Origin of the sequence: Amycolatopsis sp. NPDC051061 (assembly GCF_040682935.1) — a bacterium.
Lineage (GTDB): Bacteria > Actinomycetota > Actinomycetes > Mycobacteriales > Pseudonocardiaceae > Amycolatopsis.
In genome coordinates this window covers 1-53,340 of the sequence record NZ_JBFBBZ010000013.1, presented here as the reverse complement: position 1 = coordinate 53,340, position 53,340 = coordinate 1, and the positions used below count along the sequence as shown (strand labels likewise).

Here is a 53,340-nt window from a genome sequence, read left to right as displayed (position 1 = left end):
TGAAGCTGGGCATGGACCCGATCGAGCTGCGCGTCCGCAACAACTCGACCGCCCCGCCCGGCCACGACCTGCAGTGGTCGAGCAAGCACCTCGACGAGTGCTTCCGCATCGGCGCGGACCGCTTCGGCTGGGCGCACCGCCCGGCGGGCTCGCGCACCGATGGCGACTGGCTCGTCGGCATGGGCGTGGCCACCGCGGTGTTCCCCGCCCTGCGGTTCCCGGCCACCGTCGGCATCACCCTGCGGGCGGACGACACCGCCGTCGTCGCGACGAGCGGCGCGGACCCCGGCACCGGCCTGCTGACCGTGCTCTCCCTGGTGGGCGCCGAATCGCTGGACATCCCGGCGGACCGGATCACCCCGCGCCTCGGCGACTCGGCCCTCCCGCCGGGCGGCATGTCCGGCGGCTCGACGGCGACGGCGAGCGCCGGCACGGCGATCATGCTCGCCGCCACCAAGGCGATCGACGAGCTGACCGCGCTCGCCGCCGACCCCGGCGCGCCGTTCGACGGGCGGGAGGTCACCTACGCCGATGGCCGCGTCTTCGCCGACGGCGAGTCGATGACCTTCGGCGAGCTGCTGCGGACCGTGGGACGCGAATCGCTCGAGGTGACCGGCACGTCGGCGCCCGGGGAGGAGCTGACCAAGCACTCCTTCGCCTCCTGGGGCGCCCAGTTCTGCGAGGTCCGCGTGCACAAGTGGACGCGCGAGGCCCGGGTGTCGCGGATGCTCGGCGTGTTCGACGCGGGCCGGATCATCAACGACAAGGCGGCCCGCAGCCAGCTCATGGGCGGCATGATCTGGGGCGTCTCGGCGGCCCTGCACGAGGGCCTGGAGATCGAGGCGAACGGCCGGCTCGCGAACGGCGACTTCGCGAGCTACCTGGTCCCGGTCAACGCCGACATCCCCGAGGTCGACGTCCAGTTCGTCGAGTACCCGGACACCCTGCACAACGCGGTCGGCGCGCGGGGGCTCGGCGAGATCGGCACGGTCGGCATGGCCGCGGCGGTCGCCAACGCCGTGCACAACGCCACCGGCATCCGGGTCCGGCACATCCCGATCACCATCGAAGATCTGCTCGAAGACTGACCGCCCCGGGCGGGGCACGCGAGTGCCCCGCCCGGGTGCGTTGGTCCACCTGGCCGAACCGGACCGGCGCCGTTATCCATTCGCGACAACTCCCGCGACGGTTCGCCCATGACGGCGGCCGGTCCCCGGTCCTAGGCTGACGGGCGCTCGCCCGATCTTCCTCGAAGGGACCCCCCGGCATGACCGACCCCGTCGTCCCCACCGCGTCCGGCGCGGTCCGCGGTCAGGTCACCGCCGCCGGCTTCGCGTTGTTCCGCGGCATCCCCTACGCCGCCGCTCCCGAGGGCGACCTGCGCTTCGCCGAACCCGTCCCGGCCCCGCCGTGGGAGGACGTCCGCGACACGAGCAGACCCGGGCCGACCGCGCCGCAACGCCGCCACGACGTGCCGGGGCTCGACCTCTCCCCCCTCACCGGCAGCGGCTGGCGGCCGGGACCGGAGTACCTGACGGTCGACGTCTGGACCCCGCAGCTCGGCGCGGCCGGCCTGCCCGTGCTGGTGTTCGTGCACGGCGGCGCGTTCCTCGGCGGCACCGGGTCGGCGCCGGTCTACGACGGCACGTCGTTCTCCCACGCCGGCGCGGTGCTCGTGACCGTCCAATACCGCCTCGGCGTCGACGGCTTCCTGCCGCTGGACGGCGGGACGACGAACCTCGGGCTGCGCGATCAGCTCGCGGCCCTGCGGTGGGTCCAGGAGAACATCGCCGGCTTCGGCGGCGACCCCGGCAACGTCACGTTCTTCGGCGCGGCCTCCGGCGCGGTGAGCGTCGCGTGCCTCCTCGGTTCCCCGCTGTCGCAGGGGCTCTTCCACCGGGCCATCGTCCAGAGTGGACACCCGGACATGGTGCGCGACGGCGTCCAGGCGCGCCGCCTCGCCCGGGTGATCGCCGACGAGCTGAAGGCCGAACCGACCGCCGAGGCGTTCCGGAAGGTCTCGACCGAGCAGCTGCTCGACGCGCAGGACGCCGTCCTGCGCCCCGGTGGTGCCCCCGACCTGCGCGACGCGCTCGGCTACGACCGCGGGTACGGGCTCAGCCCGTTCCTCCCGGTGGTCGGCGACGACGTCCTGCCGCAGCACCCGGCCAAGGCGATCCGGGCGGGCGCGGGCCGCGACGTCGACCTGGTCGTCGGCAGCTGCAGCGAGGAAATGCGGCTCTACCTCGTGCCCACCGGCGCGCTCGACGCGGTCACCGACGACCAGGCCGTGGCGTCGCTGGCGGTGTCGCACCCCGATCCGGCCGGCGTGCTCGTCCGGTACGGCCTCGGCTCGGACCGCTCGGCGGGCGAGGTCCTCGTCGCGGCCCTGACCGACCTGGTCTTCCGCGACGGCGTCCGGGACCTGGCCGAACACCACGGCGGCCGGACCTTCCGGTATGAGTTCGAGTGGGGTTCGCCGCTGCTCGAGGGCAGCCTGGGCGCGTGCCACGGGCTCGAGCTGCCCTTCGTGTTCGATGCGCTGAAGCCGGCGTCCGGGCCGCGGGGGCTGCTGGGCGAGCACCCGCCGCGGGAACTGGCCCGCGACCTGAACGACGCTTGGTACCGCTTCGCCGCCACCGGGTCGCCCGGCTGGGAAGAGTACACCGGCGAAGACACGCTGTTCCACACGTACTGACCCCTACCCCGGGGGGCGGTTGACGACGCCCCCGCCGCGCTGCCAGGCTCAGACCGCCCGGACGGCCGGATGAAATGGGGACCACCGATGCCCGAGGCGGGCTCTGCCGCACCGCCGCGCGCGCTCGTACGCACCCTGCTGCGCAGCGGCACCCCCGCGGAGCCGGCCGGGCCTCCGGACGAGCACGGCGACCTCGCCGACGTCGGGGACGCGACGCTCGCCCGCGCCGCGCGCTACTGGGTCGTCGTGCCGCTGGCCTACCGGATCGCGGCGTTCGTCAAGGTGTTCATCGGGTTCACCGCGGCCAACGGCCGGCTCGGGCTCGGGCCGGTGCTGGCGGCCACCGTGTTCGCCGTCGCGGCCAACACCGCCGCGATGGCCTGGGTGCTGCGCTCGGGCGGCCTGCGGGCCCGCGTCACCGGCCGGGCCCTGGCCCTGGACCTGGCCGTCGGGGTGGCGCTCAACTTCGCCGTCGCCGCCACGGCCCCGGCATCGGTGCAGCCGTTCGCCGTCGACGTGTCGTGGACGTGGCTGGTCGGCGCGGTCGCCATGTGGGCGGGCACGTCCGGGCTGCCCTCGGCGCTGTGGCTGCTGGTGGCGGCCCTCCCGCTCCGGGCGCTCCTCACGCTGGCCGGTGGCCTGCCGCTGACCGACCAGCTCTCCGTGACGCGCTCGATCGGCTGCATGATCGCGCTGGGGGTGGCGATCGTGCTCGCCGCGGGCATCCTGATCCTGCTCGGCGCGGGCACGCGGTTCGCGGTCGACATCGGGATCCGGCGCGGGCGCGAGGCCGAGCGCCACCGGACGCGGCGCATCATGCACGACAGCGTGCTGCAGACGTTGGAAGCGCTCGCCATCTCGACCCCGGGCGACGACGCGCACGCCGTGAGCCGGCTGTCCGAGGTGCGTTCGGTGGCGAAGGCCGAGGCCGCCGAGATCCGCCGCCGGATCACCGAGCCGGTCCCGAACGGGACGACGCGCGGGTTCGCGGTCGAGCTCGCCGACGTCGCGACCGAGATGGCCCGCGACGGTCTGCGCACCCAGCTGGTCGCCGCGGACTTCGCCGACGACGACAAGCTGTCCCAGGACCGCCGCACGGCGATGTGCGAAGCGGTGCGGGAAGCGTTGCGCAACACGGTGAAGCACTCCGGGACGAAACAGGTCGTGCTGCGCGTGGAGGAGCGCGACGGCGGGATCGCGGTCGTGGCGCGCGACCAGGGCGAGGGCTTCGACGTCCGCGAGCGGCCCCCTGGCTTCGGCATCACCCAGTCGATCTTGGCCCGCCTGGCCGAGGTGGGCGGCCACGGCACGGTGGACTCCCAACCGGGCCGCGGCACCCGCGTGACCATGTGGGTGCCGAGCTAGCGCTGCCCGTCAACGGCTCTGCGCGGCGGTCCAAGACGGCGGCGAAGGCCGGGGCGCACCATGCCCGGACAAGCCACCGCGGGAGGAGAATCCCATGTCCGACGCACTGCGCCGGGATGCGCTGGGCACGCCGGGTGTCGTCTTCCTCGTACTGGCCGCCGTCGCGCCGCTCACCGGCATCGTCGTCATCGCGGCGCTGGGCATCGCGCTCGGGAACGGCGGGGGCATGCCGGGCGCGTTCCTGCTCGCCGCCGTGATCCTCGTGCTCTTCGGCGTCGGCTACGCGCAGATGAGCAAGGTCGTCACCGGCGCCGGCGGGTTCTACGTCTACGTCACCAAGGGGCTGGGCCGCCCGCTCGGCCTGGTCGCGGCGCTGATCGCGCTGCTGGGCTACAACTGCTTCGTCGCCGGCGCGGTCGGGACGAGCGGGTTCTTCACCGCGAACGTCGTCGAGCAGGTCTTCGGGTGGCACACGCCGTGGCAGCTGTGGAGCCTCGCCTCCGCCGCCGCGGTGTTCGCGCTCGCCCGGCGCGGGGTCGACGTCAGCGCGAAGGTGCTCGGCGTCTCGCTGGTCCTGGAGGTGTCGATCCTGCTCGTCCTCGACGTCGCGGTCGCCGTCCGGACCGGCCTGGACGTCCACGCCTTCGCGCCCGGCGTGGTCTTCTCCGGCTCGGTCGGGGTCGCGTTCCTGTTCGCCTTCAACGCGTTCGTCGGCTTCGAGGCCACCGGGTTGTTCAGCGAAGAGGCCCGGGACCCGTACCGGACGATCTCCCGCGCGACCTACACGGCGATCGTGCTGATCGGCGTCTTCGCGGCCTTCACGACGTGGGCGGTGGTCAGCGCGACGAGCGTCGCCGAGGCCGGGAAGACCGCCCAGGACCACCTCGCGACCGGGGATCTCGTCTTCTCGATCAGCCACACCTACCTCGGCTCGTTCCTCACCGACGTGATGATGCTGCTGCTGGTCGTCAGCCTGTTCGCGGCGCTGCTGGCGCTGCACAACTCCGCGACGCGCTACCTGTTCGCGCTCGGCCGCGCCCGGGTGCTGCCCGCGGTCCTCGGCCGGACGAAGGCGGCGAACGGCGCGCCGTACGTCGCCAGCGGGACGCAGATCGGGGTGGCGGCGCTGATCGCGGCGGGGTACGCGCTGGCCGGGCTGGATCCGCTCGCCGATCTCACCGCCAGCATGACCGGCATCGGGACGCTCGGGGTGATCGCCCTGCAGGCCCTGGCCGGAGTCGCCGTCGTCGCGTACTTCCGCCGGCGGCGCGACCCCCGGATCTGGCGCACCGCGGTGGCTCCCGGCCTCGGCGGGCTCGGCCTGATCGCCGTGACCACGCTGGCCTTCCTCAACTTCCCCACCCTCGCCGGGTCCGACGCGCCGGCGATCGCGCTGCTGCCGTGGCTGCTGGCCGTGGCGGTGGCCGGCGGGTTCGCGCTCGCGGTGTGGCTGCGGAGCCGCCGACCGGACGTCTACGCGGGCCTGGACGAGCTCGGGCTCGACGCCGAACCCGTGTCGCGTTAGGCCGCGCGGCGGGCGTCGCGCTCGGCGGCCAGGCTCGCGCGGCAGGCCGCGGTCAGCCGGGTGGTGGCGGCGCTGCCGCCGCGCCCGCAGCGCGGGCAGGTCATCGAAACGGCCAGCGACAGCTCGTCGACGGCGACGCACAGCTCGGACCGGCAGCCGCGGCACCAGCGGTGCCGGGTGACCGGGCTGACGTGCGTCGGCGAGGCGACGCACTGGTGGATCCACCGGCCGTGCACGTGGCAGGTCAGGCGGTCGTCCGGCGTCAGCAGGCCCATGTCCTCGGCGTCGTCCTCGGTGGCGAGCAGGACCGGCAGGCTGCGGATCCGGGTGGTGGTGCAAGTCGTGGTGGTCATCGTGGTCCCCTTCCTCTACCCGTTCGTCGAAGGGCGGCCGCCGGATTCGACAGCCGGGAGAGGTTGGCCGGAACTCGGTGGTTCCTGGCATTCCAGCCACTGCCGGGCCCACGCGAAGATCGGTAACTTCGGCGCGTGTCGAAATTCCTGCTCTCGGTCCACGTCCTGGCGGCGATCCTCGCCGTCGGCCCGGTCGCCATCGCGGCCAGCATGTTCCCCGCCGCCGTCCGGAAGGGCGATCTCAAGATCGCGAAGGTGCTGCACCGGATCTGCCGCGTGTACGCCTACGCCGCCATCGCGGTGCCGGTGTTCGGCTTCGGCGTCGCGGGCACGATGCACGTCATGGGCGATCCGTGGCTGCTCACGTCGATCGGGCTGACCGCCGTCGCGGCCGCGGTGCTCGCGCTGCTGGTGCTGCCGCGACAGAAGCGGCTGCTGGCCGAAGAGTCCACTTCGGACAGACTGGCCCGGCTCGCCATGGTCACGGGCGTGTTCAACCTGCTCTGGGCCGCCGTGACGGTGCTGATGATCGTGCGGCCGGGCTCCTCGACCGGCGCCTAGCCGGGCACGCGGACGGCGACGAAGTCCGGCCGCCGCCGCAGGGCGAACCCGAGGGAGAGGTAGAGGCGGATCGCGGAGGTGTTGCTCGCGGCCGCGTGCATCACCGGCGTCTCGCCGCGCTCCCGGATGCCCGCGGCCACGGCGAGCACGAGCCGCGTCCCGAGGCCCTGCGCGCGGTGGGCCGGGTCCGTGCACACCGCGCTGATCTCGGTGTAGCCCGGCGGGTGCAACCGCTCCCCGGCCATCGCGACCAGCGCGCCGCCCCGCCGGATCCCGAGGTACGTGCCGAGCTCGACGGTCCGCTTCCGGAACGGCCCGGGCTTCGTCCGCTCGACGAGGTCGAGCATCTCCGGCACGTCCGCGAGCCCCAGCCGCACGGCTTCCGGGTCCGGCGCGGCCGCGACGCCCTCGTCGACGAGCTGGACGCCGGGAAGCTCGTCGAGCACCTCCCAGCCCGACGGCGGCCGCGCGGCGGGGGCGGCGAGCACGACGACGGCTCCCGGCCCGGCCAGCTCGGCGACGTCGAGCCAATCCTGCTCCCCGGGAGCGTCGGGAAGGCCGAGGAAGGGAGCGACGTCCTCGGGGTAGCGCACCACGCGCCCACGCCGTTCCGCGAAACGGGCGTGCGGGCCGGACAGCGACGCCCACGTCGGGTTGTCGAGCGGAGAAGGCACACCGCCAGGATGCTCAAAATCGCCGACGCGACGTCGGCGCTCCCACATCCTGAGCACGCGCTCAGCCGACCGTGGTCAGCTCGTCGTCCGAGAGCACGCCGGGGCCGGCCGACACGACCAGCCTGCCGTCATTGATCTTGTAGGTGTAGTCGCCGTTCTTCGCGACGAAACCGTCGCCCGAAGCCTGGGCGGGCAGCACGATGTGGGTGTTGTCCGAGGCCGCCTGCCCGCGGGCCTGGCCGTCGTAGAAGATCCGGCCGTCGGGCACCTGGCAGATCGTGATCAGCGACTTCACCGTCTGCGCGACCAGCAGCGCCGTCCCCTGGCCGCCCGGCAGGTACCGCGCCGCGTCCCCGGGGCAGGGCTTGCCCGCCGGCGTGGCCGACGTCGTCGGAGACGTGGACGGCGTCACCGGCGGGGTGACGCCGTTCGCGGTCGTGACCACGGTCTTCGTCGTCGGCAAGGCGGGCGTCGTGTACGACGGGAACGGCCCGGACGCGTCCGGCGAGGGCGTCGAGCGCCCGGCGAACAGCAGGACCCCGCCCACCGCCACCCCGGCGACCAGCATCAGGGTCAGCAGCACCCACAGCGCCCGCGCGCGAGCCCGGCCGGGGGCCAGGCTCGAGCAGGTGCCGCACCGTCCGGCCGCGGGGTCGTTGACGGCGCCGCACTGTGCGCACATCCAGGGGGCACCCGCCATCGGGCCTCCTTCTCCCCCCTCATCGTCACCGACGCGGGCGCGGGCTGCAACGCCCCGTTACGCCTGATGGACGACGTTGACCATCCAGGGGATGCCGAACTTGTCGACGCACGCGCCGAATTCGTCGCCCCACATCTGCTTTTCGAACGGAACCGTCACGGTTCCGCCGTCGCTCAGCTTGTCCCAGTAGCCGCGCAGGTCGCCCGCGTCGTCACCGCTGAGGCTCACCGAGATGTTCGTGCCCGGGTTGTGGTCCACCCCGGTGGGCGTGTCGGACGCCATGAGCGTGAAGCCGTTGTCGGTCTCCAGCTGGGCGTGCATGATCTTCTCCGCGTCCGCCCCTTCGGGTGAACCGGATTCCCCGAACGTGTTGACGCGGAGGGTGCCCCCGAAGACGTCCTTGTAGAACTCCATGGCCTGGCGCGCGTCGGCGCGGAAGCTCAGGTACGGGTTGAGAACGGAAGCCACGGCGATCTCCTTTGCTCGGAAGAGAGCAGCATCCTCGCAGAAGCGTGTGACCTCGACAAACGCGGGAATTTCAGACGACGAACCGGCGGTCCGCGTGCGGTTCCAACGGCAGCGCGCCGTGCAGCGCGGCGCGGGCGCGCAGCTCGAGCGCGCGGTCGAGGGGCGGGGACCCGGCGGCCGCGGCGGGGTGGAACGTGCCGCGGTCGAAGAGGTAGACCAGTGCGAGCTTGCGGTCGCGGCGCCCGCCCGGCTCGGCGAACTCGACGGTCGCCGACCGCAGGCAGCCGCCGTAGCCCGCCCGGGCCAGCCGGTCCGCGACGTCGACCAGGTCGCCGGTCAGCACGCGCAGGTCGCGGTCGCGGCGCCAGCACCGGACCGTCGAACGCCCGTGGAGGTCCTGCGTCACCAGCGGGTGCACCGGCAGCCGCGCCGACGTCGCGGCGATCAGTTCCGCCTCGGTGCGGGCCAGCGCGTCCCCGTCCACCTTGAAGCCGATCGTGCCTCCGCCGGTGGGCGTGAGACCGAGCGCGGCGCGCATCCGCGGGGCGGCCGCGGCGAGGGTGTAGAGGGACTGCAGGTGCGGACGGGACGTCCAGCAGCGGACGAGCTTGCTGTCCAGCAGGGTCACGGGCGGTGTGTCCTATCTCCGGTCGAGAAGGCCGCGGGGCCGGGCGCTCTGGCAATGTCCACAGTGGACGTCAGGCGCGGGGACGCGGGGTCGGAAGGGACAGCATGCGCCCGCGGCCGCCGGTTCCGGTCCGGAACCCCGCGATCACGCGGCGAACGGCAGCACTTCGCCGCCGAACGGTCACTCGGAGTCAGGTTCAGCCGATCAGCGGTATCCCTTTCGCCTCACGGCGCGGAGACGACCACCTTGCCGAGGTTCCGCCGGCTCCGGAACCGCTCGAACGCCGCGCCGGCGTCGTCGAACGGGAAGACGCCGTCGACGACCGGTTCGAGCGGGCGCACGGCGAGCCACCGGACGAGGTCCTCGGTGTCCTCGCGGCTGCCGACCCAGATCTTCCGGATGCTCGCGCCGCTGCGGAAGAGGTCCATGAAGTCCACCGGCGTTCCCCCGGCGCCGACGAACCCGACGAGCGCGATGTCGGCGTGGTGCGTTCCGGCCGCGACGAGCGACTGCGCGAACGTGCCGGGCCCGCCGACCTCGACGATCCGGTCCGCGCCGCGGCCGTCCGTCGCGTCGAGGACGGCCTTGCCCCACTCCGGCGTCTCGGTGTAGTCGATGACGACGTCCGCGCCGAGTTCGGTCAGCTTGGCCGCCTTCCCGGCGCTCGACGTCGTCGCGACGACCCGCGCGCCGTGCTGCTTGGCGAGCTGCAGCGCGAACAGCGACACGCCGCCGGTGCCGAGGGTGAGCACGACGTCACCCGGGCGCACGCCGGCGAGCGACGTCCACACGGTGACCGCGGCGCACGGCAGCGTCGCGCCCTGTTCGCAGCTCAGGGAATCCGGCAGCGCGACGAGCGCGTGCTCCCCGACGGTGCGGTACTCCGCGAGCCAGCCGTCCTGGCCGTTCCCGTAGCCGATCAGGGTGTCGGGCAGCCGTCCGGCGATCCAGTTCGAGTGGAAGGCGTCGAGCACGCGATCGCCGACCGCGAAGCGCGTCACACCGTCGCCGACCGCGGCGACTTCGCCCGCGGCGTCGGACACCGGGATCAGCTTCCCGGGGCCGTTGGTGAGGTGGTCGCCGTCGAGGATGAGCAGGTCCCGGTAGTTCAGCGACGTCGCCCGGACCCGGACGAGCACCTCTCCGCGCTGCGGCTCGGGCACGGGCTCTTCGCGCTGGACGAGACTTCCGGATTCGGGACGGTAGACGCGCACCGCTGAACTCCCTCATGTTAACCGATTGACTAACATCGACCATGGCACAGCCGCCCGGGTCCCGGCAACCAGGGATACTCGGACCATGGCCAGCCGCACCGCGACCCCCTTGGAGCACCCGGCCCTCGCGGACGTCTCGTTCCCCGAGGCCCTGGAAGCGCTGCGCGACCCGCACCGGCTGGCCATGGTCGCCGCGCTCGCGCGGGAACCCGGCCAGTCGTGCGGCGCGATCATGCCGCCGGTCAGCAAGCCCGCGGCGTCCCGCCACTTCAAGATCCTCCGCGCGGCCGGCCTGCTGAAGCAGTGGGACAGCGGCACGCATCGGCTGAACGCGTTGCGCCGCGAGGAGTTCGACGCCCGCTTCCCCGGCCTGCTCGAGCTGGCCCTCGCCGAAGCCGCGCGCCTGCCGGACTGATTTTCCGCCCATTTCTCCCGTACCAGACATTTAGCATTGCTAATAGATCTGAGTCAGAGCTACTTTGGCGGCATGACCGAACTCGCCGACCGGTTGCTCGGCACCGTCCTGGGGATCCGCCGGGTCGTGCGCCGCCGCGTGCGCGCCGAAATACCCGGCTTCCCACTGCCCGGCGCGCAGGTCGAGGTCCTGCGCGTGGTGGCCGACCACCCCGGCGTCGGCGTCGCCGCGGCCGCGCGCGAACTGCACCTGGCCGCCAACTCGGTCAGCACCCTGGTCAACCAGCTCGTCGACGCCGGCCTGCTGCGCCGGGAGGCCGACCCCGCCGACCGGCGCGCGGCCCGCCTGGAGATCACCGACGGCGCGCGCGACCGGATGACGTCGTGGCGGCGCGCTCGGACCGGGCTCGTGGCCGAAGCGCTCACCGGACTGTCCGAAGAGGACACGACGGCGATCGAACACGCGTTGCCGGCGCTCGAAAAACTCATGGGCATCCTGAAGGAGCAGCCATGACCGAACCCGCGGTGCGCTGCACCGGCCTCAGCCACTCGTTCGGGACGACCCGCGCGGTGGACGGCGTCGACCTGGAGATCCTGCCCGGCGAGGTGTTCGGCCTGCTCGGCCCGAACGGCGCCGGCAAGACGACGACGCTGCGCATGATCACGACGCTGCTGCCCGCCTCCCCGGAACACATCACCGTCTTCGGCGTCGACGTCGCGCGCCGCCGGATGGCCGTGCGGCGGCTCATCGGCTATGTCCCGCAGCAGCTGTCGGCCGACGGCGCGCTGACCGGGCGCGAGAACGTCGCGTTGTTCGCGCGGCTCTTCGACGTGCCGCGCGCCCGGCGAGCCGGCGAGGTGCGGCGCGCCCTGGACCTCGTCGGGCTGGCCGACGAAGCCGATCGCGTCGCGAAGGGCTACTCCGGCGGCATGATCCGCCGGCTCGAGCTCGCCCAGGCCCTGGTCAGCTCGCCGCGGCTGCTGATCCTCGACGAACCGACGATCGGGCTCGACCCGGTCGCCCGCTCGGCGGTGTGGGAGCGGATCACGCAGATCCGCACCGACACCGGCATGACCGTGCTCGTCACCACGCACTACATGGACGAGGCCGAGCAGTACTGCGACCGCGTCGCGCTCATGCACACCGGCCGGATCCGGGCGCTGGGCACCCCCGCCGAGCTCGAGACCGACCTCGGCCCGGGGTCCACATTGGACGACGTGTTCCGCGCGGTCACCGGCGACCGCCTCGAAACCGACGAAGGAGGGATCCGCAGTGTCCGTGCCGCTCGCCGCACCGCCCGCCGTCTCGGCTGACCCCGGTCCGCTGCGCCAGGTGCGCATCCTCGCCGCCCGCGTCGGCGCGATGTGCCTGGTGGAACTGCAGAAGCTGCGCCGCGACCAGACCGAGCTGCTCACCCGGGCGATCCAGCCCGCGCTGTGGCTGCTGATCTTCGGGGAGACGTTCACCCGGCTGCGCGCGATCCCCACCGGCTCGACGCCGTACCTGGACTACCTGGCGCCCGGCATCCTCGCACAGTCGGCGTTGTTCATCTCGATCTTCTACGGCATCCAGATCATCTGGGAACGCGACGCGGGTGTGCTCGCCAAGCTCCTGGTGACGCCGACCCCGCGCGCCGCGCTCGTCGCGGGGAAGGCGTTCGCCGCCGGGGTCCGCGCGCTCGTGCAGGCCCTGATGGTGCTGATCCTCGCGGCGATCCTCGGCGTCGGGCTGACCGTGAACCCGCTGAAGCTGCTCGCGATGGCCGTCGTGCTCGTGCTCGGGTCGGCGTTCTTCTGCTGCCTGTCCATCGTGATCGCCGGGATCGTGCTGTCGCGCGAACGGCTGATGGGCATCGGCCAGGCGATCACGATGCCGCTCTTCTTCGGCTCGAACGCTCTGTACCCGGTGGACCTGATGCCGTCGTGGCTGAAGGTGCTCAGCCACGTCAACCCGCTGAGCTACCAGGTCGACGCGCTGCGCGGGCTGCTGATCGGCACGCCGTCGCACCTGGGACTCGACTTCGGCGTGCTGGCCGCGGCGACCGTCGGCGCGATCGCCGTCGCTTCGGCACTGCTCGGCAGGTTGGCCCGGTGAGGCACATCTCTCACCGAACAGAAGCTTCATTCCCGGATGTCTAATCTCGGATTCGTGAATGGTCGCCCGCGCGTGGTCCCCTTTGTCGGATTGTGTCTGCTCGCCGGAATTCTCGTGGCCGGAACGGCGGCGCCGGCCGCCATCGGGGCGGGCCTGTTGTCGAATCAGGTCAGTGATTCGGTGGACGCGATTTCCGCTCAGCTGGCGGCGGCCGATCCGCCGCTGACGACCACAGTGACCGACCGGGACGGCACGCCGATCGCGACGCTGTACGCGCAGTACCGCCTCCCGGTGGATTCGGCCGGGATCGCGACGACGATGAAGGCGGCCATCATCGGGATCGAGGACCGCCGCTTCTACACCGAAGGCGGCGTCGACGTGCAGGGCATGCTCCGCGCGGCGGTCAACGACAGCGCCGGCGGCTCGCTGCAGGGCGCGTCGACGATCACGCAGCAGTACGTCAAGAACTACCTCGTGAACGTCGTCGACCGGAACGACCCGATCGCGCAGCAGGAAGACCGCGAAGACTCGCTCGCGCGCAAGCTGCGTGAGGCGAAAATGGCCGTCCAGCTCAACGACACCACGAGCAAGGACGACATTCTGGCGAATTACCTCAACGTGGTCGAATTCAGCGGAACCGTGTACGGGGTCGGCGCCGCGGCGAAAGCCTATTTCGGGACGACGGCGGACAAACTGACCGTGCCGCAGGCGGCGTTGCTCGCCGGAATGGTGAACAACCCCAGCGTCTACAACCCGTACACGCACCCGGACAAAGCGCTGCAACGCCGCAACCTCGTCATCGACGCCATGGTGACCAACCGCTCCCTCCCGGCGTCCTACGCGGCGACGGCGAAAGCGGCGCCGCTCGGGCTGCTGCCGGACGGCCCGGTGACGCCGTCCGGGACGTGCATGGGCGCGGCACCCGACGCGGGGTTCTTCTGCGCCTACGCGGAAACCTACCTCGTGCGCGCCGGGTTCACCGTGGACCGGCTCGCCACCGGCGGCTACACGATCAAGACGACCCTCGACCCGCGCGTCGCGCAGGTGACGAAGGACGCCGTCGACGCGAACGTCCCGACCACCCAGGACGGCGTGGCGAACACCTTCGCCGTCGTGCAGCCGGGTTCGACCGGCCACCAGGTGCTCGCCATGGTCGCGAACCGGAACTACGGCACGGATCCGGCGCGCGGCGAGACGTCCACGGACATCGTCGCGGACGCGAGCAACGAGTTCGGCGCGGGCTCGTCGTTCAAGATCTTCACCTCGGCCGCGGCGCTCGTCACCAGCAAGGCGGGCCTGGAGACGCCGCTGCCCAACCCGGACAGCCAGTGCTTCACGCCGCCGAACGCCAACGCGCACACGGCGTGCTACACCGTCCACAACGACGGCCACTACGCCGACCCGATCAGCCTCGCCGACGGGCTCGCGACGTCGCCGAACGTCGCCTTCGTCGGGCTCGAGAGCCAGGTCGGGATGCCGGCAGTGCTCGACATGGCGTACAAGCTGGGGCTGCGGAACACCCTCGCGACCAACGACGCCGGGGCCACGCCGAACCCCGCTTCGGGCAACCCGCAGTACAACGAGCCGCAGTCGCAGTACTTCCGGAACCTGCTCTCGTTCACCCTCGGCAACAGCCCGGTCAGCCCGCTGGAGATGGCGAACGTCTCGGCGACGCTGATGAGCGGCGGTGTCTGGTGCCCGCCGAACCCGATCCTCTCGGTGACCGACCGGAACGGGACCGCCGTCCCGGTGCGGCAGCAGGCGTGCGAGCAGGTCATCCCGGCCGGCGTGGCGAACACCCTCGAAGCGGGCCTGAGCAAGGACACGACGGACGGCACGTCGGCCCAAGCCGCCCACGCGGCCGGCTGGACCCGCCCCGACATCGGCAAGACGGGCACGACGCAGCAGAGCGAGTCCGTGGCGTTCGTCGGCGGCGTCGACGGGTACGCGGTCTCGTCGATGGTCTTCGCCGACGGCCCGCGACCCCGCGAAATCTGCCCGGGCACCCCGGTGCACCTGGGGAACTGCGGCCACGGCGCGTTCGGCGGCACGGTCGCCGCGCCGCCGTACTTCCACGCGATGAGCCAGTTGCTCGCGGGCGTGCCGGACCAGCGGATCCCCGGCCCGGACCCGGGCTACCTGACGGCGCGGAGCTAGCGCGGCTCGAGGAAGACGAGCGGGATCTCGCGCTCGGTCTTCGTCTGGTACTGCGCGTAGTTCTTGAAGTCGCCGGAGATCTTCGGCCAGAGCTTCGCGCGCTCCTCGGCGTCGGCGACCCGCGCGTGCATCGGCCGCTTCGGCGCGCCCTTGAGCGAAACCTCGACCTCGGGGTTGTCGCGCAGGTTGAGGAACCACGCGGGGTGCGTGTCGTCCCCGCCGCGCGAAGCCACGACGACCAGCGTGTCGCCGTCCTGGTGCGGCGAGGTCAGCAGCACCGACCGCGGCTGCCCGCTCTTGCGGCCGGTCGTGGTGAGCTCCAGGACGGGCATGGCGGCGTGCCAGCCCACCTTTCCGCCGGTGAGCTTGATCAGGCCGCGGTGCACGGCGTTCATGGTCTTGAGGGCGAAATCGCTCGGCATGATCACAATCTAGTCCCCGAGTTCGGCGAAACCGCCACGCGGTGGCGCGCCGGTGTGCGAGGCTCCGCGGCGAACTGAAGACCCGGGAGAAAGAAGTACCGATGCTGATCTGGGGCTGGCGGACACGGATCTACGTGCTGGCGATGACGACCTTCCTGTGCGGCCGCTGCGGCAACCCCGCCTCGCACGCGGTGCGCAAGGCGGTCACGAAGTTCACCCTCTTCTTCATCCCGCTCTTCCCGATCAGCGTGAAGTACTCCGCGCAGTGCACGTTCTGCGGGATCGAGAACCGGATCACGAAGGAAGACGCCGTCCGCCTGCAGGCGCAGGAGGAGCAGGCTCCGGCGCCGGGATACCCGCAGCAGCAGTCCGGCGGGTACCCGCAGCAGCCGCCGTCGCAGGGCTTCCCGCAGCAGGGGGCGCCGCAGGGCTTCCAGCAGTCGCCGCACCCGTCCCAGCCGCAGGGGTTCCCGCAGCCGCAGCACCCGTCGCAGGGTGCTCAGCAGCAGTACCCGCAGCAGGGCCAGTTCCCCCAGCAGGGCAGCTGACGCAGCTGACGTTCGAGCGCCGGATCCGCGCGGGTCGCCGACCGGCCTCGGGCGTCGGGAGCCGCTCTGTCCTTTTCGGACTTATCGGGGCAAACCACACATAGCCGGCTTTCGCGGTCAAGCCCCCACCGCCACGAACCCCGCGGCGCGGCGCGCGATCAAGGCCGAATCCCGGGCGAACTGCCCGTGGACCGCCGCGAGCAGCACCACGTCGGCCGCGGAGCCGGTCCCGTACCGACCCGCCTCCTCGCGCAGCTCCCGCTCGGCAACCCCGGCGCGCGCGACAGCGTCGTCCAACCCGGCGCCCCCTTACTCCGGCGAGCAGCTGCCGGAGAGCCCGGGCGGCGGCCACCGCGTGGCCGCCCAGCCGCCCGAGCGCGGGCCGCACCTCCACCGGCACCCGCCACGGCTCCGCGACCTCCCGCGCAAGACCACCCATCCGAGTGAGATCCGCGGCGGCGTGGACGGCGGCGGTCACCGCTTTCACGTCCTCCGCCCGCGGCGTGTGCAGCGCCGGCAGCGCACACGCCTGGTCCTCGCACGCGGCCCCGAGCGCGGCAGCGTCTTCCCGCACCCGTCCGCCCAGCGTGTGGTCACTTTCGAGCAGGCAACGCGGGGCCTCTTCGAACGTGCTCGCGACCAGCGCGCACAGGTCCGCCAGCCGGTGGGCGAGCGTGGCCGGCTCCTTCCGGAACGCCGTCGGCATGACGGCAGGAAACCAGCCCGGCCGGGTGTCGGCATCTCGTCGCCCGGCCCGGAACTGTCGGACCCCCGTGCTCTCCTCGTCGGCGAGAGCGGTGCACCCCGCACCGGCAGGAGAAGGAGGAGTCCGATGGCAGGCGAAACGCTGGTCACCGTGATCGGCAACCTGACGACCGACCCCGAGCTGCGGTTCACCCCGTCCGGCGCCGCGGTCGCGAACTTCACGGTCGCGTCCACGCCGCGCACGTTCGACCGCGAGTCCGGCGCCTGGCGCGACGGCGAGGCGATGTTCCTGCGCTGCAGCCTGTGGCGGCAGTACGCGGAGAACGTCGCGGAGTCCCTCGGGCGCGGCGCCCGCGTGGTCGTCCAAGGCCGGCTGAGACAGCGGTCGTACGACACGAAGGAGGGTGAGAAGCGCACCGTGACGGAACTGGACGTCGACGAGATCGGCCCGGCCCTGCGGTACGCCACGGCGAAGGTGACCCGGCTCAGCCGGGCCGCCGGCGGCGAGGCGACCAGTTCGTGGACACCGGAGCCGGCGGTTTCCGGGTCGCCTCCGTTCTGAGCCCATCCGGTCGCGGCCGGGGCCCGAACGCTCGTTGACGGGGAGTCGACCCGGGCTCGACCGGCGGCGGTGACGATGGACGGACGCTTCTGGCCGGGCCGGTTCCGGATGTGCTGTCGAAATCCCGTCAGCTGGTTCGACGCATCAGCAGGACGAGGTCGAACCACGAGCGGGAGGGACCGAGATGAACAGGAACGAAAAGACCGGAACACCGGCCGTGCGCCCCCTGGTGAACCACCGGATGCTGGCGATGCTGCGAGCGGTCGGCGCGGGCCGCGGCTCGGTGTCCTGCAGCAGCGAGCCCGACCTGTTCATCGACGGCCTGTCGTGCGGCGACCAGTTCGCGGCCCACACGCTGGCCCACCAGGGCCTGCTCCGCGCGGCCCGCCCCGGCCTGCCGGGCGAGCTGGTCCCGGCGATCCTGACGGCCGCCGGCCAGGCGATCGTCACGGCGCGGCAGCAGCACCACGCCGCCTGACCCGGCGGCGCGAAGGTTGACAACTCCACAAAGCGAACCCGGCCGCCACCGCACCACGCGGCCCGATCCAGTCCGGCCCGCCACAAGCCGGTCGGGTCCACCGGCGCCATCCGACCCGGCAGTCGCGGTCGCCACCCGGCGGCCATCCGGTCGCCGGTGGCCCTGGGTCGGCCCAGTTCAGGAGGCTCAGCCCACCCTTGGCCGCCCCCAAACCGAGGCCCGGCCCGCCCGGACCGGGGCCGTCCACGCCTGGCGCGCGCAGTCCACCGCGGCCGAGCCGTGCGCCGCCCAGCCCACCGGCGCCCCCGCCACCCTCGCTGCCCGAAGCCCGCGCGCCCGCCACCACAGCCGATCCCGCCCGCCCGGGCCCGGTCACCCGGCACCCGAGCCTCCGCCGGCAACGCGACTACCGTGGCGGACATGAGCAACACCGAGGCCGCCCCCGCCGAGCTCGCCTGCGGCGACCGGCCCGCGACTGCCGACCCCGAGCACCCGGCCGTCGAGATCCTCACCCCGCGCGAGGTTCCCCTGGGCGGCCCGCGGGCGATGCGGGTCCGGCGGACGCTCCCCCAGCGGTCCCGCTCGCTGATCGGCGCCTGGTGCTTCGCCGACCACTACGGCCCGACCGAGGTCACCGGCGCGATGGACGTCGCCCCGCACCCGCACACCGGCCTGCAGACGGTGAGCTGGCTGTTCGCCGGCGAAATCGAGCACCGCGACAGCCTGGGCACGCACGCGATGGTCCGCGCCGGCGAGCTGAACCTGATGACCGGCGGCCACGGCATCTGCCACTCGGAGGTCTCGACCGCGGCCGCGAAGACGCTCCACGGCGTCCAGCTCTGGGTGGCGCTGCCCGAGCGGCACCGGCACACGGCCCGCGCCTTCGACCACTACGTGCCGTCGGTGAACCGGATCGAGGGCGCCGAGATCCGGGTGTTCCTGGGGTCGCTGGCCGGGCGGACGTCCCCGATCCCGACGTTCACCCCGCTCCTGGGCGCGGAGATCGTGCTCGGCCCGGACGCCCACATGTCCCTCGGCGTCGACCCCCGCTTCGAGCACGGCGTCCTGGTCGACAGCGGCGACGTCGTCGTCGCGGGCACCCGCGTCCGCGCGGCCGAGCTGGGCTACGTCGGCACCGGCGTGCGCTCCCTGACGTTGAGCAACCGGGGCTCGGCGCCGGCCCGGTTCCTCCTGCTGGGCGGGACCCCGTTCGACGAAGAGATCTTGATGTGGTGGAACTTCGTCGGCCGCACTCACGAGGAGATCGCGGCCTTCCGCGAAGCGTGGCAGGCGGAGTCCGACCAGTTCGGCAGCGTCACCGGCTACACGGGCACTCCGGGGCGGCTGCCGGCGCCGGAGCTGCCGGCGGTCCGCATCAAGCCGCGCCGGAACCCGGCGTCAGGCCAGGAAGCCCGCCACGGCTGAGACGAACGCAGCCGCGTCGTCCAGCCAGGGATAGTGCGCGGCACCGGGCAGGACGACGACCCGCGCGTCCGGGAACAGCGAGGCGAACTCGTCCGCGACGCCCGGGCTGGCGATCCAGTCCAGCTCACCGGCCAGCACCAGCACGGGAACGTCGACGGCATCGAGCGCGGCCCGGGTGAGCTCGGGTTCGAAGGCGCCGTCGGAGTTGTAGACGCGCGCGGCGGCGCCGTTGCGCTGACCGGGCTCGGCGGCCTGGTGCCGCCGGGCGGCGTCGTCCCAGCGGCCGTAGTACATCGGGGCGATGGCGGCCCAGTCGGCACTGGTCGCGGTCCTGGCGGCGATCGCCTCGTAGGCCGCGGCGGCGGCGGCGAACCAGGGCGCGCCGGCCCGCCGGGCCATGATCCGCCGCCGGTCGGCCACGGGCAGCTGCAACCCGACGGCCCGCGGGCTGGGCGCGACGAGCGCGAGCCGCCGCAACCGCCCGGGATACCGGGCGGCGTAGAGCACGGCAAGACTCGCCCCGGCGGAGTGCCCCACCAGGTCGAGCCGTTCGAGGCCGAGGTGCTTGCGCAGCGCTTCGACGTCCTCGACCTGCCGATCGCACCGGTAGGTCGCCGGATCGGCGGGTTCCTCGGACGCCCCGGTCCCCCGCGCGTCCAGCACGGCAAGACGGCGCCGAGCCCCCAGCCCACCGAGATCGCCCAGATAGGTCCCGGCCCGCATGGGCCCCCCGGGCAGGCAGACGACAGGCTCACCACCGGAGCCGGAGAAGCGGAAGGCGAGCGCGGTCCCATCCGGCGCGGAGAAGATCGGCATCCCCGACCCTGACACTCCCCGGGCGTCCCGGGCAACCCTCACCCCGGCAGCCCACCGTGCCTGCGCACCTCTCGGCGCCGGGGCCCCTCACCGCTCCCGCGCGAGATAGGCCTCCAAAGTCGCCAACCGATGCCCCCGCGCGAACTGCTCGACCTCCGCCGGATCGCCGCCGCCCTCGATCAGGGCGAGCAGCCGCTCGTGCTCCTCCACCGACTCCGGTGCCCGCCCCGGCACGGACGCGAACGTGCTGTCGCGGACCGCGGCCAGCCTGGTCCAGCACCGCTGCACCAGGTCGACCAGGTTCGGGTTCGGGCAAGCGCTGAACAACACCTCGTGGAACTCCGCGTTCAGCGCGGTGAACGCCAGCGGATCGAACTCGGCCAGGCTCCGCCGCATCCGCTCGTTCAACGACCGGGCCAGCGCCAGTGCCGAAGGCGTCAGCAGCGGTGCGGCGAGCCCGGTGGCCGCGCCTTCGACGATCGCCACCGTCTGCATCGCGTGCCGGTACTCCGTCGGGTCGATGGCCACCACCCGGGCACCGACGTTCCGCTCGAACTGGATCAGCTCCTCGGCCTCGAGCCGGCGCAGGGCCTCGCGGACCGGCACCGCGCTGACCTCGAGCTCGCGACCGATCTGGTCGAGCACCAGCCGGTACCCGGGTCCGTAGCGGCCGTCGAGGATCCTGGCTTTGATCGTCTCGTAGGCCAGCTGGGACTTCGTGACCGGTCTTCCCGAGGACGCGCTGATCATGTAGGAAACCATATATGGTCCTCCCGACGGACGACGCCCAGGAGGCCGTGCCGATGCCGATTCCCCCGCCCGCCCCCACCGCGGCCGACCTGATCGTCGACGGGCTGCGGGCCCACGGCGTCGACACCGTCTTCGGGCTGCCCGGCGTGCAGACCTACGACCTGTTCGACAGCCTGGCCCGTGCGGGCGACCACATCCGGGTGATCGGCGCGCGGCACGAGCAGACCGTGGCCTACATGGCGTTCGGGTACGCGCAGGCGACCGGCCGCACCGGCGTCTACACCGTGGTGCCCGGCCCCGGGGTCCTCAACGCGTCGGCGGCGATGCTCTCGGCGCACGGAGCCAGCGCGCCGGTGCTCTGCCTGACCAGCGAAATCCCGCGCGCGTACCTCGGCCGCGGGCTCGGGCACCTGCACGAGATGCCCGACCAGCTGGCCACGCTGCGGACGATGACCAAGTGGTCGGCACTGGTCGAGCACCCGGTCGAGATCCCGGACGCGCTGGCGACCGCTTTCCGCGAAGCCGCGGGCGGGCGGCCGAGGCCGGTTTCCCTGGCGGTCCCGTGGGACGTGCTGGGCCTGCGCGCTTCCGCCGAGGCGGCCGGCCCGCTGCCGCTGCCCCGCCCGGCCGTCGACCCGGCGGCCCTCGCCGAGGCGGCGGAACTGCTGCACGGCGCGAAGAACCCGATGATCATGGTGGGCGGCGGCGCCCGGCACGCGGCCGCCGAGGTCCGGGCGCTGGCCGAACGGCTGCAGGCGCCGGTGGTGCCGTTCCGCGGCGGGCGCGGCATCGTGGGCGACGACCACCCGCTCGGCTTCACTTGCGTCTCCGGCTTCGAGCGGTGGGCGGAGACCGACGTGGTGATCGGCATCGGCTCGCGGATGGAGCTGTCCTGGTTCCGCTGGCCGGAGAAGCCCGCGGGGTTGAAGACGATCCTGCTCGACATCGATCCCCGGCAGGCGACCCGGCTGGCGGCGGACGTCGCGATCGTCGCCGACGCCGCCGACGCCACGGCGGCACTCACCGAGGCCGCAGGTCCACAAAGGACGGATCGGACCGAGGAGTTCGCCGCGCTGAAGGCGACCGTGGCCGAGCGCTTCACCGACGTCGGACCCGAACTGGAGTACCTGCGGGCGATCCGGGACGTGCTGCCGCGCGACGGCTTCTTCGTCGAGGAGATCTGCCAGGTCGGCTTCGCGTCCTACTTCGGGTTCGAGGTCTACTCGCCGCGCACCTTCGTCACGTGCGGCCACCAGGGCACGCTCGGCTTCGGCTACCCGACGGCGCTCGGCGTGCAAGCGGCCTTCCCCGGCCGCCCGGTGGTTTCCGTGGCCGGGGACGGCGGCTTCATGTTCGCGGCACAGGAACTGGCCACGGCCGTCCAATACGGCCTCAACGTGGTGGCGGTCGTGTTCGACAACGGCTACTACGGCAACGTCCACCTCGACCAGGAGCGGCTGTTCGAGGGCCGCGCGCTGGGCGGGCGGCTGCGGAACCCGGACTTCGCCCGGCTCGCCGAGACTTTCGGCGCGCTCGGCCTGACCGCGCGCACCCCGGACGACCTGCGCGGCGCGCTGGACAAGGCGTTCGCCGCGGGGCGGCCGGCGCTGGTGCACGTGCCGTGCGAGCTGGGCGCCGGTGCCTCGCCGTGGAAGTACCTGATGCCGAAGTCGGACCGCAGCTAGCCGGCGGCCACGCGCTCGAGCACGGCGAAGACGCGGTCGACGTCGGCGGGGGTCGTCCGCCAGTTGCTGAAAGCCGCGCGCAGGCCGGGACGGCCGTCGTACACGGTCGGGGTCAGGAAGGTGGTCCCCTCCTCGGCGATGGCGCGGACGAGGGCGTCGATCCGGTCCTGGGTGACGTCCTGGGCCGGGGCGAAGCACACGACGTTGAGCCGCACCGGCGCGAGCAGCCGCCAGTGAGGCGAGCCGTCGAGCCGCGTGCCGAGGTCCCGGGCGAGCGACACGCAGCGCTCGACGATCTCGCGGTGCCCGTCCCGGCCGTAGGCGACGAGGGAGAACCAGGCCGGGAGGGCGCGCAGCCGCCGGGAGTTCTCCGGCGTGAGGTGCAGGAAGTCCGGGGTTTCGCCGATCTCGCCCAGGTAGGCCGCGTTGTTGCTGAACACGCGCAGCTGCAGGTCGCGGCGGCGGGTGAACTGGACGGCGGAGTCGTAGGGCACGTTGAGCCACTTGTGCAGGTCGACGACCACCGAGTCGGCCTGGTCGAGGCCCGCGGTCAGCGCCGCGTGCTCCGGCGCGAGCGCGGCGAACCCGCCGAACGCGGCGTCGACGTGCAGCCAGAAGCCGTACCGCCGCTTGAGCGCGGCGATCGCGCGCAGGTCGTCGAAGTCGACGGTGTTCACGGTGCCCGCGTTCGCGACGACGACGGCCGGCCCGTCGAGCGATTCGAGCGCTTCGGCCAGCTTGGCGACGTCGACGGCTTCGCGGCCCGGCAGCACCGGCACCTTCCGCAGCGCCGAACGGCCCATCCCGAGGAACGACAACGCCTTCAGGACGCTCGAATGCGGCGAGCCGGACAGCACGGTGACCGGGCCGAGCGCGGCGGCGCCGTCGTCGGACACCGAGATCCCGGCGCGCTCGCCGAGCCATTCGCGGGCGATGGCGAGGCCGGTGACCGTGGACATCGTGGCGCCGGTGACGAACGCGCCGGAGAACTCCGCACCGAGCCCGAACAGCTCGGCCAGCCAGCCGACCGTCTCGCGCTCCAGGTCCTGGGCCGAGGAGTCCATGCCGCTGGCGGGGTTCTGGTCGTAGGCGGAGGTGAGCCAGTCGCCGGCCAGCGACGCCGGGGCCGCGCCACCGGTGACGAACCCGAGGTAGCGAGGCCCGGCGCTGCCGGCGAAGCCGGCTTCCCAGCGTTGCGAGAACTCCTCCAGCGCGCCCCGGGCTCCGGCACCGTCGAGTGGCAGCGGCGCCCGCACCAGGTCACCAGGCGGGACGGCGGCAGGCCGCTCGGGCAGCCCGGCCAGCGCTTCGCCGGCGAGTTTCCGCGCGGCGTCGAGCAGCTCGGGCAGGGAGTTCAGGTCTTCGGCAAGCCTCGGATGCACCTCACCGACGCTAGGCCCCGCGACCGGCGCTGTCGCGGTCCAATCCCCCGAAACTGGCCCACCGCGACCCGTGTCGACCCTCGAATCACGCGAGTCGACCCGGCAATCACGCGAGCCGTCCGTCCAGGCACGCCAGCCGACCCTCCAGGCACGCGAGCCGACTGTCCGGATACGCGAGCCGACTGTCCAGGTTCGCCGACGGACCGCGCAGGCACCCGAGCCGGCCCGGTCAGCGGCGCCGGAGCCGTCGGACCCGGACCTCCGCCGGGTCGAACGCCACCCGCCTCAACGGTGCCAGGAGCAGCAGCACCACCGCCATCGCCGACAGCGCGGCGAGCACCATCGCGGCGACGAACTGGGCGGCGCCGGACGTCGCCGTCCCGAGGACCAGGTAGCCGGCCAGCACCAGGGCGACCGGCGCCAGCAAGCCGCAGAGCACCGGCACCGGCGGCACCCGGTCACCGTCGGGGCGGCGGGCGGACACCACCGCCGCCCCGGCGCAGGTGACCGCGGCGACCAGGAGACAGCCGCCGACGGTGTCGCTCAACCGGTGCCAGCCCAGGGCTACGGCCGCGGCCGAGACCCAGGCGACGCCGACCCCGCCGGCCACCAGGGCCTGGGGGCGGAAGCGGCGCGGCAGGACGATCGCGAGCGCCACCAGCACGGCCATCGCCGCGCTGACGTGCCCGCTGGGGAAGCTGTTGTGGCTCGCGACGCCGAGCCGGTCGCCCGTCGCCGGGCGGTCCAGGACGTACAGCTTGAGCAGCTGCGCCACCATCAGCGGCGCGGCGAGCATCAGCAGGGCCGTCACGCCGAGTGCGAACCGCCGCCGGGCCAGGGCGATCACCACCAGCAGCACCGCGACGCCGCCGAGCACGACCACCAGGTCGGCGTCGCGCAGCGGGTCCGCCCACGCCACCGTCGTCCCCGCGGACTGGGCACTGCGGACGACGCCGTTCTCGACCCCGCGGCCGGCCTCGGTGCGGACGAAGAGCAGGTAGGCCGCGACGAAGGCGAGGGCGAACCCGGCCGCGCTCGCCGCGAGCACGGCGGTGCGGGACACGGCCCGGGTCACGAGCGCGTGGCGCCCGGCCGGCGGGGTGCTGGGGCGAACCTCGGAGATGATCACTGCCATGTCTTCGAGTCTGGCTCCGGGATTTCGAGATCCCGTCAGGGCGATGTCATGGTTTCGCTACAAGATCCGCCCGGGTCGCCACGACGTGCGGTTTTCCGAATAATGGCGCCGTGGCCGAGGTACTGGTGGTAGAGGACGACGCGGCGGTCCGGGAAGGTCTGCAACTGGCCCTGCGCCGGCAGGGACACGTGGTGCACACCGCGGAGTCGGGTGAGCTCGGCATCGAGGTGCTCGTGCGCCGGCACCCCGACATCGTCGTGCTCGACCTCATGCTGCCCGGCATGGACGGCTTCGAGACGTGCCGCCGGATGCGCGCGTCGGGACCGATCCCGATCATCATGCTCACCGCGCGCAGCGACGACTTCGACGTCGTGGCCGGGCTCGAAGCGGGCGCGGACGACTACGTCGCCAAGCCGGTCGAACCCCGCGTGCTCGACGCGCGGATCCGGGCCGTGCTGCGCCGGGCCGTCACCGAGCGGCCCGGGGAGCGGCCGGGCGAGCAGCCGGAGCCCCGGGAACGCCACGGCGACCTGGTGATCGACCGGGCCGGGCTCGAGGTGACCAAGCGCGGCGTCCCGGTGTCGCTGACCCCGACCGAGCTGAAGCTGCTCCTGGAGCTCTCGCGCACGCCCGGGCAGGTGTTCAGCCGCCAGCAGATCCTCGCCGCCGTCTGGGACCACGACTACCTCGGCGACTCGCGGCTGGTCGACGCGTGCGTGCAGCGGCTGCGCTCGAAGATCGAAGACGTGCCGGCGAAGCCGGAGCACGTGCAGACGGTCCGGGGGTTCGGCTACCGGTTCGGCCGGTCGTGATCCGGCAGGTCCGCTCGTGGCTCGCCGGGCTGCGGCCCCGGCTGGTCGCCGCCTTCGCGGTCATCATGATCCTCGGCGCCACCGCCGCGGCCGGGGCGAGCTACGTCTCCGCGCGCAACGCCATCCTCGAGGGCATCCAGGACCAGACGATGCTGAAGCTGCGCGACCAGATCGTCGCGTACCTGCCGACCGTGTCGCTGCCGCCGTCGCAGGCCACGCTCGACGCGTTCGCGAGCGCGCTCAAGCCCAGCGGCGCGCTGGTCGTCTACCGCGACCTGCACTCTTCTTCCAGCCTGTCGCTGGACCAGGTGCCCACTGAGCTGCGCCATGCCGTGGCGACCGGCACGAAGATCCAGTTCGAGCGGGTCGACGCCCAGGGGTACCCGTGGTTCTTCGTCGGGATCCCGGTGCAGACCGGGTCGGGCGCGACGAGCGGCCTCGAGGTCTACGCGATGGCGTCGCTGGACCAGCAGCAGGCCGCGATCGACGAATTGGCGCGCCAGGCCTGGCTGGTCTCCGCGCTCGCGCTGCCGTTCGCGGTGGCGGTGGCCCTGCTGGCCGCGCGGCAGGTGCTGCGGCCGGTCCGCGCGCTGAACACCGCGGCGAACCAGCTCGGCCGCGGTCGGCTCGACGTGCGGCTGCGCGTCAAGGGCTCCGACGAGCTCGCCGAGCTGGTCACGACGTTCAACCACACCGCGGCGGAGCTGGAGCGCACGGTCGGCACGCTGCGCGCGATGGAGGCCGACGCGCGGCGGTTCGTCGCCGACGTCTCGCACGAGCTGCGGACGCCGCTGGCCGCGATGAACGCCGTCACCGACGTCCTCGACGAGGACGCCGGCCAGCTGCCGGCGGACACCGCGGTCGCCGCGCGGCTGGTGTCGGCGGAGACGAAACGGCTGACCCGCCTGGTGCAGGACCTGATCGAGATCTCCCGGTTCGACGCCGGCCGGGCGGAGCTGCGCCGGGAGGAGCTGGACGTCGCCGCCGCCGTCACCGACAGCCTCGCCGCGCGCGGCTGGGAACCCGGCTCCGAAGGCACCGGCGTGGTCGCCGACCTGCCGTCCGGGATCACGGCCGCGCTCGACCGGCGGCGGCTCGACATCGTCGTGGCGAACCTCGTCGGCAATGCGCTGCGGCACGGCGCGCCCCCGGTCGAGGTGGTGCTGCGGGCGGAGCGCGGCGACGTGGTGCTGGCCATCACCGACCACGGGCCGGGCATCCCGGCAGAAGTGCTGCCCCGGGTTTTCGACCGCTTCGCCAAGGCGGACACGGCCCGGGCGCGGTCCGAGGGCAGCGGGCTCGGGCTGTCCATCGCGCGCGAGAACGCGCGGCTGCACGGCGGCGACATCCTCGCGGCCACCACCGGGACGGGCACCAGGTTCGAGCTGCGTCTGCCCCGGGAAGCCCGGTTCGGGGAGGCGCGGTGAAGAAGCTCTTCGTCCTGGTCGTGCTGGTGCTGGTGAGCGCGTGCGGCGTCAAGCCGACGGGCGTCGTGTCGGCCGGCCCGGCGCCGACGCTGCGGAACCCGGACGGCAGCGGGCGCGGCGCCGAAGCGACCCTCTACTTCGTCATCGACGGGCGGGTGGCCCCGGTGACGCGGTCGACCGGCAGCGTGGGTGTCGAGACGGCACTGTCGATGCTGCTGGCGGGGCCGACCGCCGGCGAAGCGGCCGACGGGTACGTGACAGCCCTGCCGGCCCGGAGCGGACCGATCGTGCTGGCCCCGGGCTCGCCGCCGGCGATCACGTTCTCGTTCCCGTTGAAGCCGATCGGCAGCGTCGGGATCAACCAGCTGGTCTGCACCGCGTTCGCGGCGCTGGCGGCGCAGAGCAGCGACGCGGTCGACGGCACCATCTCGCTCGCCGGAACGGACGTCCAGCTGCCGTACCAGACGTGCCAGGCGTTCTGAGCGACCCGCTCTGATTGTCTACTGTGGACCTTCCGGCGCGGTGGCCGCGGCCCGGCCCCCGGGGGCGAGCACCCGCCGCGCCTCCGCGACGGCCGCGGCCAGGTCGGCGAGCTCGTGCAGCACCTTGTCGGCCCGGTAACCGCGGGCGAGCAGCTGTTCCGTCGTCATGCCCGCCAGCGTCGGCCTTCAAACCGGCTCGAAGTCAAGCTCCGGGATACGGCCGGACCTCCCGGGCCTCCGCCAGCGACCGGGCCCACCAGCCCAGCTGGTCGAGCATCGTCTTCGCCGCGACCGCCGCCGCGTCGTCCTTCGGCTGCCCGTCCGCGCCGAAGCGCGCGTGGGCGCCGTGGAAGCTGACCGTCTCGCGGATCGTCACCGCGTGGAGCTCGGCGAAGACCGCCCTCAGGTGCTCGACCGCGCGCAGGCCGCCCGACATCCCGCCGTACGAGGCGAACGCGACCGGCTTGGCCGTCCACTCCGCGCGGTGCCAGTCGATCGCGTTCTTCAGCGAAGCCGGGTAGCTGTGGTTGTACTCCGGGGTGACCACGATGAACGCGTCGGCCGCTTCGAGCCGCGGTGTCACCTTCGCGACTTCGGCCACGATCGACGCCGCCGGCACCGAGCCGAACGCCGGCAGCACCATCGGGAGGCCGGACTCGGCGAGGTCGACGACGTCGACCTCGAAGCCGCCGTGATCGCCCGCGACGCCGGCCAGCCAGTCCGCCACCACCGGGCCGAACCGTCCTTCCCGGACGCTTCCCACGATCACCACGACCCGCACGGGAGCTTCGGACACACTTCCTCCTTGGCACAGCGGCGTTGTTGCCGTCCGGGCCAGGATCAGACTTCAAGCTCGCTTGAAGTCAAGCGTGCGGTTGTGGTTGGGTGGGAAACATGGTCAACGCCACCGCACGGACGCTGCCCGAGCTCACCGTCGGCGAACTCTCCCGGCGCAGCGGAGTTCCGGCCTCGGCCCTGCGGTTCTACGAGGACGAAGGCCTCATCCGCAGCCGCCGCACCGCCGGCAACCAGCGCCGCTACTGCCGCGACGCGCTGCGGCGGGTCACGTTCATCCGGATGTCCCAGCGGGTCGGCATGCCGCTGTCGACGATCCGCGAGGTGCTCGCCCTGCTGCCCGACGACCGCACGCCGACCCGGGCCGATTGGGCCCGGATCTCCCAGTGCTGGCAGGAAGACCTGAACGCGCGGATCCGCCAGATGGAACAGCTGCGCGACGAGCTCACCGACTGCATCGGCTGCGGGTGCATGTCCCTGGCCAAGTGCCGGCTCGCCAACCCGGGCGACCGGCTCGGCGCCGACGGGCCCGGCCCGCGGCGCTTGGCCGATCACCGCGGGGAGGGCTACGAAGACTAGCGGCGCTCCAGCACACCGCGGACGAACATCGCCTGCCCGGCGTGCTGGATGTCGTCGTCGAGGACGCTGACGAGCCGCACACCCAGGGTCACCGGCGGGTCCCAGGCCTCGTCGACGATCCGGTCGAGCGCTTGCCCGTCGAGCCCCTCGACGAACCGGACGGTCTGCTCGTGCACGGCGTCGTAGTACCCGGTGAGCAGCTCCGGCTTGTCGACCCGGACCGCTTCGACGTCGGCTGGGCGGCGCCCGAAGCCGGTGTCGCCCGCGGGGAACGGGAGACCGAACCGCGAAAGCCAGTCCTGGCCGGTCCACACCTGCTCGGTGCCGGCCACGTCGGCGACGTGGTCGTCCTGGACCCGGGTCAGGTGCCACACCAGCCAGGCGATCGAGTTGGCCTCGTCGTCCAGCCGGGTCCGGAGCTGCTCGGCGGTGAGCCCTTCCACCGCCGCGTGCACGTTCTCCCGGACCCGGCCGAAGCCGTCGACGAGCAGATCGGCCACGTTCATCGGCTGCCTCCCGTTGCTGAAGCCGTTCACCGGCGAGCTACCCGATCATGCCCGCCGGCAAACGGTTCCCGCTACCGCGGCAGCAGCTGGTCGAAGAACGAGCGGTAGCGGCGCAGCGCGATCCGCAGCTCCTCGGTGGCCGGCTCACCCTGCTGCCACTGGCCTTCCAGCTCGCTCTTGTGCTCGGCGAACGTGGTGGCCAGGGCACTGATCACGGCCGCGACCAGCTCGTCGGCCTCGTGCACAGCCTGCTTCGGGTCGTCGACGAAGCCGGTCTGCACGTTCTGCCAGCGGTCCCGGAAGCCGGTGACCTTCTCTTGGTCGATCAGCGGCGGCGCTTCCACGTCGCCACCCGACCCCGCGGGCGTGGTGTCGGAGTCCGTGCGGGAATCGGTGGGCTGGGCGGACGCCGAAGCCAGGTCGGCGGTGCTCAGGGTGTGGTCGCCACCGTCGGCGCGGCTCTCGTCGTCCCGGTTCTCGTCGACACGGCTCTCGTCGGCGCCCGGTTCGCGGAAGTCGGCCTGGTTCCCGTCGACGCCGGTGGCGTCGGGCTCGCGGACTTCCTCACGCCCGGTGAAGTCGTCGTCGTGTTCGGTGCTGTGCCGGGTCAGGTGCTCGGTCATGGTCAGCGTCCTCCGTTCCACTCGGTCCGCGGCTGCGCGGACGCTTGGCGCTCGTGCTGTCCCGTTTCGGGGGACACGTCGGTCTTGCGGGTCTCGTGCCGGTCGTCGTCGCGGGCCTCGGCGTCTCGGCGATCGGTGTGGTCACCGTCCTGCCCGGCGTGGTCGTGCCCGTTGCGACGGTCGTGGTCACGGTCGCGGTCGGCGTCGTCGTGCCGATCGTCGTCCGCGCCGTCGGTCAGCAGGTCTTCGAAGACCGTGCGGTAGCGCACCATCGCGTCGCGCAGATCCTCAGTGGACGCTCCGTCACGCTTCTGCTGCGTGGTGTGCGCGGCGCGGTAGTGCTCCAGGGTCTTGGCGTGCCGCACGGAAAGGTCGGCCACCTGCTGCTCGTAGCCCTCGGTCGGGTAGCCGCGCTCGCCCATCAGCGCGACCAGGAGCCGATCGGCCTCGGCGACCGCCGCGGACGGCTGGTCGACGAACTTTTCCTGCACCTGCGCCCATTCCCGGGCGTAGCGCTCGCGCGCCGACGCCGAGAGCGGGCGGATGTCCAGCTCCTTGTGCCGGCGTTCCCGCTCGGCGAGTTCGCGTTGCGCCGCACGCGGGTTGTCGCTCTCCTTGACGGCCCGGTCGTACTCCGGACCGAACCGCTGCTGCAGCCGCTTTCGCTGCATCTCTTGTGTCACAAGCCAAATCACGGCGCCGAGCACCGCGATGGCCACGATGACGATCACGACGATCAGCCATGTGGGCATTGTGCAAACTCCTTCACGGATGTCGCCCCCGACGCGTCCGGAGTTCCCGCGCGCCGGTGCCGGAAACCGCGTTTATCCGCGATTCGGCCGACCGGCGGCGCGGATACGGCCGGATGCCGCGCGCATCCAGCGATGTAACGAAGGTAACACCGCCGAACTAGCACTGTTACCGTCAGAGTGCTATCATCGATAACATAACGACGGAAGCGGTGATACCACCACCGCCTGACGGAAGAAGGACCCATGAGCACCACTCGCGTCGCGATCGTCACCGGCGGCTCCCGCGGCATCGGCCGCCAGGTCGCCGAGCGCTTGGGCGCCGACGGCATGGCGGTCGTCGTCAACTACGCCGGCAACGAGAAGGAGGCCCAGGCCGCGGTCGACGCCATCACCGAGCGGGGCGGCCAGGCGATCGCCGTCCGCGCCGACGTGGCCGACCCAGCCGCGGTCGCGGAGCTGTTCGACACGGCAGAGGCCACCTACGGCGGCGTCGACGTCGTCGCGCACCTGGCCGGCGTCATGAACGCGCCGACGCCGATCGCCGACACCGACTTCGAGGTGCTCGACCGGGTGCACCGCACGAACATCCGCGGCACGTTCGCCGTGGCCCAGCAGGCCGCGAAGCGGGTGCGCGACGGCGGCGCGGTGATCACCACCTCGACGTCGGTGCTCGGGCTGAACCTGCCCGGCTACGGCATCTACAACGCGACCAAGGGCGCGGTCGAGGCGATCACCATGATCCTGGCGCGCGAGCTGCGCGGCCGCGACATCACCGTCAACACCGTGGCGCCCGGCCCGACGGCGACCGCGCTGTTCCTCGACGGCAAGGACGAGGAGACCATCGGCCGGATGGCCAAGCAGCCGCCGCTCGAGCGGCTCGGCAAGCCCGAGGACATCGCCGAGGTCGTCGCGTTCCTCGCCGGCCCGGCCCGCTGGGTCAACGGCCAGGTCCTGCGCGCCAACGGCGGAATCGTCTGAGCATCCCTGGAAGGCAAAGGACGACACCGGCGGCCGCAACGCGCCCCAGGCCGAAGCGGCCACCGCGGACGCCCGTGAACACCGCGTGGACCTGCGCACCGTCTCGAGCGGCGACCTGCTCAGCCCGTCGGCCGGCTGAACCGGGTGACGATCAGGTGGTCCTTCGCCGGACCGCGGACCGCCCACTCCTGCCGCCAGCGCCGCGCGTCGAGCACCCGGTAGCTCCCGCGGTAGAGGTCGTCGCGGCACGGGTGGTCGGTGTCCCAGTGCCCGGCGCGCAGGTCGAGGGCGTGGAAGAACCCGCCGTGGTCGAAGTGCACGTCGGCGCGGCCGGGCGCGGTGGGCCGGTAATGCAGGGTGCGGGTCACCGGGCCGGTGAACGCGGCGAGCCGCATTTCGCCGGCTTCGCGGTAGACGAGGACGCCGTCCTCCTCGGCGAAGGTGGCGGTGCCGGTCACCTCCCCCGCCGGATCGCCGTCGGCGGTGAGGATTTCGCGGTCGAGCCGCCATTCTCCGCCGAAATGCGCGGCGAGATCGGGAACCGGGAAGTATTCGTCCATCACGACCAGTGTGTCACCGGTGGAGCGGCGGCGCGCCGGAGAGGGCGGCCGGAAGTTGTCGGACCCCGGCTCTAGACTCGGCGCGTGGCAGCCCCCGAGACGGCAACGGTGTCCGAAGCGCTGGAGACGCTCCAGCGCGTGTTCGGCTACGACAGCTTCCGCGGCGACCAGGCGGCGATCGTCGAGCACGTGATCGCCGGCGGCGACGCGCTCGTGCTGATGCCCACCGGGGGCGGGAAGTCGTTGTGCTACCAGATCCCCGCGCTGGTGCGGCCCGGGGTGGGCGTGGTCGTCTCACCGCTGATCGCGCTGATGCAGGACCAGGTCGACGCGCTGCGCAACGCCGGGGTCCGCGCCGGTTTCCTCAACTCCACGCAGGACTACGCGGCCCGCCAGGAAGTCGAGTCGGCGTTCCTGTCCGGCGAGCTCGACCTGCTCTACCTGGCCCCGGAACGGCTTACGGTCGAGTCCACCGTGCGGCTGCTCGACCGCGGCAAGATCTCGCTGTTCGCGATCGACGAGGCGCACTGCGTCGCCCAGTGGGGCCACGACTTCCGGCCCGACTACCTCCAGCTCTCCGCGCTGCACGAGCGCTGGCCGGACGTGCCGCGGATCGCGCTGACCGCGACGGCCACCGAAGCCACGCACAAAGAGATCGCGGCGCGGCTGAACCTCGACGAGGCCCGTCACTTCGTCGCCAGTTTCGACCGGCCGAACATCCAGTACCGGATCGTCGGCAAGAACTCGCCGCAGCGGCAATTGCTCGAGCTGCTGCGCACCGAGCACCCGGGCGACGCGGGCATCGTCTACTGCCTGTCCCGCAACTCGGTCGAGAAGACCGCGGAGTTCTTAGTACAGAACGGGATTCCGGCGGTGCCCTACCACGCGGGCCTCGACGCGCGCACCCGCGCGAAGCACCAGTCGCGGTTCCTGCGCGAGGACGGCCTCATCGTGGTCGCGACGATCGCGTTCGGCATGGGCATCGACAAGCCGGACGTCCGGTTCGTCGCGCACCTCGACCTGCCGAAGTCGGTCGAGGGCTACTACCAGGAGACGGGGCGCGCGGGGCGCGACGGCCTGCCGTCGACCGCCTGGCTCGCGTACGGGCTGCAGGACGTCGTGCAGCAGCGCAAGATGATCGACACGTCCGAGGGCGACGACGCGCACCGGCGGCGGCTGGGCGCGCACCTGAACGCGATGCTCGCGCTGTGCGAGACGGTGGAATGCCGCCGCGTGCAGATCCTCAACTACTTCGGGCAGCAGGGCGAGCCCTGCGGCAACTGCGACACGTGCCTGAGCCCGCCGGAGAAGTTCGACGGCACGATCCCGGCGCAGAAGCTGCTGTCGACGATCGTGCGGCTGCGCAACGAACGGCGGCAGAAGTTCGGCGCCGGGCAGGTGATCGACATCCTGCTCGGCAAGTCCACGCCGAAGGTCACGCAGTTCCAGCACGACACGCTCAAGACGTTCGGCATCGGCACCGAGCTGCGCGAGCCGGAGTGGCGCGCGGTCGTGCGGCAGCTGCTGGCCCAGGGCCTGCTCGCGGTCGAAGGCGACTACGGCTCGCTGGTGCTCACCGAGGCCAGCGCCGAGGTGCTGGGCGGTGATCGCGAGGTGCTGCTGCGCCGCGAGCCCGAGCGCGCGGCGGCCGCGAAGGTCCGTGGCAGCAGGAAGGCCGCCCCCGCGGTGGACATGCCCGCGGAAGCGGCCCCGCTGTTCGAGCGTCTGCGTGCCTGGCGGGCCGGCGTCGCGAAGGAGCAGGGCATGCCCGCGTACGTCATCTTCCACGACGCGACCCTGCGCCAGATCGCCACGCAACGGCCGTCTTCGCTGGCCGACCTGGGCACGGTCAGCGGTGTCGGCGAGAACAAGCTCGCCAAGTACGGCGAAGGCGTCCTCGAGGTCCTGACGGCCGAGTGACCTAGCGGGCGGCCGGCCCCGGCTGCCCGTCCGGTCCGGTCACGGAGTTGACCTTGCGGACGGCGCCGGCGATCCGGTCGTGGTACTTGCCCTTGGTCCGGTCGTCGACGAACTTGGCGGCCTTGCCGACGTACTGGTTCACCTTTTCGGGGTTCTTTTTGGCGTAGGCGCGGGCCGCGCCCGCGGCCCCGGCCAACATGGTCAGTCTGCGCATCAACGGCACGGTGGTCCTCCCTCATCGGGTTTCGGTCATCCTGACAACGCGGACGAACCACCCGAAGGTTCCCCGTGTGACGACCGCCAAACCTTCGAGCACGGCGTGACGGACCGTCACCGGCCTCGAAAATGCCGCGCGGATCAGCGCCGGGCGCCCTTAAGCTCGCGATCATGCGCGACTTGGCCACCCTGCCGAAGGCCCACCTGCACGTCCACCTGGAGAGCACGATCCGGCCGGGTACGCTCCGTGAGCTCGGCGAGGCCAACGGCATCGACGTCCCGGCTGAACCCCCGGTCTTCGACGGCTTCCGCGCCTTCGCCGACTACAACGCGCTCGTCCGGGCCTGCCTCCGGCGTCCCGAAGACTTCGAGCGCGTCGCCCGCGAGTACTGCGAAGACGAAGCCGCTCAGGGCACGCGCTACGCCGAAATCACGTTCACCGCGGCTTCGCACGGAGAACGCCTGGGCGACCTGGAGATGCCGCTCGAATCCGTCCTCAAAGGACTGACCGCGAGCCCTTCCGGACTCGGATGGCGGCTGCTGCTGGACCACTCGCGACGCCGCTCGGTCGAACGCGCCGAGCGCACCCTCGACCTCGCGCTGAAGTACGACGAAGTCTTCGCGATCGGCATGGCCGGCGAGGAAAGCCACTCCCTGCGTCCCTTCGCGACGGTCTTCGAGAAGGCCCGAGCCGGCGGACTCCACCTGCTGCACCACACGGGTGAAGACGCCGGCCCGGACAGCATCCGCGAAGCCCTCGACATCGGCCGCACCGAACGGCTGGGCCACGGCATCCGCGTCCTCGACGACCCCGGGCTGGTCGCCGAGGTCCGCGGCCGGGGTCTCGCGCTGGAGGTCTGCCCGTCGTCGAACGTGACGCTCGGACTGGTGCCGGCACTACCCGAGCACCCGCTCCCCCGGCTCCTCGACGCCGGGCTGACGGTCACGCTCAACACCGACGTCCCGTCGGTCACCGGCGCGAACCTGGCCGCTGAGTACGCCCGGGTCCGAAACGCGTTCCGCTACGACGACGCCGTGATGGCGGGCTTCGCGCGGGCGAGCGTCACCGCGTCCTTCGCGCCCGAAGCGACCAAAGAAGCGATGCTGCGCGACATCGACGCGTGGCTCACACCGGCAGCAGGCGGGTGACCAGCGTGCCGAGCTGGTGCACCGTGCGGCACTCGTGCATCTCGACGACGTCGGCGTACTCCAGCGCCGCCGAGTCGCCGGTCGACCACAGCGACCGCCGCTCCGGGTTCAGCCAGTAGACGTGCCGGGCGCGGGCCTTGATCTCGCGGACGGCGTCGAGGTTCGGGTCGCCGCCGTTGGTGCGGGCGTCGCCGAGGATCAGCACCGACGTGCGCGGGCCGACCGCGTCGAGCCAGTTCGCCGTGAACTGGCGCAGTGAGCCGCCGTAGTCGCTGTGGCCGTCCCAGCGCACCAGCGCCGCTTCGGACAGCATGCGCGCGCCCAGGTGCTCGGGGTCGGCGACGCCGGTGGTGACCAGGTGGGTGACCTCGTCGGCGCTGTCGACGAACGCGAACACGCGGATCTTGCTGAACTGGTCGCGCAGGGCCTGGACCAGCAGCATGGTGAAGTTCGCGAACCCCGCGACCGAGCCGGACAGGTCGCACAGCAGCACGATTTCGGGCCGGCCGGGCCGCCGGTGGCGGTAGGCCGGGCGCAACGGCACCCCGCCGGTCGACAGGGACCGCCGCAGCGTGCGGCGCAGGTCGATCTGCCCGCGCGTGGTGCGCTTGCGGCGGGCGGCGAGGCGCGTCGCGAGCTTGCGGGACAACGGCTGGATCGTCCGCCGCAGCTCCGCGAGCTGGGCGCGGCTGGCGATGAGGAAGTCGACGCGGTCGGGCGCGGGCGCGATGGCGTGCTTGGCGACGCGCTCGCGGCCGCGGACCTCGGCCGCGCGCCGGCGGGCCTCCGTGCGGACCTGCCCGCGGAAGCCTTCGACGCGGCGGCGGATCTCGTCGCGGTCGAGCCGGTCGGTGAACTCGCCGCGCGCGCCGCCACCGCGCACCGCGGCCAGCACCCGCGCGATGAGCGTCTGCGGCTGGAGCCGCTCCAGGGTCTGGTGCGCCGAGAAGCCGCCCCCGGGACCGGACGCCGAGCCGTACTGCCCGAGCATGTCGACCGCGAGCCCGGCCAGCTGGGAGAGGGCCTGCTGGTCGCCGTCCGCGAGCGCGGCGGCGAGCTCCTCACGCAGTTCCTCCAGCGTCGAGGGCTGGTCCTCGCGGGCCCGCTCGGGCGCGCCGATCCCGGCGGGGAAGTACAGGTCGAACGCGGCGTCGAACACCGCGCGCTGGCCGCCGCGCCGGACCAGCGCCGCGGCCAGTCCTTCGCGGACCAGTGAGCGGTCGTCCAGGCCCAGGACTTCCAGCGCGGCCGCGGCGTCGACCGTCTCGGCGGGCCCGGCCGGGATGCCCTGGACCCGCAGGGCCCGGACGAACGACGCGAGCCGCTCCGGCACGCCGCCGGTCACGACGCGTCCAGGACCTGTTCGAGCTTCAGGCCGGCGCCGGCCTTGGCGATGTCGTCCTGGTGCTTGAGGACGACACCAAGGCTCTCCCGCACGACCTGCTCGTCGAGCGTCGACGCGCCGAGCGCGAGCAGCGTGCGCGCCCAGTCGATGGTCTCGGCGACCGACGGCAGCTTGCGCAGGTCCATCGCGCGCAGCGCGGCGATCACCCGGACGACGGAATCCGCGAGCGCGGCGTCGATGCCCGGCACCTTGAGCCGGACGATGTCGCGTTCGAGGTCTTCGTCCGGGAAGTCGATGTGCAGGAACAGGCACCGGCGACGCAGCGCCTCGGACAGCTCGCGCGTCGCGTTCGAGGTCAAGACGGCGAACGGCGCGCGCGTCGCGGTGATCGTGCCCAGCTCCGGCACGGTCACCTGGAAGTCGCCGAGCACCTCCAGCAGCAGGCCCTCGACCTCCATGTCGGCCTTGTCGGTCTCGTCGATGAGCAGCACGGTCGGCTCGTCCGACGAGATCGCCGTCAGCAGCGGGCGGCGCAGCAGGAACTCCTCGCCGAAGATGTCGGTGCGGGCCTCTTCCCACGTCTCGTCGCGGCCGGCGGTGATCCGCAGCAGCTGCTTCGCGTGGTTCCACTCGTAGAGCGCGCGAGCCTCGTCGATGCCCTCGTAGCACTGCAGGCGCACCAGCCGCGAACCGCTGACCTGCGCAACGGCCTTGGCGAGCTCGGTCTTGCCGACGCCGGCGGGGCCCTCGACCAGCAGCGGCTTGCCGAGCCGGTCGGCGAGGAACACCGTGGTCGCCACCGCCGTCGAGGCCAGGTAGCCGGCTTCGGCCAGCTTGGCCGACACGTCGTCGACGGAGGTGAAGAATCCGGTGCCCACCACGTGCCTCCTAAGCGATCGCTCACCCGGAGCGTACCCGACAGCCCCGGTGACGATCCGGCCAAAAGCAGGCCGTCCCCCGAGCGGCACGTAACCGTCACTGCGGGCCTGGTCGGCCGTGCCTGTGGTCGGATTGTCAACGAACGGCGCAGTAGCATCGGCCGCGTGACCTACGTTGCGGCTTCCGGCCGATACGAATCGATCCCCTACCGGCGCTGCGGACGTTCCGGGCTCAAGCTGCCCGCGATCTCGCTCGGGCTGTGGCACAACTTCGGCCACGACCGCCCGCTGCAGAGCCAGCGCGACATCACCCGCCGCGCCTTCGACCTCGGCATCACGCACTTCGACCTGGCCAACAACTACGGCCCGCCCTACGGCTCGGCGGAGGAGAACTTCGGGCGGCTGCTGGCCACCGACTTCAAGCCGTACCGCGACGAACTGGTGATCTCCAGCAAGGCCGGCTACGACATGTGGCCCGGCCCGTACGGCGAGTGGGGTTCCCGCAAGTACCTGCTGTCCTCTCTGGACCAGTCGCTCGGCCGGCTGGGCCTGGACTACGTCGACATCTTCTACTCCCACCGGTTCGACCCCGAGACGCCGCTCGAGGAGACGGTCGGGGCGCTCGACTCCGCCGTCCGTGCCGGGAAAGCGCTTTACGTCGGGATTTCGTCGTACAACTCGGAGCGGACCGCGGAGGCGGCGCGGCTGCTGCGCGAGCTCGGCACGCCGCTGCTGATCCACCAGCCGTCGTACTCGATGCTGAACCGCTGGATCGAGGAGGACGGGCTCCTGGACACGCTGGACGACGCGGGCGCGGGCTGCATCGCGTTCTCACCGCTGGCTCAGGGGCTGCTCACGGACAAGTACCTCAAGGGCGTGCCGTCGGATTCGCGGGCGGCGCAGGGCAAGTCCCTCGACCCGGACACCCTCGACGAAGACCGGCTGGGCCGGGTCCGGGCGCTGAACGAGATCGCCTCACGACGCGGCCAGTCGCTGGCGCAGCTGGCGCTCGCGTGGGCCCTGCGCGACCACCGCGTGACGTCGGTGCTGATCGGCGCGAGCAGCGTCAAGCAGCTCGAGGACAACGTCGGCGCGCTCGGCAACCTCGATTTCAGCTCGGAGGAGCTGACCGAGATCGACGGCCACGCCACCGACGCGGGCATCAACCTCTGGAAGCGGTCCTCGGACGGCTGAGACCCACGAGGAGGGCGGGCGCCCCGCGCGGCCCGCCCTCTTTCGGCGCCAACGTTTGACCAGATTTCGTATTTAGTCATATGATGGCGTCATGCCTCCTGCCGAAGACCGCGCCGAGCGGGCCGAGCGGATCCTCGACGCGGCCTCCGAGCTGCTGCTGCGGGCCGGCTACCGGCGCACGACCATCGAGGACGTCGCCGAGCGCGCGGACGTCGGCAAGGGGACCGTCTACCTGCACTGGAAGAACCGCGAGGAGCTGTTCCTCGCGGTGCTGCTCCGGGAGTCCGTGCGCAGCATCGAAGACCTCGTCCGGGCGGTCGAAGCGGACCCGCTCGCCGCGCGGCTGTCGCGGCTGACCGAGATCCAGTACGCCAACGTGCTGGGCCGTCCGCTGCTGCGCGCGGGATATGCCGACAATGCCGACACGCTCGGGAAGCTCCTGCCGAAGCTGCACGCCAAGCTCGACCCGCGCCACGACGAGGCGTTCGTCGAGTACCTCGAACTACTGGCGGGCAACGACCTGCTCCGCGCCGACCGGCCGGCCCGCGAACTCGCCGTCGCCTACCAGGCGGTGCTGCACGGCTTCCTCGGCGGAAATCCCCCGCCCGAGCCCGCGCTGATCGCCGACACCGTCGCGCACGCCTTCGAGCCGGTCGCCGTCTCGACGATGCGGCTGCGCGAAGTGGCGCCGCGGGTCGTCGCGCTGTTCACCGAATCCGTCGCGCTCGACCGGAAGCAGCTCGAGCGCGCGTACTGAACGACAAACTGGGAGAACGCATGCGCACCGGAATCCTGATCGACGAACTGGGCGTCGGCTTCGACGGCATGATCGCGCAAGCACGCGAAGCCGCGAAGCTCGGCTACGGCACGCTGTGGCTGGCGCAGCGCGGCGGCTGGGACGCGCTCACGGCGTTGCCCGCGCTCGGCGCCGCGGCACCCGGCCTCGAGCTGGGCACGTGCGTCGTGCCGACCTACCCGCGGCACCCGATCACGATGGCCGCGCAGGCGCTGACCGTCCAGGCGGCGACCGGCGCGCCGGTCCACCTCGGCGTCGGACTGAGTCACCGGTACATCGTCGAGCGGGAGTTCGGGTACTCCTACGATCGCCCGCTCCGGCACCTGCGCGAGTACCTCGAGGCGCTGAACCCGTTGCTGCGCGGGGAAAAGGCGGACGTCCACGGCGAGTCGCTCACCGCGGCGGGCGGCCTGACGACGCCCGGCGCCGCCCGGCCCGCGGTCCTGGTGGGCTCGGTCAGCCCGGGCTCGACGAGCCTGGCGGGCGAGCTGGCCGACGGCGTGATCACGACGTGGGCGGGCCCGCGCGCGATCGGCGAGTTCGTGGTACCGACACTGGGCGCCGACCGGCGGGTTGTTTCGGGTCAGCTGATCTGCGTGACGTCCGAAGTGGACGAACGCCGCAAGTGGGTCGAGGACACGTACGGCGCGGCGGCGAGCGTGCCGGCGTACCGGTCCATTTTGGACCGCGACGGCTACGCCCGAGCCTCGGACAGCGCGCTCATCGGTGACGAGGAAACCGTGCGCCGCCAAGTGAAAGCCCTGGAAGACGCGGGCGCGACCGAGCTGCTGGTGATGCCGTTCGGGTCGGCGCCGGAACAGGCCCGCACCCGTGAGATGCTGGCCGCATGACCAGGCTCTGGGTGGACGACCTGCGCCCCGCGGTCCGCTAGCCGGCCCCGCGCGCACGCCGGGCCTGGATCAGGTCCTCGCGGGCGCGGGCGACGCGGGAGCGGACGGTGCCGACCGGGCAGCCGCAGACGTCGGCGGCCTCGGCGTAGGACAGGCCGAGGACCTGGGTCAGCACGAGGACTTCGCGCCGCTCCGGCTCCAGGCCGTCGAGCAGCAGGCCCAGCTCGACGAGCTCCTCGAAGCCGGCCGCCGGGTTCCGGGTGCGCTCGGCGGCGGCTTCCCAGTCGGTGTCGGCGATCTTCGGGCGGGCGCCCGCGGCCCGGATCTGGTCGACGACGACCCGGCGCGCGATGGACAGCAGCCAGGTCCGCGAGGACGAACGTCCGGCGAAGCGGCGAAGGCTGCCGAAAGCACGAAGGTAGGTCTCCTGCGTCAGGTCGTCAGCCGAGGACGCGTCGGTGAGGTGGGCGAGGAAGCGCCAGACGTCGGCCTGCGTCGCGCGGACCCACTCCTCCAGCGCCCGCCGGTCGCCACGGCCCGCCGCCATCGCCAGGGTCGTGACGCGCTCGTCGTCCTCACCGCGAGTCATGATCCGGAAGATAGCAGTGACGAGTGACCCCTCGGCCATATAGGGCGTTATACGGCCCTCACTCGACCTGCTTGACCGCCCACTCGGCCCATTCGCGCTGCATGGCCGAGAACCGCTTGCCCCATTCCAGGACCAGGCGGCCGTAGACCGAGGCGTCGTCGTCGCCCCAGTCGATCGAGGTCTCCAGGTCTTCCAGCCGCCCGGAGCGGCGTCGGCCCGTCTCCCCGAGGTACTCCAGGTACTCCCGGGCGCGTTCCGGGCCGACCGCTCCGAGGAAGTACACCCGTAGCAGGGACTCGTTGCGCGTCACGCGGTTCGGCTCGACGTCGACCAGCCAGTGCCGCAGCTCCGCGCGCCCGGCCTCGGTGATCTCGTACTCCTTGCGCCCGCGCGGCCCCTCGGCGTGGACGCGGATCAGCCCTCCGGTCTCGAGTTTGCCGAGCTCGCCGTAGAGCTGGCTCTGCGTGGCCGCCCAGACGTTGGACATCGCCTGCTCGAAGCGTTTCAGCAGGTCGTAGCCGCTCATCGGGCACTCTTCCAGCAGACCGAGGACAGCGTGGCGCAGGCTCATGTCCTCAGTCTGACATTCCACTCTTGACATGTCTACCTAGGAGCTTCTAGTTTCGACATGTCAGAGTTGGAACGTCTGGGGAGACCCGCATGAACTACCTGAAGAGCTTCCTTCCGTGGATCGCGTTCGCCGTGGTCGCGACGCACTTCGACTGGCGCTGGTCCGGCCTGACCGGCCTGGTCATCTCGGCCGCGCTGCTCGTGCTCGCCCGCCGCGAAGGCCGCAAGGCGGACGCCCTCATCATCGAGTGGAGCGCGCTCGCCTTCTTCGCCCTGCTCACGGCCGTGGCCTTCGCCTTTCCCGCGTCGCCGGTGAAGACCTACACCGGCGCGCTCACCGACGCCTGGCTGGCCCTCACCGCCTGGGGCTCGCTCGCGCTGGGCCGGCCGTTCACCCTCGGCATCGCGCGGACGATGACACCGCCGGAACTCTGGGACAACCCGGTCTTCAAGCGGGTCAACGTGCTCATCACGCTCGTGTGGGCCGCGAGCTTCACCGTCACCGGGCTCGCCGGTATCGCGCTGCTGAACTACGCCCCGCACGCGACGGCCGCCTTGATCACCCTCAAGGTCCTCGGCTTCGCCGTCCCCGTTGCCTTCACCATCCGCTACCCGCGCATCGTGCGCGCCCGAGCCGGGAAAGCCGCCTGACATGACCACCAGCGATTTCCACCTGAGCGGCGCCTACGCCCCGGTCCACGACGAGCTGACCGCGTTCGACCTCCCGGTGGCCGGCGCCCTGCCGCCCGAGCTGACCGGCTGGTACCTGCGCAACGGCCCGAACCCGCGTGCGGACAGCAAGCACTGGTTCACCGGCGACGGCATGGTCCACGGCGTCCGGCTCGAGCACGGCCGCGCCGCCTGGTACCGCAACCGGTGGGTGCGCACCGACAGCTTCGACGACCCGGATCTCAAGCTGTACAACGAAGACGGCACGCGCAACCTGCACGCCAGCGTCGCGAACACGCACGTGGTGAACCACGCCGGCCGCACGCTCGCGCTCGTCGAATCCTCGCTGCCGTACGAGATCACGACGGACCTCGAGACCGTCGGCGCCTACGACTTCGGCGGCGAGCTGGCCGACTCGATGACCGCGCACCCGAAGATCTGCCCCACGACCGGCGAACTGCACTTCTTCGGCTACGGCAGCATCACCGCGCCGCACGTCAGCTACTACCGCGCCGACGCCGCCGGCGAGCTGGTCGTCAAGCAGCCCCTCGACGTGCCGGGGCTGACGATGATGCACGACTTCGCGCTCACGGCCGGGCACGCCGTCTTCTACGACCTGCCCGTCGTGTTCGACCAGGCGTCGGTCGGCCAGGGCATGCCCTACCGCTGGAACACGGGCTACGGCGCGCGGCTCGGCGTGCTGCGCCGCGACCGGCCCGAAGCCGGCGTGCGCTGGCTGGAGATCGAGCCCTGCTACGTCTTCCACACGCTCAACGCGTTCGACACGCCGGACGGCCGGATCGTCGTGCAGGTCCTGCGCTACGACCACCAGTGGTGGGCGGGCCACGACGACCCGCCGGCGTTCCTCCACCGGTGGACCATCGATCCCGTCGCCGGCACGGTCACCGAGGAGCGGCTGGACGACCGGCCGGGCGAGTTCCCCCGCATCGACGACCGGCTCGCCGGTTCCGACGCGCGCTTCGGCCACGTCACCGGCCACGACGTCCTGCGCCGCCACGACCTGCACGCCGGTACCGCGACCGAACACGTCTTCGGGGAAGGGCACGTCCCCGGCGAAGCGGTGTTCGTCCCGGCCGAAGGCGGCGAAGGCTGGCTGCTGACTTACGTCTACAACGCGGTGGAGGACCGCAGCGACCTCGTCGTGCTCGACGCCGGGGACGTCGCCGCGGCGCCGGTCGCGACCGTCCACCTCCCGCAGCGGGTTCCCGCGGGCTTCCACGGGAACTGGCTGCCGGACGCGTGAGCGCTCAGGCGAACTTGGTCTTCGGCCGCTCCTGCCGGACGTCGTCGACGTAGACGTCGACCTTCTCGTCGAGGAAGGCCACCAGCCCCGCGACGCGCTCGCTCTCCGGCAGCGGCGTCGGGTAGCTCCAGGCGAGGTCCTCGTGCCCGGTCACGTCGAAGTGGTCGGCGGCACCCTTGTACGGGCAGTGCGTCACGGTGTCGATCTTCTCGAGCAGGTCCATCCGGACGTCGACGCGGGGCAGGTAGTAGCGGGTCGGCAGGCCGGTCTCGAACAGCAGGTGCGGCCGGACGGTGTCGGCGACGGTGACGCCGTCGACCTCGATCCGCACGTGGCGCGAGCTCGGCAGGATGTCGACCCGGACGCCGGGGTCGCGCGGGTGCGTGAAGATCTGTTCGTCCTCTTCGAACCAGTCGAAGGCGCCGAACTCGAAGCGGACGTGGTCCCGTAGCTCCTCGATGGGCGAATCCGGGTATTCCAGCGCGGCGTCCACCGCCTCGGCTCCGCCACCCTTTATCGTCGACAGAACGCCTTCTCCGCGGCTGGGCGAGTGCGACGTCCGGCCGGAGGGGGTGAGAACGCCGCTGACGACGTCCGCGCGCGGGAAGTAGTACGTCGGGTAGTAGGGAACTTCCCACACCAGAAGGGGGTGCACCGTGTCCGCGACGACCTGCCCGCCGAGGAACACGCGTACCCGCTTCGCGCCTTGTGCCACGCGGACCCGGCCGCGTACCGGAGTGCTCATGCCCCGGTCAACGGGTCCCGAAGCGGGCGTATTCCGGCGGAACCGGGACTCGGACGGCTAGCGTGGCAGGAAGCACGAGGACGACAGGAAGCGGGCAAGGGTGGCCGGCGTAGAAGCTCCAACGGTCGGGACCCCCGCCGGGATGCGCAAGATCAACCAGCGGGCGGTGCTCGACCTGCTGCGCCGCGGCGGACCGGCGACCCGGCCGCAGGTGGCGAAGGACACCGGGCTGTCGAAGCCGACGGTGAGCCAGGCGCTGCTGGCGCTCGAAGCCGCCGGGCTGGCGCGCCCGACCGGGCACACCTCCACCGGCACCGGGCGCTCGGCCGTGCTGTACGAGGCCGACCCGACGGCGGGCTACGTGCTGGGCGTCGACATCGGGCGCGAGCACATCCGCGTCGCGGTCTCGGACCTCGGCCGCACGATCGTGGCGCGCCGCGACGAGCGCAACACGGCGCGTTCGGGCGCCGCGCTGGTCACGGCGGTCGGGAAGATCGCGGCTTCGGCCGTCGCGGAGGCGCGGCTGGCGCAGTCCGACATCGTTGTCCGCGTGGTCGGCTCCCCCGGTGTCGCCGATCCGGAGAAGCGCTGCTTCCGGCACGCGCCGAACCTGCCGGGCTGGGGCCGCGCCGGGCTGATCGACGACCTCGAAGCCGCGGTGGGCCCGGACCTGATGGTGGAGAACGACGCGAACCTGACGGCGGTCGGCGAGGGCGAAAGCGGAGCCGCGCGCGGAGTGTCGGTGTTCGGCTGCATCACGATCGGCACGGGCGTCGGCATGGGCATGATGGTCGACGGCCGGGTGTTCCGCGGCGCGACGGGCGCGGCGGGCGAGATCGGCTACCTGCCCTACGGCCGCACACGATCGTCCTCAGAGGACGGCACCCCGCCCGCCCGCGGTCATTTGGAGGAGGCGACGGCGGCCCAGTCGGTGGTCCGCGGCGCCCGTGAACTCGGCCTGGGCACGGCGAAGTCGGCCCGCGAGGTGTTCCGCCTGGCCCGCGAAGGCGACGAACTCGCCCGGCGGGCACTGGAAGCGGAAGCCGACCGGCTGGCGTACACGGTGGCCTCGGTGGCGGCGGTGATCGACCCGGAGCTGATCGTCCTGGGCGGCGGGATGGGCACGGCGGCGGACCTGCTGCTGGAGCCGTTGGACCGCGCGCTGCGGGCGTTCACGCCGTTGGTGCCGAAGGTGGTCCAGGGCGAACTGGGCGAGGACGCGGTGCTGGCGGGGGCGATCAGCGTGGGCTTGCGGGCGGCCCAGGGTCTGGTGTTCGACCGCCGCGTCGGCGCGGCTTAGGCCGCGCGCCAGGCTTCGCCGCCGGTCGAAACGCGCCACGGCGTCAGCTTCAGCACCGTGATCTTCGGGTCCAGGTGGTCCTCGCCGCCCAAGATCTTCGGGTCGTAGCCCAGCGGTTCCGGTGCCGACGCGAACAGGTCCCACAAGTACTTGCGCGTCGGAATGTCGTCGGCGAACTCCGCCCGGCACTCCGCCACCGCCACCTCGTGCTGCGGGTCCCAGTACGAACACGACACGTACGGCGACGCCGCCAGGTGCGCCACCTTCAGCGGCGTCGGGCGGGTGAACAGCCATCCCGTCAAACCGTCCGGCCCGTCTTCCCAGATCGGGTGGACCACCCTCGACCGCGGGCGGCCCCGCCGGTCGACGGTCACCAGCGTGCACCACACGATGCGGTGCGCCACGCGGACGAACGCTCCGGCCAGCTCGGCCGGCACTCTGCTAGATTCCACAACCATGGTTGTGCATCCTAGCACCCTCGACCTCTCCCTCACCGCCCTCTTCGCGGGCTGGGCGATGACCGACGAGGTCCAGCGGCGGCTCACCGAGCAGGGCTTCGGCGACCTGCGCTTCAACGACGGCGTCGTGCTCCAGCACGTCCTGGCCGCGCCGCTGTCCATCACCGCGCTGGCCGAGCGGATGGGCGTGACGCAGCAGGCCGCGTCGAAGACCGTCGCCGATCTCGAACGCCGGGGCCTGCTGCGCCGCGAACCCGATCCGGCCGACGCGCGGACCAAGCTGCTGCACCTCACCGAGCACGCGCACCACGCCGTCGAAGCGACCCGGGTACTGCGAAAAGAACTTCAGGACGAACTGGCGACGGAGTTCGGCGCCGCCCGCGTCGACGACGCCCGGACGCTGTTGGCATCGATCATCGGCCGATTCGGCGGCGACGACGCGATCCGCGCCCGGCGCGTCCGGCCGCCCAGGTGATTACCTGACACGTAATCGACGGCGAAGCCCGCGAAGCCGACGATGACCGCATGAGCGAAACCAACCGCATGATCGTCCTCGACTGCCTGGAAAACCTGTTCGTGCACAAGGACTTCGATGCCGCGAAGGCCGCGCTGCACCCCGAATTCATCACCCACAGCCCCGGTCTGCCCAACGGCCGGGACACGTTCGCCGACGCCGTCAAGAACTCGCCGCTGGCCGGCGCGACCGCCGAGATCCGGCACGTCGTCGCCGAGCGCGACCTCGTCATGGTGCACCTGCACGTGGCCGGGACGGCCATCGTCGACATCCTGCGCGTCGAGGACGGCCTGCTCGTCGAGCACTGGGACGTCAAGGAAACTGGCGCGTGATCACGCAGGTCCCCGACGCCGTCGCCAAGAGCCTGCCTTCGGCGTCGCGGATCTCCCCTTCGGCGAACGCGATCCGTGAGCCCTCCTTCACGACCCGGCCGGCCGCGCGGATCTCGCCGCGGCCCGCGTGGATGGCGCGCAGGTAGCTCACCTTCAGCTCCACCGACGAGTAACCGACGCCGGCCGGCAGCGTCGAGTGCACCGCGCAGCCGACCACCGAGTCCAGCAGCGTGGCCGCGACCCCGCCGTGGACCATCCCGATCGGGTTGTACAGCGACTCGTCGGGCTCGATGACCGCGACGACCTCGCCGTGGCCGATGTGCGTCCAGCGCATCCCGAAGTGCGCGGCGATCGGCGGCGCGGGCAGGCGCCCCTCCGCGATGCCCGTCAGGTACTCGAACCCGGTCATCGTGGCGCCGAGGCGGGCGGCCGGCAGCGGGTCCTGCCAGGTGATGGTCTTCGAGCGGGTCTGCGCCCCGGCGGCCACGTCGGTCATGTCGGCTCCTCGATTATGACAGCTGTCTTAATCGCAGCTTCGCCCGCGCACCCCCCGGCGTCAAGCGCGGCGTGACCCAGGCCACCGGCGGCCGATCCCCGGATGGAATCATCCGGGGGTGGACAACGACGCCGGCCGCAAGCTCATCGACCCGGAACGGGTGGCCGCGGCGGTCGACGGGCTCGGCGACCGCGCCGTCATCGACGAGTGGGCCCAGCGCTTTTCCGTGGTCGCCGACCCGTCCCGCCTGGCGCTGCTGGTCTCGATCCACTACGCCCGCGAGATCAGCGTCACCGACCTCGCCGCGGTCACCGGCATGACGGACACCGCGGTTTCCCAGGCGCTGCGGCTACTACGCGCGCACGGGCTGGTCACCACGCAGCGCACCGGGCGCGTCGTGCGCTACCGGCTCGCCGACGCGACCGTGCACGAACTCATCCATCGGGTGCGGCCACACCCCCAGGAGTCCGCTGTGCCAACCGAGGCTCCGCCTCGGGCCGGGGGCTCCGCGAGCCAGACCCCCGCCAAGCCCGCGACCGACCAGGGCGACCGGTAGCGTGCGAGCATGACGGGATTGCCCGAGACCATCACCGCCTGCCTGTTCGATCTCGATGGAGTTCTTACCGGTACGGCCGTCCTGCACAGCCAAGCCTGGAAACGGACTTTCGACGAGTTTCTTCGCGCCCGCGACGGCGCCGGCTTCCGCGAGTTCACCGACCAGGACTACGCGACCTATGTGGACGGCCGCCCGCGCGCCGACGGAGTCCGCGAATTCCTGCGCTCACGCGGGATCGAACTGCCGGAAGGCACCCCCGACGACCTGCCGGACGCCCCCACCGTCAACGGCGTCGGCAACCGCAAGAACGAGCTGGTCCTGAAAATCATCGACGAGCGCGGCGTGAACCCCTACCCCGGCTCGATCCGGTACCTCGACGCGGCCAAGGCCGCCGGCCTGCGGATCGCCGTCGTGACGTCGTCCGCGAACGGCGCGAAGGTGCTCGACGCCGGCGACCTCAGCAAGTACGTCGAAGCCCGCGTCGACGGCCTGACCATCCGCGAGCAGCACCTCAAGGGCAAGCCTGCGCCGGACTCGTTCCTGGCCGGCGCCGCGGCGCTCGGCGTCGAACCCGCGCACGCGGCCGTGTTCGAGGACGCCCAGTCCGGCGTCCAGGCCGGGAAGGCCGGCGGCTTCGGCTACGTCGTGGGCGTGAACCGCGCCAACCAGGCCGAGCAGCTGCGGGCCCACGGGGCCGACATCGTCGTCGACGACCTCGCCGACCTCCTGGAGGATTGATGACCGAAGAAGAACCCCACGGCTACGAGTGCGCGGCGTGGGAGCTGCGTTGGCGCGGCATGGACGTCGACGCACTGCAGCGCACCGAGTCGGCGTTCGCCGTCTCGAACGGGCACATCGGCCTGCGCGGCACCCTGGAGGAAGCCGAGCCGCGCGGCCTGCCCGGCACCTACCTCAACGGCTTTTACGAGCAGCACGGACTCCCCTACGCCGAAGCGGGCTACGGCTACCCCGAAGAGGGCCAGACCGTCGTCAACGTGACCGACGGCAAGATCATCCGGCTGCTCGTCGAGGACGAGCCGCTCGACATGCGCTACGGCGCCGCCACCAAGCACGACCGGGTGCTCGACTTCCGCAAGGGCACGCTGAGCCGCAGCACCGAATGGTCGTCGCCGACCGGGCGGCGGGTCCGCGTGCGCACCGAGCGGCTGGTGTCGTTCACCCAGCGCGCGATCGCCGCCATCCGGTACGAGGTCGAGCCGCTCGACGAGGACCTGCAGCTGGTCGTCCAGTCCGACCTGCTGGCCAACGAGCCGATCGAGTCCGACACCAGCGACCCGCGGGTGGCCGCCGCGCTGAACTCGCCGCTGGTCGGCGAGTTCCACCGCGCGTCCGACTACAACGCCGTGCTGGTGCACCAGACCCGCCGGTCCGGGCTGCGGATGGCCGCGGCGATGGACCACAAGATCGAGGTGGACGACGGGATCCGCGCCCGCATCCACTCCGAGGAGGACCTCGCGCGGCTCACGGTCGCGGTCGACGTGCCGAAGGGCGGGCGGCTGCGCATCACCAAGTTCCTCGCCTACGGCTGGTCCGCGCAGCGCTCGGTGCCCGCGTTGCGGTCGCAGGTCGAGGCCGCGCTGGCGGGCGCGCGCCAGACCGGCTGGAAGGGCCTGGTCACCGAGCAGCGCGAGTTCCTCGACGACTTCTGGGCCACCTCGGACATCGAGATCGACGGCGACCCCGAGCTGCAGCAAGCCGTCCGCTTCGCGCTGTTCCACCTCCTGCAGGCCGGAGCCCGCGGCGAAAGCCGCGCGATCGCGGGCAAGGGCCTGACCGGCCCGGGCTACGACGGGCACGCCTTCTGGGACACCGAGTCGTTCGTCCTGCCCGTGCTCACCTACACGATGCCGGGCGCGGCGCGCGACGCCCTGCGCTGGCGCCATTCCACAATGGACAAAGCGCGGGAACGCGCGCACCAGCTGGCGTTGCGCGGCGCGGCGTTCCCGTGGCGGTCGATCAACGGCGCCGAGTGCTCGGCGTACTGGCCGGCGGGCACGGCCGCGTTCCACGTCAGCGCGGACATCGCCGACGCCGTGGTGCGGTACCTCAACGCGACCGGTGACGAGGAGTTCGAGCGCGACTACGGCGTCGAGCTGCTCCTGGAAACCGCGCGGCTGTGGGCTTCCCTGGGGCACCACGACCGGCACGGCGCCTTCCGCATCGACGGCGTCACCGGCCCCGACGAGTACTCGGCCGTGGCGGACAACAACGTCTACACGAACCTGATGGCCCGCCGGAACCTGCTGGCCGCCGCGGATTCGTGCGCGCGCCACCCGGACGTGGCGGCGCGGTTCGGCGTCGACACGGTCGAGCTGGACACCTGGCGCGCGGCCGCCGCGGCGATGTACCTGCCCTACGACGCGGAGCTCGGCGTGCACCCGCAGTCGGAGGGCTTCCTCGACCACGACGAGTGGGACTACGAGCACACGGACCTCGCGCACTACCCGCTGCTGCTGCACTTCCCGTACTTCGACCTGTACCGCAAGCAGGTCGTCAAGCAGGCGGACCTGGTGCTGGCGCTGCACATGTGCGGCGACTCGTTCAGCCCGGAGGAGAAGGCCCGCAACTTCGCCTACTACGAGGCGAGGACCGTGCGCGACTCTTCGCTGTCGGCGGGGACGCAGGCGGTGGTCGCGGCCGAGGTCGGGCACCTCGAGCTCGCCTACGACTACCTCGCCGAAGCCGCGCTGACCGACCTGCACGACGTGCACAACAACGTCCGCAACGGCTTGCACATGGCGTCGCTGGCCGGGGCGTGGCTGGGCGCCGTGGCCGGCTTCGGCGGCCTGCGGGACCACGGCGGCGACCTGGCGTTCGCGCCGCGGCTGCCGCCGCAGCTGGACCGGATCACCTTCCGGCTGATGTTCCGCGGCACCCGGTTCCAGGTCGAGATCGACCGCGACCAGGCCACCTACCACGTGCTGGACGGCGAGCCGCTGGAAGTGCTGCACCACGGCGAGCGCATCACGGTCACCGCGGAACCGCAGCGGTTCGCGATCCCGAAGATCGACGCGGGCGACCCGCCGGCGCAGCCCCCCGGCCGCGTCCCCATGCGGCGCGACTCGGAAAAGGTGCGTCAGTACGCGGACCCGACCAACCCGGTCACCCTGGAAGGTCGCTGACGGCGTCCCGCCCGGGTGGGGCCGGAACTTCTTCGGTCCCGCCCGGGTTCACGTCCGGGTCGGGCGCGGTCGGCACGTCGTGGGTCAGCCGGCCGGGGGTCGGCAGCTTCGGGAGTTCGTCGTCTTCGTCGTCACGGGCGTGAATGCGCTGCTGCTCGCTCATGCTTTCCGGAATACCCGGTTTTCCCGGCGACGGCCAGCGCTCAGGCCGCGACGACCTTCTTCCCGCCCTTTTCCCGTGCTTTGTCCTGCAGGGTCAGCAACAGTCCGTCGCGGGTCGACCAGGGGCAGATCGCGACCTTGCCGCCCGCGACCGTCAGCAGCGCTTCCGCCACGATCGCGCCCGCCAGTGCCTGGTGCGCGCGGCTGCGGGAGATGCCCGGTAGCTTCGCGCGCTTCGACGGCGGCAGCGCGGCGAGCCGCGGGATCCAGGCGCGCAGGTCGTCGAGCCGCAGCTCCTTGCACTTGTTCGGGCGCGCCCCGGCCAGCCGCGCGAGCTGCTGCAGCACCTTCGAACAGCCGACGACCCGCGGGTCGTCGACGTCCGCGGCACCCAGCGTGGTGGTCACGACGTCGAGCGCGTGCGCACGCAAGGCCTTGACCTGCCTGGTCGACACGCGTTCGCCCGGCAGCCAGTCGCGGGTCATCGATCGCGCGCCCAGCGGCAGCGACCGCGCGAACGTGGCCTGGTCGCCGCTGCCCGCGGCCAGTTCGACCGTGCCGCCGCCGATGTCGAGCACCAGCAGCGGCCCGGCGTCCGCGCCGAACCAGCGGCGGGAGGCCAGGTAGGTCAGTTCGGCTTCGCGGCGGCCGGAGAGGAAGCGCAGCTCGACGCCGGTTTCGCCGGCGACGTGCCGGACGACGTCGGCCGCGTTGGCGGCGTCGCGGATCGAGGACGTCGCGAGCGGGTAGATGTGGCTCACGCCGTGGCGGTACGCCGTGGTCATCCCCGCGGCGACGGCGGCCGTGACGGCGGTGATACCGCGGGCGGAGAGCCGGCCGCGGTCGTCGAGCTCGCGATCCAGGCGCAACCGCGTCTGGTGGTTCAGCAGCGGCTCGCGGGGCGAACCGTCCACCGGGACCACCACCAAGCGGGCACTGAACGACCCGACATCCAGTACGCCCACCGCGGGCTCTTCGATTTTCCGCACGACCCGGCGCACCTCACTTCCGGACGAAGGGATATCCCCGGTTCGACTGCTCGAAACACGCAATACTGCCCGAAATCGCCGAGATCTGCCGGTGATTGACGACTTTGACCGCTCCGGACGGGCCTTATTGACGCGAAGGTCACAGTGGGATAAGCCGATCGAGTGAACCGTAGCACCCTGGACACGATTCGGTAACGCTCGCCCGCCCGATCCCGACTCATCGATGTGCGGCAGGAAAACGTGGGCGAGCAGCACTCGAAGCTCGTACGGCCGGCCGCCGCCGTGCTCGCGGTGGTGGCCGGGCTCGGCTGTGTCCTGCTCGGCGCCACGGCGGTGCTCACCCCGGGCGCCCCGGCCGGCCCCGGTACGGCCGTGGACCGGCCCGCGACCGTCGGCGCCGGCGTCCTGCCGGCCGCGCTCGCGATCCCCGACCTGGGCCTCGCGCTGAGCCACCTGGTCGACCTCGGCCACGTCGGCGGTCGCCGGGAGCAGCCCGGCACGGCGCTGGGGGTCGGCTGGTTCGCCGACGGCCCGGCCCCCGGCGCCCCGGGCGTCGCCGTGCTGTCCGGTCACCTCGGCTTCGGGTACTCGAGCGGCGCGTTCGCCCGCCTCGGCACGCTGAAGCCGGGCGCCGCGGTCGTCGTGCGCGACGACGAAGGCCGCGAGGCCCGTTTCGCGGTCCGCAAGACCGCGTCGTTCCCGCCGGACGAGCCGGACAGCACGCTCGTCGCCCCGGAGGGACCGGGCCCCGAGCTGCGCCTGATCACCAGCGACGGGACCCACGACCTCGCCGGGATCGACTCCCCGCGGATCGCCGTCTACGCGGTCCCGGTCTGACGCCCGGTCGCGGGTGTAAGATTAGGGGCGCCCGCGGGGCCGCAAGAGTGAATGGGGGCGACAGGGGGGCAGCGCCCCCCACAAAGGGAGGGG

At 72.2% G+C, this 53,340-nt stretch carries 61 protein-coding genes and 1 pseudogene (1 of these 62 only partly in view); 34 read left to right on the top strand and 28 right to left on the bottom strand.

The features are described from left to right. From AB0N03_RS19325 to AB0N03_RS19310, 4 genes are all read left to right on the top strand, one after another. Positions 1-1,088, top strand: the 3' portion of a protein-coding gene (locus AB0N03_RS19325) for a xanthine dehydrogenase family protein molybdopterin-binding subunit (RefSeq protein WP_364373153.1). It extends 1,087 nt beyond the left edge of the window; the window shows 1,088 of its 2,175 coding nt (coding positions 1,088-2,175); its start codon lies beyond the left edge, outside the window; it ends in the stop codon at positions 1,086-1,088. 179 nt (positions 1,089-1,267) lie between these two features. Beyond that, on the top strand, positions 1,268-2,698 hold the full coding sequence (locus tag AB0N03_RS19320; protein WP_364373150.1) for a carboxylesterase family protein: 1,431 nt from the start codon (positions 1,268-1,270) through the stop codon (positions 2,696-2,698). Between the two features lie 87 nt (positions 2,699-2,785). Next, complete coding sequence (locus tag AB0N03_RS19315; protein ID WP_364373147.1) at positions 2,786-4,063, top strand: ATP-binding protein; 1,278 nt, start codon at positions 2,786-2,788, stop codon at positions 4,061-4,063. Positions 4,064-4,157: 94 nt separating this feature from the next. Then, complete coding sequence (locus tag AB0N03_RS19310) at positions 4,158-5,588, top strand: APC family permease (RefSeq protein WP_364373144.1); 1,431 nt, start codon at positions 4,158-4,160, stop codon at positions 5,586-5,588. Here AB0N03_RS19310 and AB0N03_RS19305 read toward each other — a convergent pair. Then, a complete protein-coding gene (locus AB0N03_RS19305) occupies positions 5,585-5,941 on the bottom strand; it encodes a hypothetical protein (RefSeq protein WP_364373141.1) in 357 nt (118 codons plus the stop codon). The genes AB0N03_RS19310 and AB0N03_RS19305 overlap by 4 nt on opposite strands. Positions 5,942-6,076: 135 nt before the next feature. On the opposite strand from AB0N03_RS19305, the gene AB0N03_RS19300 reads away from it, so the two are divergent. After that, entirely contained in the window at positions 6,077-6,502 is a 426-nt protein-coding gene (locus tag AB0N03_RS19300) for a DUF2269 family protein (protein ID WP_364373138.1), read from the top strand. Here AB0N03_RS19300 and AB0N03_RS19295 read toward each other — a convergent pair. The 5 genes from AB0N03_RS19295 to AB0N03_RS19275 form a co-directional block, all read right to left on the bottom strand. Further along, on the bottom strand, positions 6,499-7,176 hold the full coding sequence (locus AB0N03_RS19295) for a GNAT family N-acetyltransferase (protein WP_364373135.1): 678 nt from the start codon (positions 7,174-7,176) through the stop codon (positions 6,499-6,501). The genes AB0N03_RS19300 and AB0N03_RS19295 overlap by 4 nt on opposite strands. A gap of 61 nt (positions 7,177-7,237) precedes the next feature. Continuing rightward, positions 7,238-7,876, bottom strand: a complete 639-nt coding sequence (locus AB0N03_RS19290) for a hypothetical protein (RefSeq protein ID WP_364373132.1) — start codon at positions 7,874-7,876, stop codon at positions 7,238-7,240. A gap of 57 nt (positions 7,877-7,933) precedes the next feature. Continuing rightward, entirely contained in the window at positions 7,934-8,344 is a 411-nt protein-coding gene (locus tag AB0N03_RS19285) for a VOC family protein (RefSeq protein WP_364373129.1), read from the bottom strand. A 70-nt stretch (positions 8,345-8,414) separates the two neighbouring features. After that, a complete protein-coding gene (locus AB0N03_RS19280; RefSeq protein ID WP_364373126.1) occupies positions 8,415-8,972 on the bottom strand; it encodes a hypothetical protein in 558 nt (185 codons plus the stop codon). A 224-nt stretch (positions 8,973-9,196) separates the two neighbouring features. After that, a complete protein-coding gene (locus AB0N03_RS19275; protein ID WP_364373123.1) occupies positions 9,197-10,186 on the bottom strand; it encodes an NAD(P)-dependent alcohol dehydrogenase in 990 nt (329 codons plus the stop codon). 85 nt (positions 10,187-10,271) lie between these two features. On the opposite strand from AB0N03_RS19275, the gene AB0N03_RS19270 reads away from it, so the two are divergent. The 5 genes from AB0N03_RS19270 (at position 10,272) to AB0N03_RS19250 (ending at position 14,852) form a co-directional block, all read left to right on the top strand. After that, positions 10,272-10,601, top strand: coding sequence for a helix-turn-helix domain-containing protein (locus AB0N03_RS19270; RefSeq protein WP_364373120.1), 330 nt, complete (start codon positions 10,272-10,274; stop codon positions 10,599-10,601). Positions 10,602-10,673: 72 nt separating this feature from the next. Then, positions 10,674-11,114, top strand: a complete 441-nt coding sequence (locus AB0N03_RS19265) for a MarR family transcriptional regulator (RefSeq protein WP_364373117.1) — start codon at positions 10,674-10,676, stop codon at positions 11,112-11,114. Next, a complete protein-coding gene (locus AB0N03_RS19260) occupies positions 11,111-11,914 on the top strand; it encodes an ATP-binding cassette domain-containing protein (RefSeq protein WP_364373114.1) in 804 nt (267 codons plus the stop codon). Before AB0N03_RS19265 ends, AB0N03_RS19260 begins: the two co-directional genes overlap by 4 nt. Beyond that, positions 11,874-12,695, top strand: a complete 822-nt coding sequence (locus AB0N03_RS19255) for an ABC transporter permease (RefSeq protein ID WP_364373111.1) — start codon at positions 11,874-11,876, stop codon at positions 12,693-12,695. The genes AB0N03_RS19260 and AB0N03_RS19255 overlap by 41 nt, the downstream gene beginning before the upstream one ends. A gap of 114 nt (positions 12,696-12,809) precedes the next feature. After that, on the top strand, positions 12,810-14,852 hold the full coding sequence (locus AB0N03_RS19250) for a transglycosylase domain-containing protein (RefSeq protein WP_364373108.1): 2,043 nt from the start codon (positions 12,810-12,812) through the stop codon (positions 14,850-14,852). Here AB0N03_RS19250 and AB0N03_RS19245 read toward each other — a convergent pair. Next, positions 14,849-15,274 carry a nitroreductase/quinone reductase family protein gene (locus AB0N03_RS19245; RefSeq protein WP_364373105.1) on the bottom strand — a complete coding sequence of 142 codons (426 nt, stop codon included), beginning with the start codon at positions 15,272-15,274 and terminating at the stop codon, positions 14,849-14,851. The two genes, AB0N03_RS19250 and AB0N03_RS19245, sit on opposite strands and share 4 nt — an antisense overlap. A 101-nt stretch (positions 15,275-15,375) precedes the next feature. Between AB0N03_RS19245 and AB0N03_RS19240 the strand changes: the two genes are divergently transcribed. Next, positions 15,376-15,822: a zinc-ribbon domain-containing protein gene (locus tag AB0N03_RS19240; RefSeq protein ID WP_364373102.1), complete on the top strand. Its 447-nt coding sequence runs from the start codon at positions 15,376-15,378 to the stop codon at positions 15,820-15,822. 117 nt (positions 15,823-15,939) lie between these two features. On the opposite strand, the gene AB0N03_RS19235 is transcribed toward AB0N03_RS19240, so the two are convergent. Beyond that, the gene (locus AB0N03_RS19235; RefSeq protein ID WP_364373099.1) at positions 15,940-16,119 is read right to left on the bottom strand and encodes a hypothetical protein; all 180 of its coding nucleotides are present in this window, start codon (positions 16,117-16,119) and stop codon (positions 15,940-15,942) included. A gap of 535 nt (positions 16,120-16,654) precedes the next feature. Here AB0N03_RS19235 and AB0N03_RS19230 point away from each other — a divergent pair. The 3 genes from AB0N03_RS19230 (at position 16,655) to AB0N03_RS19220 (ending at position 18,992) form a co-directional block, all read left to right on the top strand. Then, the gene (locus tag AB0N03_RS19230) at positions 16,655-17,089 is read left to right on the top strand and encodes a single-stranded DNA-binding protein (protein ID WP_364373096.1); all 435 of its coding nucleotides are present in this window, start codon (positions 16,655-16,657) and stop codon (positions 17,087-17,089) included. A 184-nt stretch (positions 17,090-17,273) separates the two neighbouring features. Then, positions 17,274-17,567: a hypothetical protein gene (locus AB0N03_RS19225; RefSeq protein ID WP_364373093.1), complete on the top strand. Its 294-nt coding sequence runs from the start codon at positions 17,274-17,276 to the stop codon at positions 17,565-17,567. 420 nt (positions 17,568-17,987) lie between these two features. After that, positions 17,988-18,992 (top strand): pirin family protein, encoded by a 1,005-nt coding sequence (locus tag AB0N03_RS19220; RefSeq protein ID WP_364373090.1) that lies wholly within the window; start codon positions 17,988-17,990, stop codon positions 18,990-18,992. Here AB0N03_RS19220 and AB0N03_RS19215 read toward each other — a convergent pair. Together AB0N03_RS19215 and AB0N03_RS19210 are read right to left on the bottom strand one after the other, a co-directional pair. Then, positions 18,966-19,808 (bottom strand): alpha/beta hydrolase, encoded by an 843-nt coding sequence (locus AB0N03_RS19215; protein WP_364373087.1) that lies wholly within the window; start codon positions 19,806-19,808, stop codon positions 18,966-18,968. The two genes, AB0N03_RS19220 and AB0N03_RS19215, sit on opposite strands and share 27 nt — an antisense overlap. Positions 19,809-19,895: 87 nt before the next feature. Further along, the gene (locus AB0N03_RS19210; protein ID WP_364373084.1) at positions 19,896-20,570 is read right to left on the bottom strand and encodes a GntR family transcriptional regulator; all 675 of its coding nucleotides are present in this window, start codon (positions 20,568-20,570) and stop codon (positions 19,896-19,898) included. A 2-nt stretch (positions 20,571-20,572) separates the two neighbouring features. On the opposite strand from AB0N03_RS19210, the gene AB0N03_RS19205 reads away from it, so the two are divergent. Continuing rightward, positions 20,573-22,243 carry a thiamine pyrophosphate-dependent enzyme gene (locus AB0N03_RS19205; protein WP_364373081.1) on the top strand — a complete coding sequence of 557 codons (1,671 nt, stop codon included), beginning with the start codon at positions 20,573-20,575 and terminating at the stop codon, positions 22,241-22,243. On the opposite strand, the gene AB0N03_RS19200 is transcribed toward AB0N03_RS19205, so the two are convergent. Continuing rightward, complete coding sequence (locus AB0N03_RS19200) at positions 22,240-23,625, bottom strand: pyridoxal-dependent decarboxylase (protein WP_364373078.1); 1,386 nt, start codon at positions 23,623-23,625, stop codon at positions 22,240-22,242. The two genes, AB0N03_RS19205 and AB0N03_RS19200, sit on opposite strands and share 4 nt — an antisense overlap. A 229-nt stretch (positions 23,626-23,854) precedes the next feature. Further along, a complete protein-coding gene (locus AB0N03_RS19195; RefSeq protein WP_364373591.1) occupies positions 23,855-24,754 on the bottom strand; it encodes a phosphatase PAP2 family protein in 900 nt (299 codons plus the stop codon). 116 nt (positions 24,755-24,870) lie between these two features. Between AB0N03_RS19195 and AB0N03_RS19190 the strand changes: the two genes are divergently transcribed. The 3 genes from AB0N03_RS19190 to AB0N03_RS19180 are packed head-to-tail and all read left to right on the top strand — an operon-like array spanning position 24,871 to position 27,481. Beyond that, on the top strand, positions 24,871-25,572 hold the full coding sequence (locus tag AB0N03_RS19190; protein WP_364373075.1) for a response regulator transcription factor: 702 nt from the start codon (positions 24,871-24,873) through the stop codon (positions 25,570-25,572). After that, positions 25,569-26,999 carry a HAMP domain-containing sensor histidine kinase gene (locus AB0N03_RS19185; RefSeq protein ID WP_364373073.1) on the top strand — a complete coding sequence of 477 codons (1,431 nt, stop codon included), beginning with the start codon at positions 25,569-25,571 and terminating at the stop codon, positions 26,997-26,999. The genes AB0N03_RS19190 and AB0N03_RS19185 overlap by 4 nt, the downstream gene beginning before the upstream one ends. Then, entirely contained in the window at positions 26,996-27,481 is a 486-nt protein-coding gene (locus AB0N03_RS19180) for a hypothetical protein (RefSeq protein WP_364373070.1), read from the top strand. The genes AB0N03_RS19185 and AB0N03_RS19180 overlap by 4 nt, the downstream gene beginning before the upstream one ends. Before the next feature lie 18 nt (positions 27,482-27,499). Here the strand turns inward: AB0N03_RS19180 and AB0N03_RS19175 are convergent, their stop codons facing one another. Together AB0N03_RS19175 and AB0N03_RS19170 are read right to left on the bottom strand one after the other, a co-directional pair. Then, on the bottom strand, positions 27,500-27,649 hold the full coding sequence (locus tag AB0N03_RS19175; protein WP_364373068.1) for a methyltransferase domain-containing protein: 150 nt from the start codon (positions 27,647-27,649) through the stop codon (positions 27,500-27,502). A gap of 34 nt (positions 27,650-27,683) precedes the next feature. Further along, a complete protein-coding gene (locus AB0N03_RS19170) occupies positions 27,684-28,277 on the bottom strand; it encodes an NAD(P)H-dependent oxidoreductase (protein WP_364373065.1) in 594 nt (197 codons plus the stop codon). Positions 28,278-28,375: 98 nt separating this feature from the next. Between AB0N03_RS19170 and soxR the strand changes: the two genes are divergently transcribed. Beyond that, positions 28,376-28,855: a redox-sensitive transcriptional activator SoxR gene (soxR, locus tag AB0N03_RS19165; RefSeq protein ID WP_364373062.1), complete on the top strand. Its 480-nt coding sequence runs from the start codon at positions 28,376-28,378 to the stop codon at positions 28,853-28,855. Here the strand turns inward: soxR and AB0N03_RS19160 are convergent. From AB0N03_RS19160 to AB0N03_RS19150, 3 genes are all read right to left on the bottom strand, one after another. Beyond that, a complete protein-coding gene (locus tag AB0N03_RS19160; protein WP_364373060.1) occupies positions 28,852-29,361 on the bottom strand; it encodes a DUF664 domain-containing protein in 510 nt (169 codons plus the stop codon). The genes soxR and AB0N03_RS19160 overlap by 4 nt on opposite strands. A 71-nt stretch (positions 29,362-29,432) precedes the next feature. Continuing rightward, positions 29,433-29,984, bottom strand: coding sequence for a hypothetical protein (locus AB0N03_RS19155; protein WP_364373057.1), 552 nt, complete (start codon positions 29,982-29,984; stop codon positions 29,433-29,435). A gap of 2 nt (positions 29,985-29,986) precedes the next feature. Next, a complete protein-coding gene (locus AB0N03_RS19150) occupies positions 29,987-30,736 on the bottom strand; it encodes a hypothetical protein (protein WP_364373054.1) in 750 nt (249 codons plus the stop codon). A gap of 243 nt (positions 30,737-30,979) precedes the next feature. Between AB0N03_RS19150 and AB0N03_RS19145 the strand changes: the two genes are divergently transcribed. Then, entirely contained in the window at positions 30,980-31,714 is a 735-nt protein-coding gene (locus tag AB0N03_RS19145) for an SDR family oxidoreductase (protein ID WP_364373051.1), read from the top strand. A gap of 119 nt (positions 31,715-31,833) precedes the next feature. Here AB0N03_RS19145 and AB0N03_RS19140 read toward each other — a convergent pair whose 3' ends face one another. Continuing rightward, positions 31,834-32,274 (bottom strand): DUF6314 family protein, encoded by a 441-nt coding sequence (locus tag AB0N03_RS19140; RefSeq protein WP_364373048.1) that lies wholly within the window; start codon positions 32,272-32,274, stop codon positions 31,834-31,836. An 84-nt stretch (positions 32,275-32,358) separates the two neighbouring features. On the opposite strand from AB0N03_RS19140, the gene recQ reads away from it, so the two are divergent. Beyond that, entirely contained in the window at positions 32,359-34,194 is a 1,836-nt protein-coding gene (gene recQ / locus AB0N03_RS19135; protein ID WP_364373045.1) for a DNA helicase RecQ, read from the top strand. A 1-nt stretch (position 34,195) separates the two neighbouring features. On the opposite strand, the gene AB0N03_RS19130 is transcribed toward recQ, so the two are convergent. Next, a complete protein-coding gene (locus AB0N03_RS19130; protein WP_364373042.1) occupies positions 34,196-34,417 on the bottom strand; it encodes an antitoxin in 222 nt (73 codons plus the stop codon). A gap of 164 nt (positions 34,418-34,581) precedes the next feature. Between AB0N03_RS19130 and add the strand changes: the two genes are divergently transcribed. Next, a complete protein-coding gene (add, locus tag AB0N03_RS19125; protein WP_364373039.1) occupies positions 34,582-35,559 on the top strand; it encodes an adenosine deaminase in 978 nt (325 codons plus the stop codon). Here add and AB0N03_RS19120 read toward each other — a convergent pair. Together AB0N03_RS19120 and AB0N03_RS19115 are read right to left on the bottom strand one after the other, a co-directional pair. Further along, on the bottom strand, positions 35,537-36,904 hold the full coding sequence (locus tag AB0N03_RS19120) for a VWA domain-containing protein (RefSeq protein WP_364373036.1): 1,368 nt from the start codon (positions 36,902-36,904) through the stop codon (positions 35,537-35,539). The two genes, add and AB0N03_RS19120, sit on opposite strands and share 23 nt — an antisense overlap. Continuing rightward, positions 36,901-37,782: a MoxR family ATPase gene (locus AB0N03_RS19115; protein WP_364373033.1), complete on the bottom strand. Its 882-nt coding sequence runs from the start codon at positions 37,780-37,782 to the stop codon at positions 36,901-36,903. The genes AB0N03_RS19120 and AB0N03_RS19115 overlap by 4 nt, the downstream gene beginning before the upstream one ends. A gap of 165 nt (positions 37,783-37,947) precedes the next feature. Here AB0N03_RS19115 and mgrA point away from each other — a divergent pair, with 165 nt between their 5' ends. The 3 genes from mgrA to AB0N03_RS19100 all read left to right on the top strand — a co-directional run bounded on the left by mgrA (position 37,948) and on the right by AB0N03_RS19100 (position 40,623). After that, on the top strand, positions 37,948-38,976 hold the full coding sequence (gene mgrA, locus AB0N03_RS19110; protein ID WP_364373030.1) for an L-glyceraldehyde 3-phosphate reductase: 1,029 nt from the start codon (positions 37,948-37,950) through the stop codon (positions 38,974-38,976). Positions 38,977-39,067: 91 nt separating this feature from the next. Further along, positions 39,068-39,733 carry a helix-turn-helix domain-containing protein gene (locus AB0N03_RS19105; RefSeq protein WP_364373027.1) on the top strand — a complete coding sequence of 222 codons (666 nt, stop codon included), beginning with the start codon at positions 39,068-39,070 and terminating at the stop codon, positions 39,731-39,733. A 20-nt stretch (positions 39,734-39,753) separates the two neighbouring features. Further along, the gene (locus AB0N03_RS19100) at positions 39,754-40,623 is read left to right on the top strand and encodes a TIGR03564 family F420-dependent LLM class oxidoreductase (RefSeq protein WP_364373024.1); all 870 of its coding nucleotides are present in this window, start codon (positions 39,754-39,756) and stop codon (positions 40,621-40,623) included. A gap of 37 nt (positions 40,624-40,660) precedes the next feature. On the opposite strand, the gene sigC is transcribed toward AB0N03_RS19100, so the two are convergent. Then, entirely contained in the window at positions 40,661-41,212 is a 552-nt protein-coding gene (sigC, locus tag AB0N03_RS19095; RefSeq protein WP_364373021.1) for an RNA polymerase sigma factor SigC, read from the bottom strand. A 58-nt stretch (positions 41,213-41,270) separates the two neighbouring features. Further along, positions 41,271-41,783: a PadR family transcriptional regulator gene (locus tag AB0N03_RS19090; protein ID WP_364373018.1), complete on the bottom strand. Its 513-nt coding sequence runs from the start codon at positions 41,781-41,783 to the stop codon at positions 41,271-41,273. A gap of 89 nt (positions 41,784-41,872) precedes the next feature. Between AB0N03_RS19090 and AB0N03_RS19085 the strand changes: the two genes are divergently transcribed. Both AB0N03_RS19085 and AB0N03_RS19080 read left to right on the top strand, forming a co-directional pair. Then, positions 41,873-42,433, top strand: coding sequence for a hypothetical protein (locus tag AB0N03_RS19085; RefSeq protein WP_364373015.1), 561 nt, complete (start codon positions 41,873-41,875; stop codon positions 42,431-42,433). Position 42,434: 1 nt separating this feature from the next. Then, positions 42,435-43,715: a carotenoid oxygenase family protein gene (locus AB0N03_RS19080; protein WP_364373012.1), complete on the top strand. Its 1,281-nt coding sequence runs from the start codon at positions 42,435-42,437 to the stop codon at positions 43,713-43,715. Between the two features lie 4 nt (positions 43,716-43,719). Here AB0N03_RS19080 and AB0N03_RS19075 read toward each other — a convergent pair whose 3' ends face one another. Beyond that, positions 43,720-44,460: a DUF427 domain-containing protein gene (locus AB0N03_RS19075; protein WP_364373009.1), complete on the bottom strand. Its 741-nt coding sequence runs from the start codon at positions 44,458-44,460 to the stop codon at positions 43,720-43,722. Positions 44,461-44,560: 100 nt separating this feature from the next. Between AB0N03_RS19075 and AB0N03_RS19070 the strand changes: the two genes are divergently transcribed. Beyond that, positions 44,561-45,760, top strand: coding sequence for an ROK family protein (locus AB0N03_RS19070; protein WP_364373006.1), 1,200 nt, complete (start codon positions 44,561-44,563; stop codon positions 45,758-45,760). Here the strand turns inward: AB0N03_RS19070 and AB0N03_RS19065 are convergent. Next, a complete protein-coding gene (locus AB0N03_RS19065) occupies positions 45,757-46,218 on the bottom strand; it encodes a pyridoxamine 5'-phosphate oxidase family protein (RefSeq protein ID WP_364373003.1) in 462 nt (153 codons plus the stop codon). The genes AB0N03_RS19070 and AB0N03_RS19065 overlap by 4 nt on opposite strands. Here AB0N03_RS19065 and AB0N03_RS19060 point away from each other — a divergent pair. Together AB0N03_RS19060 and AB0N03_RS19055 are read left to right on the top strand one after the other, a co-directional pair. Continuing rightward, positions 46,217-46,693: a MarR family transcriptional regulator gene (locus AB0N03_RS19060; RefSeq protein ID WP_364373000.1), complete on the top strand. Its 477-nt coding sequence runs from the start codon at positions 46,217-46,219 to the stop codon at positions 46,691-46,693. The two genes, AB0N03_RS19065 and AB0N03_RS19060, sit on opposite strands and share 2 nt — an antisense overlap. A 50-nt stretch (positions 46,694-46,743) precedes the next feature. Further along, positions 46,744-47,064, top strand: a complete 321-nt coding sequence (locus AB0N03_RS19055) for an ester cyclase (protein WP_364372997.1) — start codon at positions 46,744-46,746, stop codon at positions 47,062-47,064. Here the strand turns inward: AB0N03_RS19055 and AB0N03_RS19050 are convergent. Further along, entirely contained in the window at positions 47,045-47,560 is a 516-nt protein-coding gene (locus AB0N03_RS19050) for a PaaI family thioesterase (RefSeq protein WP_364372994.1), read from the bottom strand. The genes AB0N03_RS19055 and AB0N03_RS19050 overlap by 20 nt on opposite strands. Positions 47,561-47,678: 118 nt before the next feature. On the opposite strand from AB0N03_RS19050, the pseudogene AB0N03_RS19045 reads away from it, so the two are divergent. The 3 genes and pseudogenes from AB0N03_RS19045 to AB0N03_RS19035 all read left to right on the top strand — a co-directional run. Beyond that, positions 47,679-48,023, top strand: a pseudogene (locus AB0N03_RS19045) (metalloregulator ArsR/SmtB family transcription factor); the annotation flags it as partial. Positions 48,024-48,125: 102 nt separating this feature from the next. Beyond that, a complete protein-coding gene (locus tag AB0N03_RS19040; protein ID WP_364372991.1) occupies positions 48,126-48,854 on the top strand; it encodes a beta-phosphoglucomutase family hydrolase in 729 nt (242 codons plus the stop codon). Continuing rightward, a complete protein-coding gene (locus AB0N03_RS19035) occupies positions 48,854-51,259 on the top strand; it encodes a glycosyl hydrolase family 65 protein (RefSeq protein WP_364372988.1) in 2,406 nt (801 codons plus the stop codon). Before AB0N03_RS19040 ends, AB0N03_RS19035 begins: the two co-directional genes overlap by 1 nt. On the opposite strand, the gene AB0N03_RS19030 is transcribed toward AB0N03_RS19035, so the two are convergent. Further along, a complete protein-coding gene (locus AB0N03_RS19030; RefSeq protein WP_364372986.1) occupies positions 51,240-51,422 on the bottom strand; it encodes a hypothetical protein in 183 nt (60 codons plus the stop codon). The two genes, AB0N03_RS19035 and AB0N03_RS19030, sit on opposite strands and share 20 nt — an antisense overlap. 40 nt (positions 51,423-51,462) lie before the next feature. Continuing rightward, on the bottom strand, positions 51,463-52,410 hold the full coding sequence (locus AB0N03_RS19025; RefSeq protein WP_364372983.1) for an exopolyphosphatase: 948 nt from the start codon (positions 52,408-52,410) through the stop codon (positions 51,463-51,465). Positions 52,411-52,635: 225 nt separating this feature from the next. On the opposite strand from AB0N03_RS19025, the gene AB0N03_RS19020 reads away from it, so the two are divergent. Next, entirely contained in the window at positions 52,636-53,247 is a 612-nt protein-coding gene (locus tag AB0N03_RS19020) for a class F sortase (RefSeq protein WP_364372980.1), read from the top strand. Positions 53,248-53,340 lie beyond the last annotated feature (93 nt).

Bases quoted from the DNA above. Each gene is read 5' to 3' on its own strand.
- AB0N03_RS19320 (WP_364373150.1), top strand. From the start codon at position 1,268: ATGACCGACCCCGTCGTCCCCACCGCGTCCGGCGCGGTCCGCGGTCAG.
- AB0N03_RS19315 (WP_364373147.1), top strand. From the start codon at position 2,786: ATGCCCGAGGCGGGCTCTGCCGCACCGCCGCGCGCGCTCGTACGCACC.
- AB0N03_RS19310 (WP_364373144.1), top strand. From the start codon at position 4,158: ATGTCCGACGCACTGCGCCGGGATGCGCTGGGCACGCCGGGTGTCGTC.
- AB0N03_RS19305 (WP_364373141.1), bottom strand. From the start codon at position 5,941: ATGACCACCACGACTTGCACCACCACCCGGATCCGCAGCCTGCCGGTC.
- AB0N03_RS19290 (WP_364373132.1), bottom strand. From the start codon at position 7,876: ATGGCGGGTGCCCCCTGGATGTGCGCACAGTGCGGCGCCGTCAACGAC.
- AB0N03_RS19270 (WP_364373120.1), top strand. From the start codon at position 10,272: ATGGCCAGCCGCACCGCGACCCCCTTGGAGCACCCGGCCCTCGCGGAC.
- AB0N03_RS19265 (WP_364373117.1), top strand. From the start codon at position 10,674: ATGACCGAACTCGCCGACCGGTTGCTCGGCACCGTCCTGGGGATCCGC.
- AB0N03_RS19260 (WP_364373114.1), top strand. From the start codon at position 11,111: ATGACCGAACCCGCGGTGCGCTGCACCGGCCTCAGCCACTCGTTCGGG.
- AB0N03_RS19245 (WP_364373105.1), bottom strand. From the start codon at position 15,274: ATGCCGAGCGATTTCGCCCTCAAGACCATGAACGCCGTGCACCGCGGC.
- AB0N03_RS19240 (WP_364373102.1), top strand. From the start codon at position 15,376: ATGCTGATCTGGGGCTGGCGGACACGGATCTACGTGCTGGCGATGACG.
- AB0N03_RS19230 (WP_364373096.1), top strand. From the start codon at position 16,655: ATGGCAGGCGAAACGCTGGTCACCGTGATCGGCAACCTGACGACCGAC.
- AB0N03_RS19225 (WP_364373093.1), top strand. From the start codon at position 17,274: ATGAACAGGAACGAAAAGACCGGAACACCGGCCGTGCGCCCCCTGGTG.
- AB0N03_RS19220 (WP_364373090.1), top strand. From the start codon at position 17,988: ATGAGCAACACCGAGGCCGCCCCCGCCGAGCTCGCCTGCGGCGACCGG.
- AB0N03_RS19215 (WP_364373087.1), bottom strand. From the start codon at position 19,808: ATGCCGATCTTCTCCGCGCCGGATGGGACCGCGCTCGCCTTCCGCTTC.
- AB0N03_RS19210 (WP_364373084.1), bottom strand. From the start codon at position 20,570: ATGGTTTCCTACATGATCAGCGCGTCCTCGGGAAGACCGGTCACGAAG.
- AB0N03_RS19205 (WP_364373081.1), top strand. From the start codon at position 20,573: ATGGTCCTCCCGACGGACGACGCCCAGGAGGCCGTGCCGATGCCGATT.
- AB0N03_RS19175 (WP_364373068.1), bottom strand. From the start codon at position 27,649: ATGACGACGGAACAGCTGCTCGCCCGCGGTTACCGGGCCGACAAGGTG.
- soxR (WP_364373062.1), top strand. From the start codon at position 28,376: ATGGTCAACGCCACCGCACGGACGCTGCCCGAGCTCACCGTCGGCGAA.
- AB0N03_RS19160 (WP_364373060.1), bottom strand. From the start codon at position 29,361: ATGAACGTGGCCGATCTGCTCGTCGACGGCTTCGGCCGGGTCCGGGAG.
- AB0N03_RS19155 (WP_364373057.1), bottom strand. From the start codon at position 29,984: ATGACCGAGCACCTGACCCGGCACAGCACCGAACACGACGACGACTTC.
- AB0N03_RS19150 (WP_364373054.1), bottom strand. From the start codon at position 30,736: ATGCCCACATGGCTGATCGTCGTGATCGTCATCGTGGCCATCGCGGTG.
- AB0N03_RS19145 (WP_364373051.1), top strand. From the start codon at position 30,980: ATGAGCACCACTCGCGTCGCGATCGTCACCGGCGGCTCCCGCGGCATC.
- AB0N03_RS19140 (WP_364373048.1), bottom strand. From the start codon at position 32,274: ATGGACGAATACTTCCCGGTTCCCGATCTCGCCGCGCATTTCGGCGGA.
- add (WP_364373039.1), top strand. From the start codon at position 34,582: ATGCGCGACTTGGCCACCCTGCCGAAGGCCCACCTGCACGTCCACCTG.
- AB0N03_RS19105 (WP_364373027.1), top strand. From the start codon at position 39,068: ATGCCTCCTGCCGAAGACCGCGCCGAGCGGGCCGAGCGGATCCTCGAC.
- AB0N03_RS19100 (WP_364373024.1), top strand. From the start codon at position 39,754: ATGCGCACCGGAATCCTGATCGACGAACTGGGCGTCGGCTTCGACGGC.
- sigC (WP_364373021.1), bottom strand. From the start codon at position 41,212: ATGACTCGCGGTGAGGACGACGAGCGCGTCACGACCCTGGCGATGGCG.
- AB0N03_RS19090 (WP_364373018.1), bottom strand. From the start codon at position 41,783: ATGAGCCTGCGCCACGCTGTCCTCGGTCTGCTGGAAGAGTGCCCGATG.
- AB0N03_RS19085 (WP_364373015.1), top strand. From the start codon at position 41,873: ATGAACTACCTGAAGAGCTTCCTTCCGTGGATCGCGTTCGCCGTGGTC.
- AB0N03_RS19080 (WP_364373012.1), top strand. From the start codon at position 42,435: ATGACCACCAGCGATTTCCACCTGAGCGGCGCCTACGCCCCGGTCCAC.
- AB0N03_RS19075 (WP_364373009.1), bottom strand. From the start codon at position 44,460: ATGAGCACTCCGGTACGCGGCCGGGTCCGCGTGGCACAAGGCGCGAAG.
- AB0N03_RS19060 (WP_364373000.1), top strand. From the start codon at position 46,217: ATGGTTGTGCATCCTAGCACCCTCGACCTCTCCCTCACCGCCCTCTTC.
- AB0N03_RS19065 (WP_364373003.1), bottom strand. From the start codon at position 46,218: ATGGTTGTGGAATCTAGCAGAGTGCCGGCCGAGCTGGCCGGAGCGTTC.
- AB0N03_RS19055 (WP_364372997.1), top strand. From the start codon at position 46,744: ATGAGCGAAACCAACCGCATGATCGTCCTCGACTGCCTGGAAAACCTG.
- AB0N03_RS19050 (WP_364372994.1), bottom strand. From the start codon at position 47,560: ATGACCGACGTGGCCGCCGGGGCGCAGACCCGCTCGAAGACCATCACC.
- AB0N03_RS19040 (WP_364372991.1), top strand. From the start codon at position 48,126: ATGACGGGATTGCCCGAGACCATCACCGCCTGCCTGTTCGATCTCGAT.
- AB0N03_RS19035 (WP_364372988.1), top strand. From the start codon at position 48,854: ATGACCGAAGAAGAACCCCACGGCTACGAGTGCGCGGCGTGGGAGCTG.
- AB0N03_RS19030 (WP_364372986.1), bottom strand. From the start codon at position 51,422: ATGAGCGAGCAGCAGCGCATTCACGCCCGTGACGACGAAGACGACGAA.